The following is a 57,671-nucleotide window of genomic DNA, read 5'->3' on the forward strand; positions in this document are numbered from 1 at the left end:
AGCCGGCCCGCGCCGGCCCGGCGCCACGCCCGCGCGCCGCCAGCTGGCCGCCGCGCCCGGCCTGCGCACCGGCTGACCCCGGCCACGCCAGGCTTTCCGATTCCCCCTCCATCCCAGAATCCCATGCGCATAACAACCGCCATCCCCCTGCTGCTGCTGGCCATGGGCGCGTCCGCGGCCCAGGCCGAGGTCGTCATGATCGTCTCGGCGCGCGCAAGCCAGGCGCCGTCCGTCGAACGGGTCTGCCAGGTCTTCCTCGGCAAGCTCAAGAGCCCGCTCCCGATCAACCTGATGGACAAGAACCCGACCCGGGACGCGTTCTACAGCAATGCCTGCAAGAAGGATCCGGCCCAGGTGCGGGCGATCTGGGGCAAGCTCATTTTCACGGGCACCGGCACTCCGCCGCGCGAGGTCGAGAGCGGCGAGGCGATGCGCAAGGCGGTCGCGGACGACCCGGCCAGCGTCGGCTACCTCGACAGGGAAGACGTCGACGCGTCGGTCAAGATCATCGCCACCTTCAACTAAAAAACACGAGCGCCCAATGAAAAAACTCACCGTTGCCATCCTGCTGGCAAGCGCCGGCGCGGCCAGCGCCGCCGACGGCCTGACCGTGTCCGGCTTCGCCACCGTCGCCGGCGGCAAGGCCTTCGACGGCTACACCGGGGACTTTCTCGAATTCAAGTGCCCCTGCTTCATCGGCAACTACGAGCACGGCGCGACGTACGAGAAAGACCGCTTCAGCCTCGACCAGGAGTCGCTCGCGGGCCTGCAGCTCAAGTATCAATTCTCGCCAAAGTTGTCGGGCACGGTGCAGGTGGTCGCGCGCTCCTCCTAAAACTTCAAGCCCGACGTCGACTGGGCCTACCTGTCCTACCAGCTTACCCCCGATGTGACGGTGCAGGTCGGCCGGCGCCGGCTGCCGATCTACGCCTATTCGGACATCGTCTACGTCGGCTAGACGCTGCCGTGGGTGCGCGTGCCGCAGGACATCTACGGATGGGAGATCGGTGCATATAACGGCGCCAACGTGTCCTACAGCACCAGCGTGGGGAGCTGGGCGCTCACCGGCAACCTGTTCGCCGGCCAGGAGAAGAGCGAGGACAACATCGAGCTGCGCAAGATCTACTACGGGTTCCGGGTCGACGACGCGTTGAGGAAGATCGTGGGCGGCTACCTCGACGCCTCGAACGACATCTTCGGCGCGCGCCTGATGTACATGCAGAACACGATGGACCAGACCTACCATCCGCCGGGCGAGGATGTGTATGCGGAGCTGGGCGTGCGCCAGCGCATCATCGGCCTGTCGGCGAGCATGGACTACAAAAACTGGCTGGTGCGCGCCGAGGCCAACACCTTCATGCGCCCCGCGCTCGACTTCAAATCGTCGAGATGGACCGCGTCGGTCGGCTACCGCTGGGGCGAGTTCACGCCGCTGGTCGGCTATTCGGCCTACACCGAGCGGCTCACGCCCGGCTACACCGAGACCCAGATCGACAGCACCCGCTTCGCCGCCGTGCGCTGGGACTTCCGCAAGAACATGGACCTCAAGCTGCAGTTCGATTCGGTGATCGACCACAGCGCCTACAGTTTCACGCACAACGCGAAGATGCTGAGCGTGTCGCTCGATGTCATCTTCTAAGTTGCGAATTTAAATAGGGACAGAGTCGAGCCCGCTTTTTGACGGCCTTGGATTAAATGGGGACAGAGTCAGGGGTTTTCGGTAGAATCCATGGTTCCACCGACCATCCCGACCCGCCATGGCCCGCCTGCCCCGACTCGTCCTGCCGAACCAGCCCCACCACGTGATCCAGCGCGGCAACGACCGTCAGCTGATTTTCCGCGACGACGAGGACCACCAGCGCTTTCTGGCCTGGCTCAGGGAGAGCGCCAAGGAGTTCAAGGTCGCGATCCACGCCTACGTGCTGATGGGCAACCACCTGCATTTGCTGGCCTCGCCATCGGACCAGAACGGGCTGGCCCAGATGATGCAACGCGTCGGGCGCTACTACGTTCCGTGGTTCAACCACAAGCACGGCCGGGTGGGCAGCCTGTTCCAGGGGCGCTTCAAGACCTCGCTGGTCGACGCCGAGCGCTATTTTCTGGTCTGCAGCCGCTACATCGAACTCAACCCGGTGCGCGCGCGGCTGGTGGCGGATCCGCGCGACTATCCCTGGTCGAGCTACCGGCACCACGCGGGGATGCAGCCCGATCCGCTGGTGACCGACCACGCCTTGTTCTGGGCGCTGGGCAACACGCCGTTCCAGCGCGAGGCGGCCTACACCGAACTGGCCGGGCGCGCGCTCGGCGCCGGGGAGCTGGCGCGCATCAACCAGGCCGTGCTCAAGGGTTGGCCGCTCGGATCCGACGCCTTCAAGCAGGATTTGCAACAAAAAATGAAGCGCCAGGTGCTTCCCGCGAAACGCGGCAGGCCCGCGAAAACACCCCCGACACCACCCGAAGACGCCCGCTAGGGCGTTTTTCCCGCCCCTCCCAGCCCTACCTCCTTCCCGTATTTTCATATTGGCAATGCGGCTTGCGTTGCCGTGATTGACTCTGTCCCCATTTAATTTTGCGGCTGATTAAATTGCATTTAATTCGACTCTGACCCTAATTGTTTTGGTTGTGGTTTCTGCTGCGTTGCACTATTCTCGTGATTCGACCTCAAAAAAGCTGTGGAGAACTCATGATTGCCCAAGGTTTGTACGACCCATCCAATGAACACGATGCCTGCGGCGTCGGCTTCATCGCCCACATCAAGGGCAACAAGAGCCACTCGATCATCGAACAGGGTCTCCTGATCCTCAAGAACCTCGACCACCGCGGCGCCGTCGGCGCCGACAAGCTCATGGGCGACGGCGCCGGCATCCTGATCCAGGTGCCCGACCAGTTCTTCCGCGACGAGATGACGAAACAGGGCGTCGAACTGCCGCCGCCGGGCGAATATGGGGTCGGCATGGTGTTCCTGCCCAAGGAGCACGCCTCGCGCATCGCCTGCGAGCAGGAGATCGAGCGCGCCGTGCGCATCGAGGGCCAGGTCGTGCTCGGCTGGCGCAACGTGCCGATCGACTGCGACATGCCGATGTCGCCCACCGTGCGCGACAAGGAGCCCGTGATCCGCCAGATCTTCATCGGCCGCGGTCCCGACATCATGGTCACCGACGCGCTCGAGCGCAAACTGTATGTGATCCGTAAGTCGTCGGGCCACGCGATCCAGGCCCTCAAACTGCTTCACGGCAAGGAATTTTTCGTGCCGTCGATGTCGGCGCGCACCATCGTCTACAAGGGCCTGCTGCTGGCCGACCAGGTCGGCGTGTATTACAAGGACCTGCAGGACGCGCGCTGCGTCTCGGCGCTGGCGCTGGTGCACCAGCGTTTCTCGACCAACACCTTCCCCGAGTGGCCGCTGGCCCACCCGTACCGCCTGATCGCCCACAACGGCGAGATCAACACCGTCAAGGGCAACTTCAACTGGATGCGCGCGCGCGAGGGCGTGATGAAGTCGGCCGTGCTCGGCGACGACCTGCAGAAATTGTTTCCGCTCATCTACGAGGGCCAGTCCGACACGGCCTGCTTCGACAACGCGCTCGAGCTGCTGCTCATGGCCGGCTATCCGATCGCCCAGGCCATGATGATGATGATCCCCGAGGCGTGGGAGAACCACACCACGATGGACGACAACCGGCGCGCCTTCTACGAATACCACGCGGCCATGATGGAGCCGTGGGACGGCCCGGCCGCGATGGCCTTCACCGACGGGCGCCACATCGGCGGCACGCTCGACCGCAACGGCCTGCGCCCGGCGCGCTACATCGTCACCGACGACGACCTCGTGGTCATGGCCTCGGAGTCGGGCGTGCTGCCGATCCCCGAGTCCAAGATCATCCAGAAGTGGCGTTTGCAGCCGGGCAAGATGTTCCTAATCGACCTCGAGGCCGGCCGCATCATCGACGACAAGGAGCTCAAGGACACCTATTCGAACGCCAAGCCGTACAAGGCGTGGATCAACTCGGTGCGCATCAAACTGAACGAAATCAAGCTCTCGGAGAGCCAGCTCGCCTACAACCGCGCCAAGGACGGCGCGGCCCAGGGCGAGAAGAAGATGGCCTCGGTGCTCGACCGCCAGCAGGCGTTCGGCTACACCCAGGAGGACCTCAAGTTCCTGATGGCGCCGATGGCCCTGCTCGGCGAGGAGGCGACCGGCTCGATGGGCAACGATTCGCCGCTGGCCGTCATGTCGAACAAGCTCAAGCCGCTCTACAATTACTTCAAGCAATTGTTCGCCCAGGTCACCAACCCGCCGATCGACCCGATCCGCGAGGCGATGGTCATGTCGCTCGTGTCCTTCATCGGCCCCAAGCCGAACCTGCTCGACACCAACAACGTCAACCCGCCGATGCGGCTCGAGGTCTCGCAGCCGATCCTCGGCTTCGACGACATGGCGCGCGTGCGCAACATCAGCGCGCACACCGGCGGCAAGTTCAAGGCCTACGAGCTCAACATCTGCTACCCGGTCGCCTGGGGCAAGGAGGGCATCGAGGCCTCGCTCGCCTCGCTGTGCGCCGAGGCGGTCGACGCCGTCAAGTCGGGCCACAACATCCTGATCGTGTCGGACCGCAACCTGTCGATCGACCAGGTCGCCATCCCGGCCCTGCTGGCAACGTCCGCCGTGCACCAGCACCTGGTTGGGCGCGGCCTGCGCGCCTCGACCGGCCTCGTCGTCGAGACCGGCTCGGCGCGCGAGACCCACCATTTCGCGCTGCTGGCCGGCTACGGCGCCGAGGCGGTCCATCCCTACCTGGCGATGGAGACCCTGATCGAATTGGCCCAGGGTATGACGGGCGACCTGTCGGGCGAGACCGCGATCTACAACTACACCAAGGCGGTCGGCAAGGGCCTCATGAAGGTCATGTCCAAGATGGGCATCTCGACCTACATGTCGTATTGCGGCGCCCAGATCTTCGAGGTCATCGGCCTGAACAAGTCGCTGGTCGACAAGTATTTCCGCGGCACGGCCTCGAACGTCGAGGGCATCGGCGTGTTCGAGGTCGCCGAGGAGGCGCTGCGCCTGCACACCCTCGCCTTCGGCGCCGACCCGGTGCTGGCCGACGCGCTCGACAGCGGCGGCGAGTACGCCTTCCGGGTGCGCGGCGAGGACCACATGTGGACCCCGGACGCGATCGCCAAGCTGCAGCATTCGACCCGCAGCAACAATTTCTCGAGCTACAAGGAATACGCGCAGATCATCAACGACCAGAGCCGCCGCCACCTGACGCTGCGCGGCCTGTTCGAATTCAAGCTCGACCCGGCCAAGGCGATCCCGCTCGACGAGGTCGAGCCGGCCAAGGAGATCGTCAAGCGCTTCGCCACCGGCGCCATGTCGCTCGGCTCGATCAGCACCGAGGCCCACGCCACGCTGGCGATCGCCATGAACCGGATCGGCGGCAAGTCCAACACCGGCGAGGGCGGCGAGGATCCGGCGCGCTACCAGCAGGAGCTCAAGGGCATCCCGATCGTGCAGGGCCAGACCATGGCCTCGGTCATCGGCGCCTCGCGCGTGGCGGTCGACATCCCGCTGCAGGCGGGCGACTCGCTGCGCTCGCGCATCAAGCAGGTCGCCTCGGGCCGCTTCGGCGTCACCGCCGAGTACCTCAACTCGGCCGACCAGATCCAGATCAAGATGGCGCAGGGCGCCAAGCCGGGCGAGGGCGGGCAGCTGCCGGGCCACAAGGTGTCGGAATACATCGCCAGCCTGCGCTTCTCGGTGCCGGGCGTGGGGTTGATCTCGCCGCCGCCGCACCACGACATCTATTCGATCGAGGACCTCGCGCAACTGATCCACGACCTTAAAAACGCCAATCCGCGCGCCTCGATCTCGGTCAAGCTGGTCTCGGAGGTCGGCATCGGCACCGTCGCCGCGGGCGTGACCAAGGCCAAGGCCGACCATCTGGTGGTCGCCGGGCACGACGGCGGCACGGGCGCCTCGCCCCTGTCGTCGGTCAAGCACGCCGGCACCCCGTGGGAGCTGGGCCTGGCCGAAACCCAGCAGACGCTGGTGCTCAACGGCTTGCGCAGCCGGATCCGGGTCCAGGCCGACGGCCAGATGAAGACCGGGCGCGACGTCGTCATCGCCGCCATGCTCGGCGCCGACGAGATCGGTTTCGCGACCGCGCCGCTGGTGGTCGAGGGTTGCATCATGATGCGCAAGTGCCACCTCAACACCTGCCCGGTGGGCGTGGCAACGCAGGACCCCATTTTGCGCGCCAAGTTCTCGGGCAAGCCCGAGTACGTCGTCAACTATTTCTTCTTCGTCGCCGAAGAGGCGCGCCAGCTCATGGCGCAGCTCGGCATACGCAGCTACGACGAGCTGATCGGCCGCGCCGACCTGCTCGACAAGTCGAAGGCGATCTCGCACTGGAAGGCCAGCGGCCTCGATTTTTCGAACATCTTCTACCAGCCGCAGGTCGCCCCGGGCACCCGCGTCCACCATTGCGAGGAGCAGGAGCACGGCCTCGAGATGGCGCTCGACCACAAGCTGATCGCGCAGGCCAAGGCGGCGCTCGAAAAGGGCGAGCGCGTCTCGTTCATCTCGCCCGTGCGCAACCGCAACCGCACCGTCGGCACCATGCTCTCGGGCGAGGTCGCCAAGCGCTACGGCCACGCCGGCCTGCCCGACGACACCATCCACATCCAGCTGCAGGGCACGGCGGGCCAGTCGGCCGCCGCCTTCCTGGCCGCCGGCATCACGCTCGACCTGGTCGGCGAGGGCAACGACTATGTCGGCAAGGGCCTGTCGGGCGGGCGCATCATCGTGCGGCCCAACACCGAGTTCCGCGGCTGGGCGGTCGACAACATCATCGTCGGCAACACCGTGCTGTACGGCGCGATCTCGGGCGAGGCCTTCTTCAACGGCGTCGCCGGCGAACGCTTCGCGGTGCGCAATTCGGGCGCGACGGCGATCGTCGAGGGTTGCGGCGACCACGGTTGCGAGTACATGACCGGCGGCACCGTCGTGGTGCTGGGCGCGACCGGGCGCAACTTCGCGGCCGGCATGTCGGGCGGCGTGGCCTATGTCTACGATCCGCTGGGCGACTTCGAGTCGCGCTGCAACATGACGATGGTCAACCTCGAGCGCGTGGTCAGCAGCAAGGAGCAGCTTGACCGCTGCAACTGGCACAGCCAGGCGCGCGGCTGCGAGCCCGAGTGCGACGAGGTGATCCTCAAGCGCCTGATCGAACGCCACTTCAAGCACACCGGCAGCACGCGCGCGCGCAACCTGCTCGACGACTGGGCCGCCGGACGCGCCAAGTTCGTCAAGGTGTTCCCGACCGAATACAAGCGCGCGCTCGAGGAGCTGCACAACAGCAGCATGGAAGAAGCCGCCGAGCAGATCGCCGCTTGAAGCGCGTTACACGTCCAGGCAATCGCGCCAGCCACGCCGTCCCGCTTCCGCGGGGACGCCGTGGCGGGGTGTGGGTAAAAAATAATTAAAGGAAATATCGTGGGTAAAATCACCGGCTTCATGGAATTCAAGCGCCAGGACGAGGCGTATCTGGCACCCGAGGCGCGCCTGAAGAACTACAAGGAATTCGTGCTGCACCTGTCCGACGCGCAGGCCAAGGTGCAGGGCGCGCGCTGCATGGATTGCGGCATTCCGTTTTGTAACACAGGCTGCCCCGTCAACAACATCATCCCCGACTGGAACGACCTGGTCTACCACGGGCATTACCGCGCCGCGCTCGACAACCTGCACTCGACCAACAACTTCCCCGAGTTCACGGGCCGCGTGTGTCCGGCGCCGTGCGAGTCGGCGTGCACCCTGGGCATCAACGACGATCCGGTCGGCATCAAGTCGATCGAGCACAAGATCATCGACACGGGCTGGGAGCACGGCTGGGTGGTGCCGCAGCCGCCGGCCTCGCTCACGGGCAAGAAGGTCGCGGTGGTCGGTTCCGGCCCGGCCGGCCTGGCCGCCGCCCAGCAACTGGCGCGCGTCGGCCACGCCGTCACGGTGTTCGAAAAGAGCGACCGCCTGGGCGGCCTGCTGCGCTACGGCATCCCCGATTTCAAGATGGAAAAATCGCACATCGACCTGCGCATCAAGCAGATGGAGGCCGAGGGCGTGGTCTTCCGCACCAGCGTGTTGGTGGGCAAGGACTTCCCGGCCAGCGTCAACAACTGGGCCAAGGAGACCATCTTCCCCGAGGACCTCGAGAAGGAATTCGACGCCGTCATCATCGCCGGCGGCGCCGAGCAGCCGCGCGACCTGCCGGTGCCCGGGCGCGAGCTCAAGGGCGTGCATTTCGCGATGGACTTTTTGCCGCTGCAAAACAAGGTCAACGCAGGCGACAAGGTCAAGGACCAGATCAAGGCGGGCGGCAAGCACGTGATCGTGATCGGCGGCGGCGACACCGGCTCCGACTGCGTCGGCACCTCGAACCGGCACGGCGCGGCCTCGGTCGCCCAGTTCGAACTGATGCCGCAGCCGCCCGAGCGGGAGGACAAGATGCTGGTCTGGCCGTACTGGCCGACCAAGCTGCGCACCTCGTCCTCGCACGAGGAGGGCTGCGAGCGCGACTGGGCGGTCGCGACCAAGCGCTTCGAGGGCAAGGGCGGCAAGGTCGACAAGCTGGTCGCCTGCCGCGTTGAGTGGAAGGACGGCAAGATGGTCGAGGTGGCCGGCTCCGAATTCGAGATGAAGGCCGACCTGGTGCTGCTGGCGATGGGCTTCGTGTCGCCGGTGCCGCAGGTGCTCGACGCCTTCGGGGTCGAGAAGGATGGCCGCGGCAACGCCCGCGCCAGCACCGACGGCGAGGGCTGCTACGCGACCTCGGTGCCGAAGGTGTTCGCCGCCGGCGACATGCGGCGCGGCCAGTCGCTCGTGGTCTGGGCCATCCGCGAGGGGCGCCAGTGCGCGCGCGCGGTCGACGAATTCCTGATGGGATCGTCGGTGCTGCCGCGCTGAATCCGGGCCGAAATGTAAATATCGAAAGATATTGAACGATGGGTTCGCGGCGGCCCCCGCCGCGGCCCTTGCTGCACCCGCAGCAAAGTTGCCAATCAGAAATGATTCACTGGGCAATCTTTCGACTTTTCCTTCAAAAACAAGCACTTAGGCTTCGAAATAGCTGACCCGTGGGTTAGTAGTGTTGTATTCCCGCGTCGCCGCGCCGTCCGCAATCGGGCGCCCGCGAGCGGGGATTGCCCATTCTGCATTACAATACGGCATTCCCAAAAATGAGTACCACCTTGCCAAATCTTGTCGAAATCCGCGATCTGCACTTTTCCTACGGAGACCGTTCGATCCTGTCGAACCTGCGCATGGACTTCCCGCGCGGTAAAGTCATCGCCGTCATGGGCGGCTCGGGTTGCGGCAAGACGACGGTGCTGCGCCTGATCGGCGGCCAGATCCGCCCGCAACAAGGCCAGGTCAGCGTCGCCGGCGAGGTCGTCCACGCGCTCGACACCGACAACCTGTACCGCCTGCGCCGCAAGATGGGCATGCTGTTCCAGTTCGGCGCCCTGTTCACCGACCTGTCCGTGTTCGAGAACGTCGCCTTCCCGCTGCGCGAGCACACCGACCTGTCCGAAGAGTTGATCCACGACTTGGTGCTCATGAAGCTGCACGCGGTGGGCCTGCGCAACGCGGCCATGCTCAAGCCGGCCGAGATATCGGGCGGCATGGCGCGCCGGGTCGCGGTCGCGCGCGCCGTCGCGCTCGACCCGGAACTGATCATGTACGACGAGCCGTTCGCCGGCCTCGACCCGATCTCGATGGGCGTCACCGCCAACCTGATCCGCAAGCTCAACGACGCGCTCGGCTCGACCTCGATCCTGGTCTCGCACGACGTACACGAGTGCTTCGCGATCGCCGACCACGTGTACTTCATGTCGGCTGGCAAAATCGTGGCCGAGGGCACGCCGGCCGAGCTGCGCGTCTCGGCCGACCCCTACGTCAGGCAGTTCGTCAACGCCGAGGCCGACGGCCCGGTGCCGTTCCATTATCCGGGCAGGTCGCTCGCCGACGACCTCGGCCTGGGGGCGAGCGCATGATGGTGCTCAACATCCCCGCCGCGGTCGGGCAATGGGTGCGCGAGTCGCTCGCCAGCCTCGGCTACGCCACGCGCTCGTTCCTCAACCTGCTGCGCCTGTCGCCGGGCGCGATGCGCCGGCCCGGCCTCATCGCCGAGCAGATCCATTTCCTCGGCAATTATTCGCTCGTCATCATCGCCGTCTCCGGCCTGTTCGTCGGCATGGTGCTCGGCCTGCAGGGTTACTACACGCTGAGCCTGTACGGCGCCGAGATGAAACTCGGCCAGGTCGTCACGCTGTCGCTGGTGCGCGAGCTCGGCCCGGTGGTCACGGCCCTGCTGTTCGCCGGCCGCGCGGGCACCTCGCTGACCGCGCAGATTGGGCTGATGAAGGCGACCGAGCAATTGTCCGCCATCGAGATGATGGCCATCAACCCCGTCCAGCGCGTGCTCGCGCCCCGCTTCTGGGCCGGCGTGATCGCCATGCCGGTGCTCGCCGCCGTGTTCAGCGCCGTCGGCGTGCTCGGCGGTTATCTGGTCGGGGTGCAGCTGATCGGGGTCGACGAGGGCGCGTTCTGGTCGCAGATGCAGGCCGGCGTCGACGTGCGCGAGGACGTCGTCAACGGCGTCATCAAGAGTTTCGTGTTCGGCATCGCGGTCACCTTCACGGCGCTGTTCCAGGGTTACGAGGCGAAGCCGACCCCGGAGGACGTCTCGCGCGCGACCACGCGCACCGTCGTGATAGCGTCGCTGTTGGTGTGGGGGCTCGATTTCGTGCTCACCGCCCTGATGTTCAATAAATAAGCGCTGTCCAACATACAAGCGTCGTTCAACAGATAAGCAACGGGCCGCCCCCTCGGCGGTCCAAAACAAGGGTTAGGAAACAATCATGCATCGTAAAACCGTAGACGTCTGGGTCGGCCTGTTTGTGCTGCTCGGCCTGGCCGCCCTCCTGTTCCTGGCCCTGCAGGCCGGCAACATGAGCTCCCTGTCGTTCGGCAAGACCTACGCCATCTCGGGCAAGTTCGACAACATCGGCGGCCTCAAGCCGCAGGCGCCCGTCAAGAGCGCCGGCGTGGTCGTCGGCCGGGTCGGCGCGATCGGCTTCGACAGCACCACCTTCCAGGCCGTCGTCACCCTCGACATCGAGGAGGGCTACAAGTTCCCGAAAGACAGCTCGCTCAAAATCCTGACCGCCGGCCTGCTCGGCGAGCAGTACATCGGCATCGAACCCGGCGGCGACATGGCCAACCTGGCCGCCGGCGACAAAATCATGCGCACCCAATCGGCCACCGTGCTCGAGGACCTGATCAACCAGTTCATCTACAGCAAGGCCGCCGAAGGAAAGGAAACACCAAAATGAACCAGATGAACCAGATGAACAAGATGAACAAGATGAACAAGATGAACAAAACCCGCTCCCCCTGGCGCGCGCTGGCCCTGGTCCTCGGCGCCAGCCTGGCGCTCGGTGGCTGCGCCACCTCGTCCAATCCCAAGGACCCCCTCGAGAAATTCAACCGCTCGATGTTCACCTTCAACGACGGCGTCGACCGGGTCGTCCTCAAGCCGGCCGCGACCGCCTACAAGGAAGTGCTCCCGGGCTTCATGCAAACGGGCGTGTCCAACTTCTTCGGCAACCTGTCCGACGTCTGGACCGGCGCCAACAACCTGATGCAGGGCAAGGGCGCGGCCGGCATGTCCGACCTGACCCGCGTCGCGCTCAACAGCACCTTCGGCCTCGGCGGCCTGCTCGACATCGCCTCCGAAGCGGGTTTGCAAAAGCACAACGAAGATTTCGGCCAGACCCTCGGTTACTGGGGTGTGCCTTCGGGACCGTACGTGATGCTGCCGATCTTCGGGCCGTCGACCGTGCGCGACACGGCCGTGATGCGGATCGACGTGATGGCCGACCCGTGGGCCTACGTCTACCCGGTCAACGTGCGCAACGTCGGCACCGCCGTGCGCGCGGTCGAGCAGCGCGCCGCCGTGCTCGACGCGTCCAATCTGATGGAGGAGGCCGCCCTCGACCGCTACCAATTCATCCGTGACGGCTATCTGCAGCGCCGTCAAAGCAAGATATTCGACGGTGAGGGCTCGCGCAAGGAATTGCGCGCCCAGGACAAGCTCGAGGCGGCCGCCGACAAGGCCGCGGACGCCGCGCCGGCCGTGGCCAAGGCGGTCGACAAGGACCTGCCGTCCGACGCGGCCGCCATCCGCGCGGCCTATGCCGACGACCCGGAGCCGGCCGCCGCCGCACCTGCCGCGCCCGCTGTTTCGGCGCCCGTGTCATCCGAAACACCGGTCAAGTAGTTAACGTAGTACCGCCTCCGCCGTAGAGCGGTGCGGAACTGCCAGAAACACAACCTTTTCAGCAAAGAGATTATGAAACTAATTAAACAACTCATCCTTGCCAGCGCCACCCTGGCACTCGCCGCCAGCGCCAACGCCAGCGCCAACGGCGCCGCCGCGCCGGCCGCGCGCGCCTCCGCCAGCGCCGAGGCGCCCGACGCCCTCGTCAAGCGCATCAGCCTCGACGTCATCGAGTCCGCCAAGGCCGACAAGCAAATCCAGGCCGGCGATCAAAAGCGCGTCATGGACCTGGTCGAGACCAAGATCCTGCCGTACGTCGATTTCAACCGCATGACGCAGCTCGCGGCCGGGCGCCACTGGCGCAGCGCCACCCCCGAGCAAAAAAAGGCGCTGGCGCGCGAGTTCCGCACCCTGCTGATCTTTACCTACTCGGGCGCGCTGTCCCAGATCAAAAACCAGAGCGTCGAGTTCCGCCCCATGAACGCCCAGCCAGGCGACCAGGAGGTCGAGGTGCGTTCGCAGGTGGTGCAGCCGCGCGGCGAGCCGATCATGCTCAACTACCGCCTCGCCAAAACCCCGGCCGGCTGGAAGATCTTCGACATCAACGTGCTCGGCGCGTGGCTGGTCGAGACCTACAAGGGCAACTTCAACGCCGGCATCAGCAAGGGCGGCTTCGACGGCTTGATCAAGTCGATGGCCGAGCGCAACGCCGCGCTGGCCGCCAAGTCGGGCAAGTAAGCACATGGCCGACACCAGCACGCTGCAGCCGATCGAGACCCTGACGGTCCAGACCGCCCGTGCGGCGATGGAGCGGGGCCTGGCCGCCATCAAGGCCGGCCAGACCGTGTTCGACCTCGGCAGCGTGAAACAGGCCGATTCCTCGGCCGTGGCGGTGCTGCTGGCATGGCAGCGGGCCGCCCGCAAGGGCGGCTCGGCGCTGTCGTTCGTCAACCTTCCCGCCGGGCTGACCAGCCTGGCCGCGCTCTACGGCGTCGACGCATTCCTCGTGGCCACGCCCGCAAACCTGCGGCACCATTGATCCCGTCCTGATCCGGCAAGCCTGGCGGGGCCCGCGCGGCCCCCTTCGCCGCCATCCCCCAGCGTGGAATGTATTTCCTACGCGACTCTGCCAACGCGGATTTCCCCTATAATTGAACGTTTCCCCGCATGGGGACGCACGCTTTGCCGCCGTTGGAAAGCCAATGCTGTATAGACAATATTCATTACGGTTCACGCATGCCAGCAATTGAAATCCAACACGTCGAGAAAAGCTACAAGGCGCTCAAGGCCCTGGACGGCGTTTCGCTGCGCATCGGGCAGGGCGAGTTCTTCGGCCTGCTCGGCCCCAACGGGGCCGGCAAGACCACGCTGATCTCGATCATCGCCGGCCTGATCCGCGCGGATGCGGGCAGCGTGAAAATCCACGGCCACGACGTCATCGCCGACTTCCGCGCGGCGCGCCAAAAGCTCGGCGTGGTGCCGCAGGAACTCGTGTTCGACCCCTTCTTCACGGTGCGCGAAACGCTGCGCCTGCAGTCGGGCTATTTCGGCCTCAAGAACAACGACAAGTGGATCGACGAGGTCATGCACAACCTCGACCTGAGCAACAAGGCCGACGTCAACATGCGCGCGCTGTCGGGCGGCATGAAGCGGCGCGTGCTCGTGGCCCAGGCGCTGGTGCACAAGCCGCCCGTGATCGTGCTCGACGAGCCGACCGCCGGGGTCGACGTCGAACTGCGCCAGACCCTGTGGAAGTTCATCGCGCGCCTGAACCGCGAAGGCCACACCGTGGTGCTCACCACCCACTACCTCGAGGAGGCGCAGGCCATGTGCCAGCGCGTGGCCATGCTCAAGGGCGGCCGCGTGGTCGCGCTCGACACCATGTCGGCGCTGATCCGGCGCATCTCGGGCTCGCAGCTCATCGTGCACCTGGCCAGCGGCAGCCTGCCCGACGAACTGCGCCACCTGATCGCGCACGACGAGCCGCCGGAGGAGCCGCGCGGCGACGGCGCGCCCGCGCCCGGCCTCAAATACAGCCTGCGCGTGAACGACTACAGCGAGGTCGAGGGCATCCTCGCGCGCCTGCGCCTGTCGGGCGCCGTGATCGACGAGATGCAATTGCAGCAGGCCGACCTCGAGGACATCTTTTTGCAGATCATGGACGGGGACGCGGCATGAGCATGTTCTCGGTGGGCTTCCAAACCCTGTTCTACAAGGAAACGCTGCGCTTTTACAAGGTCGCCACCCAGACCGTGGCCGCGCCGGTGCTCACGGCGATGCTGTACCTGCTCATCTTCGGGCACGTGCTCAAGGGAACGGTGCCGCGCTATCCGGGGGTGAGCTACATCGCCTTCCTGATCCCGGGACTGGTCATGATGAGCGTGCTGCAGAACGCCTTCGCCAACGCGTCGTCCTCGCTGATCCAGTCCAAGATCACCGGCAACCTCGTGTTCATCCTGCTGCCGCCGCTGTCGCACTGGGAGATCCTGTCGGCCTACGTGCTGGCCTCGGTGTTGCGCGCGCTGGTCGTCGGCGGCTGCGTGTTCGGCATCACGGTCTGGTTCGCCGACCTCGCCTTCGTGGCGCCGCTGTGGATCTTCGCGTTCGCGCTGCTGGGCGCGGCGATCCTCGGCACGCTGGGCGTGATCTGCGGCGTGTGGGCCGAGAAATTCGACCAGCTCGCCGCGTTCCAGAATTTTTTGATCATGCCGGCCACCTTCCTGTCGGGCGTGTTTTATTCGATACACTCGCTGCCGCCCGTGTGGCAAACCGTATCACATTTCAATCCGTTCTTTTACATGATCGACGGCTTCCGGCACGGCTTCTTCGGCACCTCCGACGTCTCGCCGTGGACCAGCCTGGCCGTCGTCTCGGCCTTCTTCGCGCTGCTCGCGGCGACGGCCATCAACCTGCTCAGCCGCGGCTACAAGCTGCGCCACTAAACCACACCATCAAACGACACCATCGGGGAACACCATGGCCACCACACCAGAACTGATTCACAGCTATATCACCGCCGGACTCGAATGCACCCACCTCGAGGTGGACGGCGACGGCCAGCATTTCAACGCCCTGATCGTCTCGCCCGCGTTCGCGGGCAAGCGCCCGATCCAGCGCCACCAGCTGGTGTACGCGGCCCTCGGCGACCGCATGCGCGAGGAGATCCACGCGCTGTCGATGAAGACCCTCACCCCCGAAGAATACCAAGGCTAATCCCAAGGCCAACAAAGACAAGACAAGAAAAGAAAAGGAAACGACATGGACAAGCTTCAGATCGTCGGCGGCAAACGCCTCAAAGGAAAAATCGCCATCTCCGGCGCCAAAAACGCGGCGCTGCCGATCCTGTGCGCGGGCCTGCTGACGGCCGGCGACCTCGAGCTGACCAACGTGCCCGGCCTGCACGACGTCAAGACCATGCTGACCCTGCTCGGGCAGACCGGTCTCAAGGTGAGCCGCGACGGCGAGCGCGTCACCCTCAACGGCGGCGCCATCGACAAGCTCGAGGCCCCCTACGAGATGGTCAAGACCATGCGCGCCTCGATCCTCGTGCTCGGCCCGCTGCTGGCGCGCTTCGGCGAGGCCAAGGTCTCGCTGCCGGGCGGCTGCGCGATCGGTTCGCGCCCGGTCGACCAGCACATCAAGGGCCTGCAGGCGCTCGGCGCCGAGATCACGATCGAGGGCGGCTACATCTACGCCAAGTGCAAAAAACTGCGCGGCACCCGCATCGTGACCGACATGATCACCGTCACCGGCACCGAGAACCTGCTGATGGCGGCCACCCTGGCCGAGGGCGAGACCGTGCTCGAGAACGCCGCGCGCGAACCCGAGGTGACCGACCTGGCCAACCTGCTCGTGGCCATGGGCGCCAAGATCGAGGGCATCGGCACCGACCGCCTGACGATCCAGGGCGTGCCCGAGCTGCACGGCGCCAGCCACGCGGTCATCGCCGACCGCATCGAGACCGCCACCTTCCTGTGCGCGGTGGCGGCCACCGGCGGCGACATTTTGCTCACCAACACCCGCTGCGACATCCTCGACGTGGCGCTCGACAAGCTGCGCGAGGTCGGCCTGATCATGACCGCCGCAGGTGATTCGATCCGCGCGCAGATGGGCGGGCGTCCCAAGCCGGTGAGCTTCCGCACCACCGAATACCCGGGTTTCCCGACCGACATGCAGGCCCAGTTCATGGCCGTCAACACGATCGCCGGCGGCACCAGCCGCGTCACCGAGACCATTTTCGAGAACCGCTTCATGCACGTGCAGGAGATGAACCGGCTCGGCGCCTCGATACAGATCGAGGGCAACACCGCCTTCATCCGCGGCGTCGACAAGCTCGTCGGCGCGCCCGTGATGGCGACCGACCTGCGCGCCTCGGCCTCGCTGGTGATCGCGGCCATGGCGGCCCAGGGCCAGACCGTCATCGAGCGCATCTACCACCTCGACCGCGGCTACGACCGCATGGAAGTCAAACTCTCGGCGGTGGGCGCCGACATCGTCCGCATCAAATAAAGCGATAAGAACAAAAACATGAGTGCATTTAGCCGACCGGACAATTCCCAGCTCATTCTCGCGCTGTCGAAGGGCCGCATCTTCGAGGACACCCTGCCGCTGCTCGAGGCCGCGGGCATCAGCGTCACCGAAAACCCCGAGACCTCGCGCAAGCTGATCCTGGCCACCAACGACCCGGACGTGCGCGTGATCATCGTGCGCGCCTCCGACGTGCCGACCTACGTCCAGCACGGGGCGGCCGACTTCGGCGTGGCCGGCAAGGACGTGCTGCTCGAGCACGGCGGCGAGGGCCTGTACCAGCCGATCGACCTCAACATCGCGCGCTGCCGCATGTCGGTCGCGGTCAAGGCCGGCTTCGACTACGAGAACGCGGTGCGCCACGGCGCCCGCCTGCGCGTGGCCACCAAGTTCGTCCAGACCGCGCGCGAGCACTTCGCCGCCAAGGGCGTGCACGTCGACTTGATCAAGCTGTACGGCTCGATGGAGCTCGCGCCCCTGGTCGGCCTGTCCGACGCCATCGTCGACCTGGTCTCGACCGGCAGCACGCTGCGCGCCAACAACCTGGTCGAGGTCGAGCAGATCATGGAGATCTCCTCGCGCCTGGTGGTCAACCAGGCCGCGCTCAAGCTCAAGCGCGCGCGCCTGCAACCGATCCTCGAGGCCTTCGAACGCGCCTCGGCCCCGCAAAGTTAACTTGGAAAAGAACCACGCCATGCCGCTCCAGATCGCCAAACTCGACTCCGCCCAGCCCGACTTCAAGCGGCGCCTGTCCGCCCTGCTCGCCTTCGAGGCGACCACCGACGAATCGATCGACAGCGCGGTGGCGGCCATTTTGCACGACGTCAAAGCGCGCGGCGACGCCGCCGTGCTCGAGTACACCAACCGCTTCGACCGCATTCCAGGCGGCGCCGCCGGCATGGCCGCGTTCGACGTGCCCCAAAGCGAACTCGACGCCGCGCTGGCCGGCCTGCCCGCGGCCCAGCGCGGCGCGCTCGAGACGGCGGCGGCGCGCGTGCGCGTGTTCCACCAGCGCCAAAAGGAGGAGCTGCGCGACTTCAGCTTCACCGAGGCCGACGGCACCGTGCTGGGCCAGCGCGTCACGCCGCTCGACCGGGTCGGCATCTACGTCCCCGGCGGCAAGGCCACCTATCCCTCGTCGGTGCTGATGAACGCGATCCCGGCCCAGGTGGCCGGGGTGAAAGAGATCATCATGGTCGTGCCCACGCCCGACGGCGTGAAGAACCAGATGGTGCTCGCCGCCGCCGCCATCGCCGGGGTCACGCGCGTGATCACCATCGGCGGCGCGCAGGCGGTCGGCGCGCTGGCCTACGGCACCGAGACCATCGCCGCGGTCGACAAGATCGTCGGGCCCGGCAACGCCTACGTGGCCGCGGCCAAGCGGCGCGTGTTCGGCACCGTCGGCATCGACATGATCGCAGGGCCGTCCGAGATTTTGATCCTGTGCGACGGCAGCACCGATCCCGACTGGGTCGCGATGGACCTGTTCTCGCAGGCCGAGCACGACGAGCTGGCGCAGTCGATCCTGCTGTGCCCGGACGCCGCGTACATCGCGCGCGTCGAGGAGTCGCTCAACCGCCTGCTGCCGGGCATGACGCGGCGCGACATCATCCGCGTCTCGCTGGGCGGGCGCGGCGCGCTGGTCAAGGTGCGCGACATGCTTGAGGCGTGCGAGATCGCCAACACGATCGCGCCCGAACACCTCGAGATCTCGGCCGAGAACCCGCGGCGCTGGGCCGACCTGGTGCGCCACGCTGGCGCGATCTTCCTCGGGCGCTTCTCTTCCGAGTCGCTGGGCGACTACTGCTGCGGCCCCAACCACGTGCTGCCGACCTCGCGCACGGCGCGCTTCTCGTCGCCGCTGGGCGTGTACGACTTCCAGAAGCGCTCGTCGATGCTGCACGTGTCGGAGGCCGGCGCCCAGACGCTGGGCAAGGTCGCGGCCGTGCTGGCCTACGGCGAGGGCCTGCAGGCGCACGCGCGCAGCGCCGAATTGCGCGTCAAGGGCGCGGCCGGGAACGCGCAATGAGCGACTGGCTCAACCAGGTCTTCTGCGAGGACGCGCTGAGCGGGCTGGCGCGCATCCCCGACGCCTCGGTCGACCTGATCCTGACCGACCCGCCCTACAACCTGGGCAAGGACTACGGCAACGACTCGGACCAGCGAAGCGTGGCCGACTACCTGGCCTGGACCGAGCAGTGGATCGACACGGCGCTGCCCAAGCTGACCGCCAACGGCAGCCTGTACATCTTTCTGACCTGGCGCTTCTCGCCCGAGATCTTCGTCATGCTCAAGAAGCGCCTGACGATGATGAACGAGATCATCTGGGACCGGCGGGTGCCGTCGATGGGCGGCAGCGTGCGCAGCTTCACCTCGGTGCACGACACGGTCGGTTTTTTCGTCAAGCGCAAGGACTACTACTTCGACCTCGACGCGATCCGCATCCCGTACGACGCCGAGACCAAAAAGGCGCGCTCGCGCTCGATCTTCGTGGGCGCCAAGTGGCTCGAGCTGGGCTACAACCCGAAGGACCTGTGGAGCGTGTCGCGCCTGCACCGCGAGCACCCGGAGCGGGCCGACCATCCGACCCAAAAACCGCTCGAGATCATCGAGCGCATCGTCAAGGCCTCGTGCCCGCCGGGCGGGGTGGTGCTCGACCCGTTCCTCGGCAGCGGCACCACGGCGGTCGCGGCCAAACGTTGCGGGCGCAATTACGTCGGCTTCGAGCTGAACCCCGACTACTGCGCCGTGATCGAACAACGGCTCGTCGCGGTCGACAACCCGGCCCGGCCGTATGTGCGCCCGAAGGTCGAGAAACGCCCGCGCGCGTCCAAAAAGGCCGCGCCCGCTGCCGGCGGGGCGGTCGAGCAGGGCGAGAATTTCGAGCTCATTTAAGCAAAACGATTGATGAAAAAAACGGCACCGGAGAGCCCAGCACACATGTCCTTTCTCGAAAACCTGATCAGCAACACCATCCGCCCCGACGTGCGCGCGGTGGGCAACTACCACATCGCCGACGCGAGCGGCTTCATCAAGCTCGACTCGATGGAAAACCCGTACCCGCTGCCCGACCATCTGCGCGCCGAGCTCGGCGCGCGGCTGGCCGACGCGGTGCTCAACCGCTACCCGGTCGCCGCCTACGGCACGCTCAAGCAAAAGATCTGCGCCAGGCTCGGCGTGCCTGACGGTTACAGCGTGATCCTCGGCAACGGCTCCGACGAACTCATCTCGATCATCGCGATGGCCACCGCGCGCCAGGACCGGCGCGCCGTGATCATGGCGCCGGTGCCGGCGTTCGTGATGTTCGCGCGCTCGGCCCAGTTCGCGGGCGCCGATTTCGTCGGCGTGCCGCTCAGGGCCGACTTCACGCTCGACCTGCCGGCCATGCTCGCCGCGATCGCCGAGCACAAGCCGTCGGTGGTGTTCCTGGCCTACCCCAACAACCCGACCGGCAACCTGTACGACGCGGCCGACATGGTCGCGGTCATCGAGGCGCTCGGCGAGACCGGCATCGCGGTCGTCGACGAGGCCTACGAGCCGTTCGCGCGCACCAGCTTCATGCCGCGCCTGCCCGAATTTCCCAACCTGGTGGTCATGCGCACGCTGTCCAAGCTCGGCCTGGCCGGCATCCGGCTCGGCTACATGGCGGCCGCGCCGGCGCTGCTCGAGCAATTCGACAAGGTGCGCCCGCCGTACAACGTCAATGTGCTGACCCAGGTCGCGGCCGAATTCGCGCTCGACCATGTCGAGGTGCTCAACGCGCAGGCCGCCCTGCTCAACGCCGCGCGCACCGCGCTGGCGGCGCGCCTGGCCGAGCTGCCCGGGGTCGAGGTGTTTCCGTCGGCGGCGAATTTTCTTCTGATCCGGGTGCCCGATTCCGACTATGCATGCGCGAAACTATTCGCCCACAAGGTATTAATCAAAAATATGGGTAAAATGCATAGCCTGCTTGCCGATTGCATCCGCGTCACGGTCAGCACGCCGGAAGAAAACTCAGCATTCCTCGACGCCCTTGAGGCCTCGTTGCCGTCGTATTAATCAGCGCACCCACAGACCACGTCCATGACCCGCACCGCACAAATCACGCGCAACACCAACGAGACGCAGATCCGCGTCGCGATCAACCTCGACGGCACCGGCCAGCAAAAGCTCAACACCGGCGTGCCCTTCCTCGACCACATGCTCGACCAGATCGCGCGCCACGGCTTGATCGACCTCGACATCGAATGCGTGGGCGACCTGCACATCGACGCCCACCACACGGTCGAGGACACCGGCATCACGCTCGGCATGGCGGTGGCGCAGGCGATCGGCGACAAGAAGGGCATCCGCCGCTACGGCCACGCCTACGTGCCGCTCGACGAGGCGCTCTCGCGCGTGGTGATCGACTTCTCCGGCCGTCCGGGGCTCGAGATGCACGTGCCCTGGAAGCGCGCCATGATCGGCAATTTCGACGTCGACCTCGCGCACGAATTCTTCCAGGGTTTCGTCAACCACGCGCTGGTGTCGCTGCACATCGACAACCTGCGCGGCGAGAACGCCCACCACCAGTGCGAAACCGTGTTCAAGGCCTTCGGCCGCGCGCTGCGCATGGCCGCCGAACTCGACGCCCGCGCCGCCGGCACCATCCCCTCGACCAAAGGCTGCCTGTAAACATGAACGGGACCGTATGAACAAGATCGTCGTCGTCGACTATGGCATGGGCAATCTGCGCTCGGTGGCGCAGGCGCTGCGCGCGGTCGCGCCCGAGGCCGATGTGCTGATCTCGGGCGAGGTCCAAGACATCGACAGCGCCGACCGCATCGTGCTGCCGGGCCAGGGCGCGATGCGCGACTGCATGCGCAGCCTGCGCGAGTCCGGGGTCCAGGACGCCCTGCTGCGCGCCGCCAAAACGCGCCCCATCATGGGCGTGTGCGTGGGCGAGCAGATGTTGTTCGACATCAGCGAAGAGGGCGACACCCCCGGCCTCGGCCTGTTGCCGGGCAAGGTCGTGCGTTTCCAGCTCGAGGGCCGGCTGCAGGCCGACGGCTCGCGCTTCAAGGTGCCGCAAATGGGCTGGAACCGGGTGCGCCAGGTGCGCCCGCACGCGCTGTGGGAGGGCATCGCCGACGACGCCTACTTCTATTTCGTGCACAGCTTCTACGCCAAGCCGGCGGACCCCGCGCACAGCATCGGCGAGACCGACTACGGCGACGATTTTTGCAGCGCGGTCGCGCGCGAGAACATCTTCGCGACCCAGTTCCATCCCGAGAAAAGCGCGGCCGCCGGTCTGCGCCTGTACCGCAATTTTGTGCACTGGCAGCCCTGAGCCGTCCCCTCCGACCCCCGATTTCCACCCACCCACCCAACCAGACGACAACCACCATGCTGCTCATTCCCGCCATCGACCTGAAAGACGGTCACTGCGTCCGCCTCCAACAAGGCGATATGGAACTTGCCACCGTTTTCTCCGAAGACCCCGCCGACATGGCGCTGCACTGGCTTAAAAAGGGCGCGCGCCGCCTGCACCTGGTGGACCTGAACGGCGCCTTCGCCGGCAAGCCCAAAAACGAGGCCGCGATCAAGGCGATCCTGAAGGTGGTGCAGGAGTACGCGCTCGACAACGACATCGACGAGATCCCCGTGCAGCTCGGCGGCGGCATCCGCGACCTCGACACGATCGAGCGCTACCTCGACGCCGGCATCAGCTACGTCATCATCGGCACCGCCGCGGTCAAAAGCCCGGGGTTTTTGCACGACGCCTGCGGCGCCTTCCCGGGCCACATCATCGTCGGCCTCGACGCCAAGGACGGCAAGGTCGCCACCGACGGCTGGAGCAAGATGTCGGGCCACGAGGTCATCGACCTGGCCAAAAAATTCGAGGCCTACGGGGTCGAGTCCATCATCTACACCGACATCGGGCGCGACGGCATGATGGGCGGCGTCAACATCGAGGCCACCGTCAAGCTCGCGCAGGCGGTCAAGATCCCCGTGATCGCCTCCGGCGGCGTGCACAACATCAAAGACGTCGAGGACCTGTGCGCGGTGCAGGAGGAGGGCATCGAGGGCGTCATCTGCGGCCGCTCGATCTACGAGGGCACGCTCGACCTGGCCTCGGCCCAGTTGCGCGCCGACGAACTGACCGACGGCGAGTAGGCCGAACCCATGCTCGCAAAACGCATCATTCCCTGCCTTGACGTGACCGACGGGCGCGTCGTCAAGGGCGTCAACTTCACCGAGCTGCGCGACGCCGGCGACCCGGTCGAGATCGCGCGCCGCTACGACGAACAGGGCGCCGACGAGATCACCTTCCTCGACATCACCGCCTCGAGCGACGGCCGCGACCTCATTTTGCACATCATCGAGGCGGTCGCCTCGACCGTGTTCATCCCGCTCACCGTCGGTGGCGGCGTGCGCCAGGTGGCCGACGTGCGGCGCCTGCTCAACGCCGGCGCCGACAAGGTCAGCATGAACACCTCGGCCGTGACCAACCCCGAGCTGGTGTTCGAGGCCTCGCAAAAGCACGGCTCGCAATGCATCGTCGTCGCGATCGACGCCAAGCGGACCGCGCCCGGCAAGTGGGAGGTGTTCACCCACGGCGGGCGCCGCGCCACCGGGCTCGACGCGGTCGAATGGGCGCGCAAGATGGCGTCGCTCGGCGCCGGCGAGATCCTGCTCACCAGCATGGACCGCGACGGCACCAAGGTCGGCTTCGACCTTGGCCTCACGCGCGCCGTCTCCGACGCGGTCGGCATCCCCGTGATCGCCTCGGGCGGCGTGGGCGGCCTGCAGGACCTGGCCGACGGCATTCTCAAGGGCCACGCCGACGCGGTGCTGGCGGCCAGCATCTTCCACTACGGGCAGCACACGGTGCAGGAGGCCAAGCGCTTCATGGCCGCGCAGGGCATTCCGATGCGCCTGGACTGATGCCCGCCCACGTTTTGAGACAAGGATCCCGGCATGGTTAATGAGACTGGAAATGCGCAGACCGGCAATGCGCCGAGCGCGGGCAACGCCAAGTGGCTGCTCAAGGTGAACTGGGACGAGAACGGCCTGGTGCCGGTCATCGCCCAGGAGGCCGGCACCAAGGACGTGCTCATGTTCGCCTGGATGAACCGCGACGCGCTCGCCAAAACGGTGGAGCTCGGCGAAGCCGTCTACTGGAGCCGCTCGCGCCGCAAGCTGTGGCACAAGGGCGAGGAGTCGGGCCACATCCAGAAGGTGCGCGAGATCCGCTTCGACTGCGACGAGGACGTCATTTTGCTCACCATCGAGCAGACCGGCGGCATCGCCTGCCACACCGGGCGCCACTCGTGCTTTTACCAAAAATTCGAGGGCGACGCCGCCAGCGGCGACTGGGTCGAGGCCGACCCGGTGCTGCGCGACCCGTCCACTTTCTACACCCCCAAGACCAAGAAGACCCCATGAGCGCCACACTGGCCCGGCTGGCCGCGATCATCGAATCGCGCAAGTTAGAGAACGGCGGCGACCCGGCCACCTCGTACGTGTCGCGCCTGTTCGCCAAGGGCGACGACGCCATCCTCAAAAAAATCGGCGAGGAGGCGACCGAGACCGTGATGGCCGCCAAGGACGCGCGCGTCGACGGCGACGCCTCCAAGGTATTGTACGAATGCGCCGACCTGTGGTTCCATTCGCTCGTGATGCTGGCCCAGTTCGGCCTGACGCCGCAGCAGGTGCTCGACGAGCTGGCGCGGCGCGAGGGCGTCTCCGGCATCGAAGAAAAAGCCGCCCGCAAGGACGCGCTGCGCGACGCCGCCGAAAACGACAAACACTGAATCGGAGTTGAGCATGTCAGATTGCCTGTTCTGCAAAATCGCCGCGAAACAAATCCCGGCCACGATCGTCCACGAGGACGAGGACCTGCTGGCCTTCAAGGACATCAATCCGGCCGCGCCCGTGCACCTGCTCGTCATCCCCAAGCTGCATGTGGCGACCCTGTCCGACTGCGACGCCAGCCACACCGCGCTGCTGGGCAAGATGCTGGCGCTGGCGCCGAGGCTGGCGGCCGAGCATGGCTGCGCCGTGGGCTACGACGCCGACGGCACGCCCGGGGGCGGCTACAAGACGCTCATCAATAGCGGCCCCGACGGCGGTCAGGAGGTGTACCATCTGCACCTGCATATGTACGGCGGGCCGCGGCCGTGGCGCGGCCCGCGGTAGATCGGCGTTGCCGGCGCGGCGTATCGGCCGCACGTCGCCGGCACATCGCGTATACTGTGCTTGACAACAGGTTGGAGCTGCGGCTTTGGCCGCAATCGAGGCAATTTCGAGGCATTTGACGAATTCGCGGGCGCCCCGGCGCTGCAAGGAGAAATAGTATGGGTGGAACTAGCTGGATTCATTGGGTCATCGTGCTGGTGGTTGTCATTCTGATCTTTGGCACCAAAAAACTCGGCAACATGGGTGGCGACATCGGCAAGGCCGTCAAGGGCTTCAAAGACGGCATCAAGGGCGAGGACGATAAAAACGTGCCGCCCGCGCGCACCGAGGAACTGGGCGATAAATCCACCATCGACGTCGACACGAAAGAGAAAACAAGGCACTGATGCCCGCGCGCCGCGTGCGCCCGGACAGCTGCCTTGACATTCAATGATCGACCTCGGACTCACCAAAATCGCCATCATCGGCGTCGTGGCACTCGTCGTGATCGGCCCTGAAAAGCTGCCCAAGGTGGCGCGCATGGTCGGGACCCTGTACGGGCGCGCGCAGCGCTACCTGCACGACATCAAATCGGAGGTCAGCCGCGAGATCGAGCTCGAGGAGTTGCGCGAGCTGAAAAAAGAGGTGCAGGACAGCGCGCAGTCGATCCGGCAGGAGGTCGAACAGTCGCTCGGCCAGCATGTCGAGGACGTCGACGACGACGCGGCGGCGGCGGCCTGGCGCGGCAGCTTCACGCCAAAGGCGAGCATGTCCGACCTCGAGCGCAAGGCGCGCGACTTCCGGCGCAAAAAACTGTCGCGCAATTCGGCGGTGCCGGGCTGGTACAAGCAGCGCCACGGTGGCAAGACGCATATCATCTCCGGTGCCGCGCGCGTGCGCAAACACCGTCCCCGCGCCACCTCCACCTCGACGTTTTTTTAACCTGCTCTTCTAAATGACAGACAAAGCCCCCGTCGAAGAGACCTTCATCTCGCACCTGATCGAGCTGCGCAACCGCGTCATGCGCGCCGTGATCGGCGTGGCGGTCATATGCGCGGCCCTGATGTTCTTCCCGGGCCCGACCGCGATCTTCAACTACGTGGCCGCGCCGATGGTCAACGCCCTGCCGGCCGGCTCGAGCATGATCGCCACGGGCGTCATTTCGCCGTTCATGGTGCCGATGAAGGTCGCGTTGGTGGTCTCGTTCATCATCGCGCTGCCGTGGGTGTTTTACCAGCTGTGGGCGTTCATCGCGCCCGGCCTGTACACCCACGAAAAGCGGCTGGTGCTGCCGCTGGTGGTCTCTTCGTCGCTGCTGTTCATGGCGGGCGTCGCGTTCTGCTATTTTTTCGTGTTCAACCGCGTGTTCAGCTTCATCGGCGCCATCGCGCCGGCCTCGATCGCGGTCATGCCCGACATCGAGAACTACCTCGATTTCGTCATGTCGATGTGCCTCGCCTTCGGCGCGACCTTCGAGGTGCCGGTGGTCGTGGTGATCCTGGTACGCATGGGCATCGTCAGCATCGAGAAATTCAAGGAGGTGCGGCGCTACGCCTTTGTGGGCGCGTTCGTGATCGCCGCCATCGTGACCCCGCCCGACGCCGTGAGCATGCTGTCGCTGGCGATCCCGATGTGCCTGTTGTTCGAGCTCGGCATCCTGATCGCTCCGATGTTCGTCAAGGCGACCCAGGCGCCGGAAGAACCGGCCTAGTCCGCCCTTGCCGCCGACCGCCATGCCGGCCGGCAGCCCCCACCGCCGCAATCGCAACCAAAGATCACAGCCTTTTTAAAACCGGGGTCTGACCCCGATATAGGAATAAATTGGCGCCAGACCACGCCGCAGCCCCTGCGGAGCGCCCGATCCGGCAAAAAATTTCATAAGTGGGGTCAGACCCCGGTTACGAAATCTTATAATCGGTAATGATTTTCACTTGATCGCAGCCGACCCGGCTCATCGGGAATTCAATGACTTTCATCTTGCCGCCGCGCATGCCCTCGATGCGCGCGCGCAGCTTGGCCGCGCCCTCGCGCGCGTAGATCACGCGCTGCAGGAAATCGTGCCCACGGTTTTCGAACACGGCTTCGACGTCGCTGATCCGCAGTAAGGGAAACGTCGCGCCCGGCTGCCCCGCCGGATGGGCCACGAAGGCGAGCCTGCCATCGTCGAGCGCACGCAACTGCATGAACTCGAAGTCGACCGTCTTGCCTTGCCTGACCGTGCGGCCCGCGCCGAGCATGGTGCCGCCCGCCAGGCTGCCCCAGTTTTCACCCGAGCCCGCCTCGCCCGTGTCGCTCTGCCAGCAGCCCGACAGCCAGGCGAGCTTGTTGATGTCGGGTTCTGCCGCCCGCGCCTGCGCGCCGAGGGCGGCAAGTGCGATGGCGGCGAGCAGCAGCTTGCGCATGGGATTCCTTGGCAGGTGGACGGCCCGTCAGTCTAGCACCGGCCCCATGGCGGGGGGCAACAAGCTTCAGGGAAGGTGCAAGCCCGGCTGCTGCACGAGCGGGAACGGCCGCAGTGCGTCCATGGCATCGGCCACGCGCTCCTCCACCACCGCCTCGAGCTGCGCGATCTCGTCGCGCTTATCCCTGATCCAGCGGTCGTAATGGCACAGCGACTCGCGCAGGTGCAAGGCGACCGTCAGGCGCCCCGCGTTCTTGGCCAGCGCCAGGTCGTTGTTGATCTCGGCGCGCTCCGTCAGCAGGCTGTCCAGCTCCATGCCCAGCTCTTTGATGCCCATTCGAACCTCCGTTACGGAATTGATCGAAGGAAAGGGTAGCATGGCAAAACTGCAATAAACAGCGCCTACTATTGAGCTAGATCAAGCCAATGATTGGCTTGCCGCAGTAACTGATCAATCGCGGGCCAGGCCCGCGAGCGCGGCCTCGTAGGCGGGCTCGCCCGAAATCGTGTTGTGGCCGGCACCGGGAATGAGCACCAGGCGCGCCACGCCCGGCTGGAAGCGCGCGAGCAGCTGCCGCGAGCTGGCGGGCGGGATCAGCGTGTCGTCTTGCGCGACCAGCAGCGTGGTCGGGGCGCCGACCTTGGGCGCGTAGCGCCACGACTCGAATTTGTCGGTGAGCAGCCAGCGGATCGGAAAATACGGGAGCTGGCCGGCGGCGAGGGCGGCGATGCTGTCGTACGGGGTCACCAGCACCAGACGCGCCACCGGCCGCATGCTGGCCAGCCGCACCGCGAGGCCGCTGCCAAGGCTGCGCCCCATGACCAGCACCTGCGGATGGTCCGCGTGGACCCGGTCGAACAGCGCCAGCGCGTCGGCCGCCAGCGCCGCCTCGGAAGGCGCGCCCGTGCTGCCGCCGTAGCCGCGGTAGTGCATCAGGTACAGCGCATGCCGCGGGAACAGCCGCGCCAGCGACGGCAGGCTGGCCGCGACGTCCTCGGCGTTGCCGCCGAAATAGACCAGCGCCTTGGCGCCCGCGCGCGGCAGCACCGACAGGTTCAGGCGCGCGCCCGGCACCTCGAGCGCCATGACCGGCGTGGTTTGGTTGCGCGGCTGCGGGAAGTAGATCATCGAGCGCTGCATCAGGAACAGCGCCAGGCAGGCCAGCGCGTAGGCGATCAGCGCGCCCGCCAGGATGATGCTCAACATGCGCCGGGCAGCCCTGCCCATGCTATTGCATGAGCTCTCTGATCACGCGCACCGGCGCGCTGCCATAGCTGAGGAATTTGTCGTGGAATTCCTTGAGCACGAAGCGCGGGCCGAGCGCCTGCTTGCGCTCCTCGCGCAATTCCATGATCTCGCTGTAGCCGCTGAAGTAGCTGGTCAGCTGCACCGAACTGACTTTCGCGCGGTGCCATTTTTCGGTCGCCTCGCTGCGGGTCTGGAACGCCTGGCGCGTCAGCATGTTGACCGCCTCCTGCTCCTGCATGCCCAGCACGTGCACGCTGTAGTCGAGGATGGTGTTGGTGACGCTGCGCAGGTTCCACTTCGAGTACATCAGCCACATCTCGGGGGCGTTCTCGCCAAAGCCGTTCTCGAGCATCATGCGCTCGCCGTAGACGGCCCAGCCCTCGACCATGGCGCCGTTCCCGAACAGCGACTTGATCAGCGACGGCGATTTGTTGGCGTGCACCAGCTGCGCGTAGTGGCCGGGAATGGCCTCGTGGATGTTCAGGATCTGCAGGATCCAGTGGTTGTACTCGCGCAGCTTGCTCTCGGCCGCCTCCGGCGTGTCGCCATCGAGCGGCGTGACGTTGTAGTAGGTGGGGTCCTGCGGGCGGTAAGGGCCGGGCGCCTCGATGCTGGCGCCGGCCACGCCGCGCTGGTACATCGGCGTCTCGCGCACCATCAGCGGCTTGTCCGGGTCGAGCGTGAGCAGGTCCTTGGCGATGACGAATTCCTGGAGCAGGGGAATCTGGCGCCGGATCTCGGGGAAGAAGTCGGCGCGCGCCACATGGCGGGTCGAGAGCTGGTCGATCACCATGCCGATCTTGGCGGAGCGGTCGGCCGGCTTGGCCGCATTGCCCATGACCTTGGTCCAGAGCTCGTCGGCCAGGGTGTTCATCTGCACCAGCAGCAGTTCGCGCGCGGCCAGCGCCTTGCGGTAGGTTTGCTCGGCGCTGCTGCCGGACTGGATGTCGTGCCTGAATTTGGCCTCGTACATGGCCTGGCCGATGCGGAACGAGCGCGAGCTGTTGGTCGCCTGCTGCAGCGCGTCGAGCGTGGTGAGGTGGGACACGAAACCGTGGACGGCGTCGATCGCCGCGGCCACGCGCCGGGCGGCCAGCCGCTTCTCGGCCGGGGTCAGGATCGATTCGAGCATTTCCTTGCGCAGGTCGGCCAGCAGCGAGAGCGTGCCGGGCGCCTGCTTGATGGCGAGCTGGGTGTGTTCGTGGGTCGGGGTGACGATGCTCTCGCGCGCCGCCTTGTAATAGGCCGGCACGTTGGCGACGCGCGCGAGCAGGGTGCGCAGGCGCTGCGGCTTGGACGCGTAGCTGGCGTTGAGGACCATGTCGATCGGGCCGGCCACGTTGTAGAGCGAGGGATTCCATTCAAACTCGCGGAACGTGGTCAGGTACCAGCGGTCGGCGTTGAGTTTGTTGGTCAGCAGGGCCAGGTCGGTGCGTTGCTTGTCCGAGAGCTGGCGCGGATCGAGGCGCCCGAATTTTTCGAGCCAGTCGTCGGCGAACATGATCTGCTGCGCGCGGGTGGCCACGTTGGGCAGCGTCAGGCGGGCCGCCGTTTCGTATTTGCCGGCCGCGATCGCGCTTTCCGGGTCGACGCGCCACAGTTCGCCGAGGAAGCGCATGCTCAGGGTATTGAAGGCGCGGTCCTGGCGGCTGCCGGTGTCGACCGGCGGGGCCACGGCCTTGCGCAGGGGCGCCTTGGCCTTGGCGCCTCGCGCCTTGACCGTCTTGCCCGACTTGGCCTTGGCGCCGCTTTTTTTCGACTTGGCCGCGCTTGCCGGTGCCACGGCGAACATCGCCAGCACGACGGCGAGCGCTATCTTCTTTTTCAACATGTTCAGACCACCTTATGACTTGTAGTTGCGACTTGTAGTTGCGACTTTTAAGTCGCGACTTGTAATTGCAATTTGTATTGACGACTGTGCAGACGGAATGCGCGCCGATTAATCGATCACGCCCGCGCGCATCAATTCCTGTTGTTTCTTGTTTAGACGGACGACCGCGTCGCGCCCGCCGCCGATATGGGTGAGGTAGATTTCGCTATTCTTGGTGAAGCGGTGCCCGATGCGCACCGAGTACGAGCCCGAGACCCAGCCCCAGAATCCCGGTTCGAAGACGGCCTCGTCCATGTCGCGCCACTTGACGCCGTCCAAGCCCTTTTTCCAGGGCAAAATGCCCGAATAGACCCAGACCCCGATGTCATCGTAGTACAGCTGGACGCTGCGCAGCGAAAGGATGCGGTAGCCGACGATGAGTGCCGACACGGCCAGCACCACGGCGGCCGCGGTCTCGTTCCAGATGAACGCTAGCGGCAGCAGGCCGCCAAACAGCACCGCCGCCAGCAGCAGCGTGCCGAGGTAGGCGACCCACGACTTGGTGCCGACCACAATGGCGCCAGCGCCGACCTGTCCTGCGTTGTCTTGTTCCATCTTTGTCCTTCTTGTTCTTTGGCGCGAACGCGGTTTGTCACGCTGAGGCCATGATGATGTCACGAAATAGGGGTGTACGCCAAACCCTACTGTCGCTGTAAGTATGCGGAGAGCATGCGCGGACCGGCTCGCAGGCGCAATGCTTCGCATTACGAATTCCCTGCTCTCCCCCTGTGTCCCTGTAGGGAGGGAGTCTGCGCGAGTACGCGCAGACCGGCTCGCAGGCGCAATGCTTCGCATCGCTAAACCCCTGCTCTCCCCTGTGTCCCTGTAGGGAGGGAGTCTGCGCAAGCATGCGCAGACCGGCTCGCAGGAGCAATGCTTCGCATCGCTAAACCCCTGCTCTCCCCTCCTGCAGCATCTTGAGCATATCCTGCGGCGACATCCTCGCCGCCAGGTCGCTGCCCTCGAGCAGGCTGTCGGCCAAATCGCGCTTGTGCTTGTGCAGGTCGACGATGCCCTCCTCGATCGTGTGGCGCGACACCAGCCGGTAGATCGTCACTGGGCGCAGCTGGCCCATGCGGTGGGCGCGGTCCGACGCCTGGTCCTCAACCGCCGGATTCCACCACGGGTCCATGTGGATCACATAGTCGGCCGCGGTCAGGTTGATGCCCACGCCGCCTGCCTTGAGGCTGATCAGGAACACGTCTCCCTGGCCGGCCTGGAACGCGTCGACCCGCTTTTTACGCTCCTGCATCGGGGTCGCGCCATCGAGGTACTGGTAGCCGATGCCGCGCGCGTCGAGGTGCTTGCGGATCAGGCTCAGATGGTCGACGAACTGGCTGAACACGAGCACCTTGTGCCGGTTCTCGAGCAAATCGTCGAGCAGGCGCGCGAACACCGTCAGCTTGCTGCTCTGCAGACCCAGCTCGGGCGCGACCAGGTTCGGGTTGCAGCAGGCGCGCCGCAGCTTCATCATCTCGGCCAGGATCTGGATCGACTTCTGGTTGGCCGGCGCCTCGAGCGAGGCCAGCTTGTCGAGCGCGTCGCGGCGCAGCGACTCGTACAGCGCGGTCTCTTCGGCCGTCAGTTCGACCGGCAGCACGATCTCGGTGCGCGACGGCAGTTCGGCCAGGACCTGGCGCTTGGTGCGGCGCAGGATGAACGGCTGGATCAGGCGCCGCAGGCGCGCCCGCGCAGCGGCTTCGGCCAGCTTGTCCTGGGCCCGCTCGATCGGCCCGGCGAAGCGCAGGTTGAACTGGTCGCTGGTGCCGAGCAGCCCCGGATTGATGAAGCGGAACAGGTTCCACAGCTCGCCCAGGTGGTTCTCGAGCGGGGTGCCTGTGGCCACCATGCGGAAGCATCCCTGCAGCGCCATCACGGCCTGCGAGCGCTTGGTCGCGTTGTTCTTGATCGCCTGCGCCTCGTCGAGCACGATCACGTTCCAGTCGACCTTGGCGAACTGCGCCGCCTCGAGCTGCAGCAGTCCATAGCTGCAGATCACGAGGTCGAACGGCTGCAGCTCGCCCAGCATCTGGGCGCGGTCGCCGGCCCCGAACAGTTTGACGTTGAGCGTGGGCGCAAAGCGCGCCGTCTCGCTGACCCAGTTCATGCACACCGAGGTCGGCGCGACCACCAGCGTCGGCCCTTGCGGCGCGCGCGACAAGATCAGGGCCAGCGCCTGCAGCGTTTTACCCAGCCCCATGTCGTCGGCCAGGCAGGCGCCCACGCCCCAGTGGGCCAGCCGCGCAAGCCACGCGAAGCCGTCGACCTGGTAGTCGCGCAATTCGGCCTGCAGGGTGCTTGGCAGCTGCGGCGTGAAGGTGGCGGTGTCGGCCAGCCGCGCGAGGTGCTCCTTCCAGACCTTGTCGGCCTTGACGCCACCCACGTCGGCGGCCAGCTCCTCGAGCGCGAAAGTGGCCAGGTGGTGCACGCGCACGCCGTCGGCATCGGCGTCGCTGAACGCGGCCAGGTCCATCAGGCGCTTGTGCAGCTCCGAGCTAAGTGCCAAAAACTGGTTGTCGCCGAGCGCCACGAAGCGCCCCTTGCTGTCCTTGATCGCGTCGAGCAGGTGGCGCAGGTCCATCACCTTCTCCTCGTCGATCTGGACCTCGCCGCTGGCGGCGAACCAATCCTTGTCGCGCTTGATCTTAAGGCGCACCGATTTGCTGTCGACCCGCTTGGAAACCCGGAACGACTCGCCCTCGGGCCAGGCGATCAGCACCTTGGCCGGGTCGAGCTCCTGCAGTTCGGCCAGCAGTTCGAGGCACTGGATTGGGTGCCCGAGCAGCCACTCGCCATGCTCGGCCTCGGCCTGTTCGAGCGCGTGGCACGCTGCCACCAGTTCGCGCTCGGCCTCGCGCTCGGCGTTCAGGCCGCGGCGCGCCTCGATGCGCGCGCCGCCCACATCTGCGATCACCGACTCGGCGCCGCTGCCGGGCGGGTAGTAGGCGCCGGCGTCTGGCAGGGGCCGCACCAGCACCTGCATCTTGAGGCCCTGCTGGTACGGCAGCAGGTGCACATGCACGCGCGCGTCGGCGTCGACCTGCGCGATGTCGATTGCGCTGCCGCCGATGTCTGACTGCACCGTCACGATCGACGAGATCGCGCTGATCGCCTTGAGCACCTGTTTTTCGGCGTGCAGCGGCACCACCAGTCCGGTGCCGACGATGGCGCCGATGCGGCGGTGCTCCTCGCGGATCTGCACCACCCGCAGGCGGGTCGGCGTCTCGCGCGTGACGCAAGTGTCGTCGGTGTCCTCGGTCACGGGTGGCTGCATGCTGATGGTGACCTGGCCGGCGCGCGCCTTGACCAGCAGTTCGGGTTCGCCCGGCAGCAGTTCGACCCGGGTGCCGGGCGAGTCGGCCCAGAACAGCAGCGGATGGCCGATCAGGGTGGCGACCGCCTTGTCGATGTCGAATTCGTAGCGCGCGCCGCTGCTGCTGTAGTACTTCCAGGCCTTGAGCGTGGCGGCCACGGCGACGTCCTGCGCGCTCAAAAACTCGAGTTCGGCCGCGTCTTCGGACAAGCGCTTGAGGCCCACCGCGCGGCCCTTGCTCCAGCCGCCCTGGGCGTCGCGCTTTTGCTCGCGCGGCTCGAGGTCCTGCACCCCGTAGGTCGGATCGAACTTGATCAGCCAGATCAAGCGCGTCTCCTTGACCGCCGCCTCGACGTTGACCGCCGGCTGCAGGTTGATCAGGGCGTTGAGCTGGCGCTGCCAGGCTTCCTCGCGCTCGAACCAGCCGCACATGTCCGGGATGCGGTGGCGCTGGCGCAGCGCGATGGCGCGCATCTCGTGGCCGACGCCGTCCATCCGGCCCAGCACCGCGGCGAGCTGCGCCGAGATCAGGTCGAAGCCGGCCCGTTCGGACGCCTCGAGCATCTGTTCGAGCTGGGCGCGCTTGTCCTGCAATTGCGCGATCCCGAGCCAGTAGTGCAGCAGCGCGCGGAACATGAACGGCTGCATCGCCGTCTCCCAGTTGCGCGAGGGGAGCACCGCCGCGTCGACGGTGCCGCCGCGGATCTGGCGCAGCATGCTCAGTTGCTGGTAGACGGCGGTGTCGTGGCTTTGCGCCGCGCGCGCGACCAGCTCGAGATAGGCCTCGGCCGCCTTGTGGTGTTTGGGGTCGCTGCTGCGCATGAGCGCGAGCACGTACAGGTGGCCGCCGATGCCCGGAAAGACCATCTTGCGCTTGCCCGTTTCGCGCCGTGCCAGCTTGAGCGACTGCTCGAAGCCGGCCAGCGCCTCGCCGTGTTGGTCGCGCAGCAGCAGGATCACGCTGCGGAAGAACAGCGCCAGCGAATCGTCGAGCTCGTGCAGCAGCGCGGCCGCGTCGTCGAGCCGGCCGCACAGGATCAGGTGCTCGGCCAGCACCAGGCGCAGCGCCATCGAGGCCGCGCCCTGGCGCACATGGTTGGTGGCGAAGTCGCGCAGGCGCGGCGCGTCGGACGGCTCGAACTGGGCGTTGGTGAGCAGCACCTTGAGCACCTCGTCGCGCATCGAGGGATGGATGCGGGCGAACATGCCCTGGTCGAACGGACGGCCGCAGATGTCGACCAGCGGGTGCAGGTAGCCGGCCTCGTGGCAATTCATGCACGCCGCCAGCAGTGGCATCACCGTCTTCGGCTCGTCGCCGCCGACCAGCGCCATGCGCAGCAACGCCATGCCCTGCCGGTAGCTGCGCAGCACCACCAAGCCCTGCCAGTTCTTGCGCAGCGGGGTAAGGCTGGTGTACGCCGCGCCCAGTGCGTAGAACTTGCCCTGGTCGAGCGCGCGCCGCAGCGCCGGCCAGCCCAGCTCCGGCGTGTGCACGAAACCGCGTCCGGTGATTTCGCCGACCATGCCGTCCTTGCGCATCCGCGCCAGCAGCTCTGACAGCGTTGCCTCCTTGTCCAAGACATGGGCCGCGGCCAAGTGCTCCAGCAGGCGCACCCTTCCCATCGGCTCGCCGGCCAGCGCGAGCATCGCCACGATCAGCTGTTCGTGCTCGCCGGCGTGTTCGAAGCGCGTCAGCAGATCCGGTTCGCTCATTGCGTCGGCAGGTTCTCGATCGTGATCGCGGCGCCGGCGCCCGAGGCCAGGCCGAAAATGCGCAGGTAAAAGTACAGCTCCGCCTCGAGCGTGGCGATGATGCTGTCGGCCTTGCGGAAGCCGTGGCCCTCGCCTTCGAGCGTCATGTAGGCCACCGGCACCCCGCTTCTGCGCAGCGCCTCGACCATGACCTCCGATTGCTGCGGCGGCACCACCTTGTCGTCGAGGCCCTGGAAGAAGATCATCGGCCGCTTCAGGCGCTCGGCGTGGTTGATCGGGGAGCGCAACTGGTACAGGGCCTCGGCTTCGGGCGGCGGCGCGATCAGGTACTGGGTGTAGTGCGACTCGAACTTGTGCGAATCGGAGTCGAGCCCCTTCAGGTCGGACACGCCGTAGTAGCTGGCGCCGGCCTTGAACACGTCGTGGAAGGTCAGCGCGCACAGGGTGGTCAGGCCGCCCGCGCTGCCGCCGCGGATCACCAGCCGCTCGGGGTCGACCAGCCCGCGCGCGGCCAAGTGTTGGGCGCCGGCGACGCAATCCTCGACGTCGATCACGCCCCACTGGCCCTTGAGCGCGTCGCGGTAGGCGCGCCCGAAACCGCTGCTGCCGCCGTAGTTCACGTCCAGCACCGCGAAGCCGCGGCTGGTCCAGTACTGGGTCGCCAGCTTGAGCGTGTTGCTGGCCATGCTGGTGGGCCCGCCGTGGCCTATCACCATCAGCGGCGGCAGGCTGCCGGGCGCCGCCTCGAACCCGGCGTTGCATGGCGGGTAGTAGAAGGCGTGCGAGGTGCGCCCGCCGGCGCTCGGGTAGCTGATGCTCTCGGGGACCGACAGCATGGCGACCGGCGGCAATTGGGCGATCGAGCGCGCCAGGATTTCGCGGCGCTTGCCATACAGGTCGATGCGCGCCAGCTCGAGCGCGATGGTCGGCGCGCCGCCCAGGAAGGCGATCGTGCCGCCGCACACGCGCAGCTCGCGGATTTCCTGGTACGGGTGCTCGATCGGGCGCAGTTCGCCGCTGACAGTGGACAGCTGCGCCAGCCGGCTCACGCCGTCCTCTATATAGCTGCAGATGATCTCGAACTCGCTGCGAAAGCCGTACATGCTGCCGCCGAAGGTCCACATCGGGGTCGCGAATTCGGCCGCGCGCGCGCACAGCGGCTGCGGCGCCGAGCCGGCCATGAGGTACAGATTCCAGTGGCCGCTGCGGTCCGACACGAAATGGAGCACGCCCTCGGGCGACCATTCGGGCTGGCAGATCGAGACGTCGGTGTCGCCGTCGATCACGCGCGCGTCCGACAGGCTGCCGTCGGGCGCGACGTTGGCCACCCACAGCTCGGTGCCCTCCCACGGCATGTGCGGGTGGTTCCAGCTGAGCCAGGCGAGCTGGCGCCCGTCCGGCGACAGGCGCGGCGCGGCGTAGAAGTCGGCGCCCTCGACCAGCACCGTCTCGCTGCCGTCGAGGCCGATCGCGCACAGGGTGTTGGCCGGCTGCAGGCTGCTGCGGCTGTGGTCCTCGCACACGGCGATCAGGCGCCGGCGCACGCTGTCGAGGCAGAAATCGGCATAGCGCCGCGTGCCGCCCGCGCTCAGGGCGACCGGCGCGCCGTCGTCGGTGATGGTGTAGACGCGGTTGTCGGCGAAGTGCGAGAAATACACCACCCCCCCGTGCACCAGGCAGGCCGCGCCGCCGTATTCGTGCACCCGGGTGCGCACATTGAAGGGCGCCGGCGTCATTTCGGCGACCACGCCGCCGCGCCGGCGCATCAGGGTGGTGCGCCCGCCCTCGCTCGCGCGCCCCTCGAGCCAGTAAATGTCGGCGCCGTCGAGCATGGGCTGCGAGAGCGCCGTGGCGCCGGCCGCCACCACGCTCGCGCTGATCGGGGAGGGCCAGATGCCGCATTCGGCGGCTTGTTTAGGTGGGGAGGCGGTCATGGGAGGGGGCTCTGATTGGACAAGGTACCGCATGATAGTTAATCCCCGGTGCCGGCGCAATTGCGCAGCGTGGGTGGCGGGGGCATAGGATGCGATAATAGCGGCTTTCTCCAAGCTCCCATTGTCAGACATGCCACAATTCGCCCCCCTCAAGAACGACACCTTCCTGCGCGCGCTGCTGCGCCAGCCCACCGATTACACCCCCGTGTGGCTGATGCGCCAGGCCGGACGCTACCTGCCCGAGTACCGCGCCACGCGCGAGCGCGCCGGATCGTTCCTGGGGCTGGCGAAAAACCCCGACTACGCGACCGAGGTGACGCTGCAGCCGCTCGATCGCTTTCCGCTCGACGCCTCGATCCTGTTCTCGGACATCCTGACGGTGCCCGACGCGATGGGCCTGGGCCTGTATTTCGCCGATGGCGAGGGCCCCAAGTTCGAGCGTCCGCTGCGCACCGAGGCCGAGGTCATGGCCCTGCGCGCGCCCGACCTCGACTCGCTCGACTATGTGTTCAAGGCCGTCACCCAGATCCGCACCGCGCTCGATGGGCGGGTCCCGCTGATCGGTTTTTCGGGCAGCCCCTGGACGCTGGCCTGTTATATGGTCGAGGGTGGCGGCTCCAAGGAATTCCACACCATCAAAAAGATGCTCTACAGCCGCCCGGACCTGATGCACCACATCCTGGCCACCAACGCGCGCGCCGTGGCCGAGTACCTGAACGCCCAGATCGACGCCGGCGCGCAGGCGGTCATGATCTTCGACTCGTGGGGCGGGGCGCTGGCCGACGGCGCCTACCAGAAATTCTCGCTCGACTATATGCGCCAGGTGGTCGGCCAGCTCAAACGCGACAAGGACGGCGTGCGCATCCCGGCGGTGGTGTTCACCAAGGGCGGCGGCCTGTGGCTCGAGCAGATCGCCGACATCGGCGCCGACGCGGTCGGACTCGACTGGACGGTCGACCTCGCGCGCGCGCGCGCCCTGGTCGGGCACAAGGTGGCGCTGCAGGGCAATCTCGACCCGGCCATCCTGTTCGCCAGCCCGGACCAGATCCGCGCCGAGGTCGAGCGCACGCTCGACGCCTACGGCGTGCCGGGCGCGGGCTCGGGCCACGTGTTCAACCTGGGCCACGGGATTTCACAGTTCACGCCGCCGGAGTCGGTCACGGCGATGGTCGAGGCGGTGCACAGCCACAGCCGCAAGCAGCGCGGCCAGTGATGTAGTCTGGGTAAAGCCGCGCGGACGAAAAGGTCTGAATCACAGCCGCCGGCGGCCCCGTCCCTGTAGCCAAAAACCACAGTTATGCACATTTTTCCGCAAGGCAACTAGATTGTGGACGTTTGTGCGCCGGATTTTTTATTTATTCGTAAGTGCTTGATTTTTAACGAATTAAATTTTGATGCTTGCGCTTGTTCAGGCGCGCCGGTGGCGCGGGCGCAGAGTGAAAACACGGTTTTGAGAATCTTGTCCACAAAGTTATCAACAGGATTTGTGGATAAAAGTAAAAAGTGCTGCGTTTACCGTGACTTAGGCGAGATGTGAAGGTTTCACATGAGGTTGCCGCTGCAATGCATGATATTTTTATATCGAATATGCGACGGTCCTGCTGGCGCCAAAGCGTATATCTGGCGCGGCCCGTGGAGGTGGTCGGCCAGTCATGCCGGGCTTGGGAAAACGGCCTACTTCGACGACAAAAACTACCACGGCCCATTCACTTATGCACAATGAATCACCGCGGGGCGAATAGTTGTCCCCACTGGGGGCGCGTTTGCAAGTAATTGAAAATAAACGACTATTTAAAGTTGCACATTGGTAAAGCAAGGAGACTGTTGCGTTCAAACAAATGTTTTGGTAAAACGGAAACGATTTGTCCACAAAGTTGTCCACAAGCTGGGCCGGTTCCAATGAACACCGCCCCAAACCCGCATTGACCCCACCCGAACGGCTCCGATGGCAAGCTGCATCCTCACAATCGCGCTCGACACGCCGCTGACAAGCTGCTTCGACTACCGCTGGCAACACGGGCCGGAGGCGCCGCCGCGCGTGGGGCAGCTGGCGCAGGTTCCGTTCGGGCGGCGCGACGTAGTCGGACTCATCGTTGGCGTGGGCCAACACACGGATGTGCCCGCCGACAAGCTCAAAGACGCGCTGGCGGTGCGCGGCCAGCTCGCGCCGCTGTCGCCGCAATGGCTGGCGCTGGTCGCCTTCGCCGCCGACTACTACCAGCGCCCGCTGGGCGAGGTGGCGCTGCCGGGGCTGCCGAAGAATTTGCGCGTGCTCACCACCGTCGCGCTCGACCGCGCCATCCAAAAGCTGGCCAAGGCCGACTTCGGGCACGACGCCACCCCGCGCGACATGCCCGAACTGAACCCGGCGCAGCAGGAGGCGGCCGACGCCATCGGCGGCGCGCTGGGCTTCACGCCGCTGCTGCTGTACGGTGTGACGGGCAGCGGCAAGACCGAGGTCTACCTGCAGGCCTGCGCCCAGGTGCTGGCGCGCGACGCCGGGGCGCAGATCCTGGTGCTGGTCCCCGAGATCAACCTCACGCCCCAGCTCGAGGGCAACATCCGCGCGCGCTTCCCGGGCGTGATGCTGGCCACGCTGCACAGCAGCCTGTCGGAGGGCGAGCGCATGCTGCACTGGCTGGGCGCGCACGAGGGGCGCGCGCGCATCATCCTCGGCACCCGGCTCGCGATCCTGGCCTCGCTGCCGAATCTGAAACTGATCGTCATCGACGAGGAGCACGACCCCTCGTACAAGCAGCAGGAGGGGCTGCGCTACTCGGCGCGCGACCTGGCCGTTTGGCGCGCGCGCCAGCTGGGCATCCCGATCGTGCTCGGCTCGGCCACGCCGTCGCTCGAGAGCTGGCACCACGCCGGCTCGGGGCGCTACCGCAAGCTCGAACTGCGCGAACGGGCGGTGCGCGACGCCGTGCTGCCGCGGGTGAAGCTGCTCGACATGGAGAAGGACCGGCCCAAGGACGGCCTGACCGCGGCGCTGGTGGCGGCGCTGCGCCAGCGGCTCGAGCGCGGCGAGCAGTCGCTGCTGTTTCTGAACCGGCGCGGCTACGCCCCCGTGATCTGCTGCGAGGCGTGCGGCTGGATCAGCAACTGCACCCGCTGCACCTCGTTCATGGTGCTGCACAAGCCCGAACACCGGCTGCGCTGCCACCACTGCAGCCTCGAGCTGCGCATCCCGCGCGCCTGCCCCGACTGCGGCAACGTCGACCTGCAGCCGCTGGGGCGCGGCACCCAGCGCGTCGAGGAGGGCCTGCAGGCACTGTTCCCCGAGGCGCGCATCCTGCGCATCGACGCCGACTCGACGCGCCGCAAGGGCAGCGCGCAGGAGGCGTTCGACAGCGTGCACCGGGGCGAGGTCGACATCCTGATCGGCACCCAGATGGTGGCCAAGGGCCACGACTTCAAAAAGCTGACGCTGGTGGGCATCCTCAACCCGGACACGGCGCTGTTTTCGCAGGACTACCGGGCCAGCGAACGGCTGTTCGCGCAGCTGATGCAGGTGGCGGGTCGGGCCGGGCGTGCCGCGCGCGCGGAGGGCGGCAGCGTCAGCGAAGTGCTGGTGCAGTCGCGCTACGTGGCCCATCCCCTGTATTCGGCGGTGGTCAGCCACGACTACGACCGCTTCGCCACCAGCCTGCTCGAAGAGCGGCGCCAGGCCGCGCTGCCGCCCTACCTGTACCAGGCATTGCTGCGGGCCGAAGCGCCGGAGCTGGCGCTGGCGATCGAATTTTTGGAGAACGCGCGCGACTGCATCGGGCACGAAGGGATCACGGTCAACGACCCGATCCCGATGACGATGACGCGGGTGCACAACGTCGACCGGGCCCAGCTGCTGGTCGAATGCCCCTCGCGCCCGGCGCTGCAAGCATTCCTGAAAGAATGGTTGGCCGCGATCCGCCAAATGAAAAGCCGCGTCAAATGGTCGCTCGAAGTCGACCCGCTCGACATCTGAACCGAGCGGCGGCGATCCGCGTTGACGACCGGGGTCAGACCCAGGGTCAGACCCCGGGTTCCCCATTTAAGAAATGTTTCATAAGTGGGGTCAGACCCCGGTTTAGCAAAAGTGAGCAAAAGTGGGGTCAGACCCCGGTTTCCAATTTAAGAAATGTTTCATAAGTGGGGTCAGACCCCGGTTTGGGAACATTTTTCTGGAAGCGAACGGCTAAGCTAAAAATGGCGTATCGTCTGCCGGTAACTTAAATTCGAAACCGGGGCAATAATATGAAAGAATTTCACGTCGATGTGGCCGTCATCGGCACCGGCACCGCCGGCATGTCGGCCTACCGCGCCGCGCATGCCCATGGCAAACGCGTGCTGCTCATCGAGGGCGGGCCTTACGGCACCACCTGCGCCAGGGTCGGCTGCATGCCCAGCAAGCTGCTGATCGCCGCCGCCGAGGCGGCCCATATGCTGGCCGCCGCCCCGGGCTTTGGCGTCCACCCGGGCGCCGTCCGCATCGACGGCAAGGCCGTCATGGCGCGCGTGCGCTCCGAACGCGACCGCTTCGTCGGCTTCGTGCTCGAAAGCGTCGACGGTTTCCCGGAGGCCGACAAGCTGCGTGGCCACGCGCGCTTCACCGGCCCCAATACACTGCAGGTCGACGAGCACTCGCTCGTGACGGCCGCGCGCGTCGTCATCGCCACCGGTTCGCGCCCAGCCATCCCGCCCGCGCTCGCCGATGTCGGCCCCGGCGTCATCGTCAGCGACGACGTCTTCGACTGGACCGACCTGCCCACCTCGGTCGCGGTCGTCGGCACCGGCGTGATCGGGCTCGAACTGGGCCAGGCGCTGCACCGGCTCGGCGTGCGCGTCAGCGTGTTCGCCCGCAGCGGCAGCGTCGCCCAGATCAGCGATCCAGAAGTGCTGCACGTGGCCGCCAAAACGTTGGCCGAGGAACTCGACCTGCACTTCCAGACCGAGATCGTGTCCGCGCGCCAGGACGGCGCCGAGGTGCTGCTGACCACCCGCGCGGCCGGCGCCGATGCGCGCGAGGAGCGCTTCCAGTTCGTGCTGGTGGCCGCCGGGCGCACCCCGAACGTGGACCGGATCGGCATCGAGACCACCGGCCTCGCGCTCGACGCCAAGGGCATCCCCGTGTTCAACAGCCGCACCATGCAGTGCGGCGCGAGCCATATTTTCATCGCCGGCGACGCCGACAACGAGCGCCCCTTGCTGCCCGAGGCGTCCGACCAGGGCCGCATCGCCGGCGACAACGCGGGCCGCTATCCCGACGTGCGCCCCGGCCTGCGCCGCACCCCGCTCGCGATCGCCTTCACCGAGCCGCAAATCGGCACCCTCGGTGCCAGCTACCGCGAGCTGTGCGAAACCGGCAAGCCAAAATTCGCGGTCGGTCAGGTGTCGTTTGTGAACCAGGGCCGCAGCCGCGTGATGCTGCAAAACCGCGGCATGCTGCGCGTGTACGCCGAATACGGCACCCGCCGCTTTTTGGGCGCCGAGATGATCGGGCCGCGCGCCGAGAACCTCGGCCACCTGCTGTCGTGGGCCTGCCAGGCGCGCCTGACCGTGGACCAGATGCTCGACATGCCGTTCTACCATCCGGTCATCGAGGAGGGTGTGCGCACCGCGCTGCGCGACCTCTCCGGCGAACTCGATAAAGCGCAGCCCGAAGAGGACTGCGAAGACTGTCCGCCCGGGGTTTAGCTTAGACTAGGAGCCTGTCGGGCTTAGGGAGTCGAAGCGAAATAAGTGCTGGACGAGGACAGATTTTGACGATTTCGCAGTGCCAATAGCGAGCTATTGGCCGAGAAAGCGGCGAAATATCGACCGCACAGCGCTTTTTGCAGCCGACGATCCTAAGTCCGACAGGCTCCTAGTTCAGGTAGGTCGTGTCGAGGCGGCCTTGCGCGGCCATCTCGCGCAGGATGCGGATCGTGTCGATGTCGGCCTCCTGGTAGGCCGAGCGCTTGAAGTCGTCGTACATGGCGTTGGCCGCGTCGGCGGCGGCGTCGTGGCCGTCGTCGTACTTGAAGCGCACGAACAGCGTGTCGTCCGACGGCGCCTCGATCGACACCGTCAGGCTCGAGGCGCTGATCTCGCCCTGCGCGTGCACTTCGTAGAGCACCTGCTGCAGCGGCGTCAAAATCACGCGGTCGTCGATCACCAGTTCGCCGAAGCGGCGCCGGCGCGTGAAGGTGCCGGGTTCGCTGCGCTCGCCCAGCATGCATTCGTCGAGGTGCGGCACGAACAGCATCGGCGACTCGGCGTGCAGCACCAGGCCGCGCCACAGTTGCTCGCGCGTGAGCGTGTCGATCAGCGGGTTGAGTGGGTCGTTGATTTCGACTAGATGTTCGAATTCCATGGCTTTTAATCTGGTGTGGTGGCCCGGCGGCGCCGTGATCCAAGATGGTAACCGATGCCGGCCATCGCCGTGGCGCGCAACCCCGCGGTGCGCAACCAGTTGTGCGTTCTCGAACTTTTCCCGCCGCTATACTCGCAGCACAGCGGCCACCGGCCGCACCCCCAATAACAAGAGCCACCATGACGCCGTCCAAAAATCCGCTTCCGATCCAGTCCGCGCCCCGGCACGCGACCTACAAACGCAGCTTCGACGAGGTGGCCAGGCACATGGCCACGCGCAGTTCGATCACCCGCAGCCAGATGGAGGAGGCCGACGACTCCACCATTGGCGAGCGCGCCGCCGACGCCGTCGCGCGCTTCGGCGGCTCGTGGACTTTCATCATGCTGTTCGCTTTGGTGCTGCTGGCGTGGGTGGGGGTCAATTCGGTCCTGCTGGCCAAGTCCGGTGGAAAGCCGTTCGACCCCTTCCCCTATATTTTGCTGAACCTGTTTTTGTCGATGCTGGCCTCGATCCAGGCGCCGGTGATCCTGATGTCGCAGAACCGCCAGGGCAAGATCGACCGCGAGCGCATGGAGAACGACTACGAGGTCAACCTCAAGGCTGAACTCGAGATCATGGCCATGCACGAGAAAATCGACGCCCATGGAGAGCGCATCGACGAGCTGCTGGCGCTGCTCAAAAAAATGCCGGCCTAGGAGGCTGTCGGACTTAGGATCGTCGGCTGCAAAAAGTGTCGGACGGTCCATATTTCGCCGCTTTCTCGGCCAATAGCTCGCTATTGGCACTGCGAAATCGTCAAAATCTATCCTCGCCCGGCACTTTTTTCGCTTCGACTCCCTAAGTCCGACAGCCTCCTAGTTCGACACCAGGTTCATGTGCCGGTGTTGCCGGCGCTGCACCAGGGCGATAACGACCAGGATCGCGAATGAAATCGCCAGCAGCACGATCGCGTAGGCGTGCGCGGCGTCGTAGTTGAGTTTTTGCGCCTCGTCGTAGAGCGCGATCGAGGCGACCCGGGTCTGCCCGGGTATGTTCCCGCCCAACATCAGCACCACGCCGAACTCGCCCATCGTGTGCGCGAAGCTGAGCGAGACCCCGGTCAGGATCCCGTGCCGCGACAGCGGCAGCACGATCGACCAGAACACCTGGCGCCGCGTCAGGCCGAGCGCGAGCCCCGACTGGACCAGCTCGCGCCCGACGCCCCTGAACGCGGCCTGGAACGGCTGCACCGCGAACGGCAGGCTGTACACGACCGAGCCGGCCACCAGCCCGGCGAACGAAAACGGCAGCGGCTGCCCGAACACGCTGACCCAGGCCGCGCCCAGCGGCTGCTGCGGGGCCATCGCGGTCAGCAGGTAAAAGCCGATCACGGTCGGCGGCAGCACGATGGGCAGGCCGACCAGGGTTTCGACAAAGACGATGCCGCGCATGCGGCTGGTGTTGAGCCAGTTGGCCAGCGGGATGCCGATCACCAGCAGCACCAGCGACGAGGCCAATGCCAGCCGCAGGGTCAGGCCGATGGCCTCCCACAGCTCCGGCGGAAACGACCAATCATCCATGCGCGGGCGCCGGCGCGGGCAGCGCGAAGCCGTTGCCGAGCAAGATCGCGCGCGCCGCCGGCGAGCGCAGGAACCGCACGAAGCGCGCGGCCAGCGGATTGGCCTTGCCGCGCGTGGTCACGATTGCGCCCTGCTCGATCGGCGCCAGGCCCGCGTCGGGAATCAGGTAGTGGCTGCCCGTGCCCTTCAGGCGCGAACCCGACAGGGTCGACATCGATAAAATCCCGAATTGCGCGTTGCCGCTTTCGACGAACTGCGCGGTCTGGGCGATGTTCTCGCCCACCACCAGCTTGGCTTGGACGGCGTCCCACAGGCCCTGCGCCCGCAGCGCCTCGCGCGCGGCGCGCCCGTACGGGGCGACGTCGGGATTGGCGATCGCGATGCGCTTGACGCGCGCGTCGAGCAGCACCCGCAGGCCGCTCCCGTGGCCAAAGCGCGCGTCGGGCGACCACAGCGCGATGCGCCCGACCGCGTACGGGATCAAAGTGGCGGCGTCTGCCCCGCCCTCGGCCGCCAGCCTGGCCGGATAGGCCATGTCGGCCGACATGAAGACCTCGAACGGCGCGCCGCGCCGGACTTGCGCGAAGATATTGCCCGACGAGCCCAGCGACACCTTGACCCGCGCGCCCGGCACCTGCTTGCCGAACGCGGCGCCGAGGGCGTCGATGCAGTAGGCCAGGTCGGAGGCGGCCGCCACCAGCACGGTCCCGGCGCGCGCGGCGGGCAGCGCCAGCAGCGCCAGCGCGCACAGGAGGACCGATGTCAGTTTTTTCATAGAGCTATTTTACGCCAGTCGCGCGGGTGCGCGGCATCGTAGGGCGGGGACGGCGCGCCGGTCGAAGCGGCACGCGGTACGTTACAATGGCCGGCTGTGTCTGAAGAGAAGTGTCTCCCCCGATGTCCAACGCCCCCAAGTTCGGCCTGAACGTACCGCAAAGCGAAGCGGTGATGTACCTCGACGGCCCGTGCCTGGTGCTGGCGGGCGCCGGCTCGGGCAAGACGCGCGTGATCACCCAGAAGATCGCGCACCTGATCGAGGACCGCGGCTACGATCCGCGCACCATCGCCGCGCTCACCTTCACCAACAAGGCCGCGCTCGAGATGCAGGAGCGGATCGCCAAGCTGCTCAAGCAGCCGCGCCAGGCCAAGCAGCTCACGGTGTCGACCTTCCACTCGCTGGGCGTCAAAATCCTGCGCCAGGAGGCGGCCGGGGTCGGCCTCAAGGACCGCTTTTCGATCATGGACAGCGACGATTGCTACGGCCTGGTGCAGGACCTGGCGATCACCACCGACAAGCAGCTGATCCGCAGCATCCAGAATTCGATCTCGCTGTGGAAGAACGGCCTGGTCGACCCCGAGGACGCGATCCGCGACGCCAGCGACGAGGACGAGGCCACGGCCGCGCGCGTGTTCCGCAGCTACGTGGCGACGCTGGCGGCCTACCAGGCGGTCGATTTCGACGACCTGATCCGCCTGCCCGTCGAGCTGTTCCGCAACAACGACCCGATCCGCGACAAGTGGCAGCGGCGCCTGCGCTACCTGCTCATGGACGAGTACCAGGACACCAACACCTGCCAGTACGAGCTGGTCAAGCTGCTGGTGACGGGCATCGGCAAAAAGCCGATGTTCACCGCCGTGGGCGACGACGACCAGGCGATCTACGCCTGGCGCGGGGCCTCGGTCGAGAACCTGAAAACGCTGGGCGACGACTTCCCCGACCTGCGCGTGATCAAGCTCGAACAGAACTACCGCTCGACCACCCGCATCCTGCAGGCGGCCAACGCCGTCATCGGCAACAACCCGAAAATCTTCGACAAGAAGCTGTGGTCCGAGCACGGCCTGGGCGAGCCGATCAAGGTGCTCGGCATGCAGACCGACGACCAGGAGGCCGAGCAGGTCGCGATCATGATTTCGGGCGACCGCTTCCAGCGCAAGAACAAATGGTCCGACTACGCGATCCTGTACCGCGGCAACCACCAGGCGCGCGTGATCGAGCAGTGCCTGCGCAAGGAGCGCATCCCGTACACGATCTCGGGCGGCCAGAGTTTTTTCGACAAGGCCGAGATCAAGGACATCATCAGCTACCTGCGCCTGATCGCCAACGACGGCGACGACCCGGCCTTCATCCGCGCCGTGACCGTGCCCAAGCGCGGGGTCGGCATGGCCACGCTCGAGGTGCTCGGCGCTTTCTCCAAACAATGGAACTGCTCGCTGTTCGAGGCGACCTTCAAGGGCGGCCTCGAGGCCAAGCTGCCCGACCGCCAGTTGCTGCCGCTGCGCAGTTTTTGCACCTTCATCAACCAGCTCGAGTCGCGCGCGAGCCGGCCCGGCCCCTCGGGCAGCGGCGAGAACGCGGCCGCCGTTCTCGACGACATGATGAAGGAGATCGCCTACGAGGGCTATCTGTACGACACCTTCGACGACCGCGCGGCCCAGGCCAAGTGGCAGAACGTGCTCGAATTCGTCAACTGGCTCAAGGAGCGCGGCTGCGGCGGCAAGGACAAGTCCGGCGAGGAGAAGAACCTGCTCGAGCTGACCCAGATGGTGGCCCTGATGTCCATGCTCGAAGGCAAGGACGAGGAGCAGGACGCGGTCCGCATGTCGACCCTGCACGCGTCGAAGGGGCTCGAGTTTCCGCATGTGTTTTTGGTCGGGGTCGAGGAGGGCATCTTGCCGCACAAGGGCGACCCGGACGCCTCGGTCGAGACGATCGGCGCGCGCATCCAGGAGGAGCGGCGCCTGATGTACGTCGGCATCACGCGGGCCCAGCGCACGCTGCATATCACGTGGTGCAAGAAGCGCAAGCGGGCGGGCGAGCAGGTCCACTGCGACCCCTCGCGCTTCATCAAGGAGATGGCGCTAGACGTCGGCACGGCCGCGCCGACCGAGGCCGAGACGCTCTCGCCCAAAGACCGGCTGGCGAACCTGAAGGCGCTGCTCAACACGCCGAAAGCCTGAGCGGCCTTCTTGCTCGGCCTTAGGTCCGTCATGCCTAAGACGACGCGGATGACGTTGGTTAATTTTCGCAGCTAGGAAACGCGGGGAATGGCGAACAAATAGCAACGCGGGATTGGCGAACAAATAACAACGCGGGGAATGGCGAACAAATCGCAACGCGGGAATGACGCACAAATAACGATGCGAGAATGCCCACAAATAGCAGCGTCATCCTCGCGGAAGCGAGGACCCATATTGAGCTTGTGCAAACGCGGCGTTCGCCCCTTCCGGCCCGTGGCGTTCGTGTCCGAATTTTTGAGCGGCCCATAACTGCTCACTCGGTATGGGTTCCCTCTTTCGAGGGAATGACGTGTACCTTGGATTTCGGCCGGTGGGTCGATCGCCAATTGCATCGAATTCATACCTACGGGTAATACGGGGCAAGCCAAAGCCCGGCGCGGCGCGCCCGGCTGGCATAATGCTGCCTTTGCCGCCAAGGACACGCCCGTGAGTAACGAAGACCGTTTTGTCGATATCGAGATCAAGCTCGCGCACCAGGAGGACATGGTCGATTCATTGAATCAGGTCGTCTACGAGCAAGCCAAGCGCATCGACAAGCTCGAGCTCCTCGTGAGCCAGTTGGCCGAGCACATCCGCAACAACGCGCAGTCGGGCCCGAACCCCGTCAACGACAGGCCGCCGCACTATTGATTCGTCGCGCGCCCATTGCAGAAACATTGCAAGAGCGTCGCGAACGCATTGCGAATCTTTCGCAATTGCCACCGCATCAATGTTGCCAGCCAGCTTACAGGCGCCCACCCGTGCCGAGGCCGCCTCGTAAGTACGCCCGTCAATACGGGCTTTTTTCCCACACATGCATATGTTCTCGCGGATGACGCTTTAGGAGCGTCCTGCTATCATCATGGCCTCATGCGCTGTCCGTTTACCCAATGGCAGCCTTATTCCAGCCGCTCGTGAAAGATGCCATGATCCGTCCTCAGATGCTTATCCTCGCCGCCAGCTTGGCGTTCGTCAATCTCGCCGCCGCGCCCGTCAGCGTGGTCGCCGCGCCAACCATGGCCGCCGATAATCCGTTCGCCAAGGTGAGCACCCTGCCGTTCCGCTATCCGGCCTTCGACAAAATCCAGGACAAGCACTACATGCCGGCGTTCAACGCGGGCATGCGCGAGGACCTGCGCCAATTCAACGCCATCGCCAACAACCCGCAGGCGCCGACGTTCGACAACACGATCGTGGCCATGGAGCGCTCCGGGCAACTGCTCACGCGCGTCAACGCGACCTTCTCGAGCATGCTCGCAGCCAACACCAACGACGCGCTCAACGACATCGACAGCGCCATGGCGCCACGGCTGGCGGCCCACTCCGACGCCAAGTACCTCAATCAAAAAATGTTCAAACGGGTCAAGGCGCTCTACGACAAGCGCGCCGCGCTCGGCCTCGATCCCGAGTCGGCCTACCTGCTCGAGCGCTACCACAAGGATTTCGTGCGCGCCGGCGCCCAGTTGTCGGACGCCGACAAGAAAAAGCTGAAGGCCTTCAACGGCAAGATCGCGACCCTGCAAACCAAGTTCTCGCAGAACGTGCTCAAGGAGGCGAACGCCTCCGCGCTGGTGGTCGACACCCGCGCCGAACTGGCCGGCATGTCCGAGGCGGCCATCGACACCGCCGCCGCCGAGGCCAAGACCCGCAAGCTGGACGGCAAGTTCGTCGTCGCGCTGGTCAACACCTCGGGCCAGCCGCCGCTGTCGGTGCTGACCAACCGCGCGGTGCGCGAACGCCTGATGGCCGCCTCGCTCGCGCGCGGCACCCGCGGCGGAAAATTCGACAACCGCGACGTGGTCCTGCAACTGACCAAGCTGCGCGCCGAACGCGCCGCCCTGCTCGGCTATCCGACCTTCGCCGCCTATTCGCTCGAGGACCAGACCGCCAAGACGACCGACGCGGTCAACACCCTGTTGTCGGAATTGGCCGCGCCGGCGGTGGCCAACGCGCGCCGCGAGGCGGCCGAGATCCAAAAGATCATCGACGCCGAGACGGGCGCCGAACCGGGCGCCAAACCGGGCGGTTTCAAGGTCGCCGCGCACGACTGGGCCATGTACAGCGACAAGGTGCGCGCCGAGCGCTTCAATTTCGACGAGGCCCAACTGATGCCTTATTTCGAGATGGACAATGTGCTGGTCAACGGCGTGTTCTTCGCCGCCACCAAGCTGTACGGCATCACCTTCAAGGAGCGCAAGGACCTGCCGGTGTACAACCCGGATGTGCGCGTGTTCGACGTGTTCGACACTGACGGCAAGCAGATCGCGATTTTCCTGGCCGACTTTTATGCGCGCAGCAACAAGCGCGGCGGCGCGTGGATGAACGAATTCGTCTCGCAGTCCAAGCTCATGGGCACGACCTCGGTCGTCACCAACAACCTCAACGTGCCCAAGCCGCCGGCCGGCGAACCGACCCTGCTCACGGTCGACGAGGTCAAGACCATGTTCCACGAATTCGGCCATGCGCTGCACGGCCTGTTTTCAAACGTGACCTACCCGCGCTTCTCGGGCACCAACGTGCCGCGCGACTTCGTCGAGTACCCGTCGCAAGTGAACGAAATGTGGATGATCTGGCCCGAAGTGCTCGGCAACTACGCCAAACACCATAAGACCGGCGAGTCGATGCCGCGCGAACTGCTCGAGAAAGTCATGGCTTCGAAGAAATTCAACCAGGGCTTCCTGACCACCGAATACCTCGCCGCGTCCCTGCTCGACCAGCGCTGGCACCAGCTCGATCCGGCCAAGATGCCAAAGGACGTGCTCGCCTTCGAGGCCGCCTCGCTCAAGGACGCCGGGGTAGACTTCGCGCCGGTGCCGCCGCGCTACCGCAGCGCCTACTTCTCGCACAGCATGGGCGACTATTCGGCCGGCTACTACTCCTACCTGTGGAGCGAGAAACTCGACGCCGACACGGTCCAGTGGTTCCTCGACAACGGCGGCCTCGACCGCAAGAACGGCGACCATTTCCGCAAGACGCTGCTCTCGCGCGGCGGCACCGCCGACGCGCTGCAGCTGTTCCGCAACTTCCGCGGACGCGACGCCAAGATCGAGGCCTTGCTCGAGCGCCGCGGCCTGAAAGCCAAGTAATCCGGTGGCGCGCGATCGGCGCGCCGCCCGCACCATCCCGTGGCAAACCCTGCCACGGGCGCTCGACCTCCCTCCATACCAAGAAGGACACCATGACCCATCCCCACATGCTTCTCCTCGCCGCCAGCCTGGCCGTCGCCCAGTTTGCTGTTCCACAACTCGCGCTCGCCGCGCCCCCGGCCGCCGCGGCCGGGGCGTTCACCGCGTCGAATCCGTTCGCCAAGGCCAGCACGCTGCCGTTCGGCTACCCCGCCTTCGACAAGATCAAGGACGCCCACTACGCGCCCGCGTACGAGGAAGGCATGCGCCAGCACGCCGAGGAGATCAGCTTCATATTGGGACGGCACGGCGTCGCCACCTTCGACAACACGATCGTCGAGATGGAGCGCTCGGGCAAGCTGCTCGAACGGGTCAGCAGCGTGTTCGGCAACCTGTCGGGCACCAACGGCAACCCGGCGATGCAGCAGATCGAGCGCGCGCTGTCGCCGAAATTGTCGGCCCACTACGACGCCATCCGCCTCAATAAAAAGCTTTTCGCCCGTATCGACCAGCTGTACCAGAACCGCGCCAATCTCAAGCTCGACCCCGAATCGCTGATGCTGCTCGAGCGCTACCACGTCGATTTCGTGCGCGCCGGCGCCCGCCTGTCGGACCAGGACAAGCAAAAGCTCATGGCCTACAACGCCGAGCTGGCGATGCTCTCGACCACCTTCAAGCAAAATGTGCAGGGCGAGGCCAACGCGGCCGCGCTGGTGGTCGACACCCGCGCCGAGCTGGCCGGCATGAGCGAGGCGGCCATCGACGCCGCCGCCGCGGCCGGCAAGGCGCGCGGCCTCGATGGCAAATTCGTGGTCCCTGTGACCAACACCACCGGCCAGGCCCCGCTCGCCGTGTTGACCAACCGCGCGGTGCGCCAGCGCCTGCTCGAGGCCTCGATGGGCCGCGGCAGCCGCGGCGGCGAATTCGACAACCGCGCAGTCGTGCTCAAGCTCGCCACGCTGCGCGCCGAACGCGCCGCCCTGCTCGGCTACCCCAACCACGCGACCTACGTGCTCGAGGAGCAGACCGCGCGCAACCCCGCCGCCGTCAACCAGTTGCTCGCCGAGTTCGCCAAGCCGGCGGTCAAGAACGCGCGCCGCGAGGCGGCCGAGATCCAGAAGATGATCGACGCCGAAAAAGGCGGCTTCGAGGCCGGCGCCGCCGACTGGGCCTACTACACCGACAAGGTGCGCGCCGAGCGCTTCAGCTTCGACGAGGCCCAACTGCGCCCCTATTTCGAGCTCGACAACGTGCTGAACAAGGGCGTGTTCTTCGCCGCCGGCAAGCTCTACGGCCTGTCGTTCAAGGAGCGCCGCGACCTGCCCGTCTACCAACAGGACGTGCGCGTGTTCGACGTGTTCGACGCCAACGGCAAACCGCTGGCGATCTTCATCGCCGACTTCTACGCGCGCAGCAACAAGCGCGGCGGCGCCTGGATGAACGCCTACGTGTCGCAATCGAAACTGATGGGCACCAAGCCGGTCATCGCCAACCACCTCAACATTCCAAAGCCGCCCGCCGGCGAGCCGACCCTGCTCACCTTCGACGAGCTGACCACGGTGTTCCACGAGTTCGGCCACGCGCTGCATGGCATGTTCTCGGACGTCAAGTATCCACGCCTGGCCGGCACCCGCGTGCCGCGCGACTTCGTCGAATTCCCGTCGCAGGTCAACGAGATGTGGGCGGTCTGGCCCGAGGTGCTGGCCAATTACGCCAGGCACCACAAGACCGGCGCGCCGATGCCGAAGGAATTGCTCGACAAGGTGTTCGCCGCGAAGAAATTCAACGAGGGCTTCCGCACCACCGAGTACCTGGCCGCGTCGATCATCGACCAGCGCTGGCACCAGCTGGGCGCGGCGCAGATGCCGACCGACGTGCTCGCCTTTGAGGCGGCCGCGCTCAAGGACGCCGGCGTCGACTTCGCGCTGGTGCCGCCGCGCTACCGCACGACCTACTTCTCGCACGTGTTCTCGGGCGGCTACCCGGCCGGCTACTACGGCTACCTGTGGAGCGAAAAGCTCGACGCCGACACGGTCGGCTGGTTCAACGAGCAGGGCGGCCTGACGCGCAAGAACGGCGACTACTTCCGCAAGATGCTGCTCTCGCGCGGCGGCACGATGGATGCGATGGAGATGTTCCGCGCCTTCCGCGGGCGCGACGCGACGGTCGGCCCGCTGCTCGAGCGCCGCGGCCTCGACACCGAGTGACGAACCGGGCGGGGCGTGCCGTGGTGCCGTCCCGCCGCTTCGGGTTATAGTGCGGTATGGTTATCCGCAATAGTGACAACCCAGTGCCAAAACAGTGGCAACCCAGTGACAAGGAAGCAGCGTTTCAATGAGCGTTCAAGATTTACACGGCATCACCCTCGAAGCGCTGCTGACGCGGCTGGTGGACCATTACGGCTGGGATGGACTGGCCAAGCGGATCGACATCAATTGCTTCACGTCCGACCCGAGCATCAAGTCGAGCCTGAAGTTTTTGCGCAAGACGCCTTGGGCCCGCGCCCGGGTCGAAGAGTTATATTTGAACACCCAGTTCACCACACACGAGGACCGACATGTTCAATGAAAAAGCAAACAATCTGAAGGCGCATCTCAAGACCCTTCACGCGAACATGGCCAACACGGAGGAGGTCGACGTCGAGTTGCAGGAACTGCTGCGCCAGCTCGACGCCGACATCAAGCAACTGCTGGAAAAACGCGCCGTCGACGAGAACGACGAAAGCACCACCTACGGCCTGGCCGAGCGCAGCCAGGAGCTGTCGGCCAAATTCGCGGCGCAGCACCCGCGCCTCGAGCCGGCGCTGCGCGAGCTGGGCAATATTTTGTCGAGCATGGGCATCTGATTCAGGCGGCGCCCACGGGCACCGCCTCCAGCGCCGCGACGATGGCCGCAAAGTCGGGCCTGCGCTCGACCACTTCATCCAGACAAGCATCCCTGAGCCGCGCCCAATGCGCCCCGTCGTCCTCGCGACGGCGGGGACCCATGGAACAGTTGCTTTGAGCCACCGTTCTATGGGTCCCCGTGAAGGGGGGCGCCGAGCCCGAGACGACGGGGGTTTGTGCTCTTTCCCAATCATTTGTTTGCTGCGCGAGCAAGTCCTCCAGCAGGCAGCCAAACGCCCTGACCTCGATGCGTTCTAGCTGGCTTGCCTGCGGCCCGGCGCGCTCGTAGGACGTGGCGGCGCCAAAATCGCCCAGCAACGCCGGTCCGGTCGCATCAACCATGATGTTGTGCGCGTACAGGTCGCCGTGCATGAGACCTTTGGCGTGCAAGGTGGCGCAGGCCGAGGCGATCCCGATGCCGATGTCGGCAATCTGTCTGGCCGAAAACGTGCTTCCCGGCGCGTACACATCGCGCGTGCAGCTGGCAAACGTCGGCGGCAAGCCCAGGTTGGCGTAGGCCGGATCGATCAGTTCGAGCACCAGGCCCTCGCGTCGCCCCGGATGGCCGCCGAGCTTGCCCAGCACCGCGACCAAATTCGGATCCCGTCCGGCCGCGACACAGGCCGCCATCTCGCTGGCCGGCAAGCCGTCGCTGGTGAGCTCGCCTTTGAACAATTTGACCGCGACCTGCCTGCCTTCGGTCAGCCAGAGCGCCTCCGAGATCACGCCCGAGGCGCCCTCGCCCAACTGTGTCTGCAACTCAAGCTCATGCCAGTCGATGCATGGCAGATCGGCCGGCATGGCGGGCGCGGCGGTGCACGGGTTGCCCGCGAAGGCGAGCCACGACAGGCGCGGCATCGTCAGCAGCCAGGCTGGCAGTTGCTCGAGACGGTTGGCCGAAATGCGCAACAAGGCCAAATTGACGCACGCCGCCAGCGACGCCGGCAGCGCCGTCAACCGGTTTCCGGCCAACATCAGTTTTTCCAGGCGCGGGCACTGGCCGATCGCATCGGGCAATCGTTCGAGGCAATTGTCGGTCAGGATCAGCCAGCGTGTGTTGGGCGGCACGGCCCGCTCGGACATGGTCGCGATCCGGTTCGCCTTGAAGCCGACCATCTCCAGTTGCGGACAGTCGGCGATGACCTCGGGCACCTCGGTGAAGCGGTTCTGCGACAAAAATAGCCGCTTGAGTTTGCCGAGGCGGCCGAAATCAAAGGGCAGGGAACTTAATTCATTTCCGGAGAGGTCAAGATGCTCGAGCGTGTCCGCCAGATCGAAGATCGCATCCGGAAATTGCGTGAGCCCGCACGATAAGGCGAGCGCGCTTGCTCCAGCCAGTTCGCCCGACTGGAGTTGTTGCAGTGTTTGCATGTATTTCCTGTATCTGTTTCCTGTGTGCGTTGCGGTTGTATCACTTGCCCGCGGCGATCCAGCGCTTCACGCGCGCCTCGAGCACCGGCAGCGGCAGGGTGCCCGTGCCGATGACGATCTCGTGGAACTTGGGCAGGCTGAACTTGTCGCCGAGCGCCGCACGTGCCTGCTCGCGCAGCGCCATGATCTTGAGCGAGCCGGTTTTGTAGGCCAGCGCCTGCGCCGGCCAGCGCCATGTAGCGCTGGATCTGGTTGGTGGCGCGCGCCTCGTTGTACCCGATCGCCTCCTGCATGTACGCGATCGCCTGTTCGCGGCTCCAGCCCTTGGCGTGCATGCCGGTGTCGACCACCAGCCGGACGGCGCGCATCAACTCGTCGTTGAGGTGGCCGAAGTACGCCTCGGGATTGTCGTACAGGCCCAATTCGCTGCCCAGCGCCTCCGAATACAGGGCCCAGCCCTCGGTGAAGGCGGCGCTGTTCGCGTTTTCGGTGTTGAACTTGCGGAAGTCCGGCAGATCGAGTTCCTTGAGCAGGCCCGCGTGCATGTGGTGGCCGGGCTGGCCCTCGTGCAGGAAAAGCGTCGTCATGCCGGTGCGGCTGTAATCCTTCGGGTCGTTGACCACCGCGTAGAACACCCCGGGATGCGAGCCGTCGGCGGCCGCCGGCAGGTAATGGTCCGACGCCGTCGCGCGCGTCAGCTCGGGTTCGAGGCGCTGTTCGAGCGCCGCCTTCGGCATCAGCGAGAACAGCGCGGGCAGTTTCTGCTCAAGCGTCAGGTCGAGCTTGCGATAGACCTCGAGGATCTCCTGCTCGCTCTTAAAGGGGCGGAATTTCTCCTGTGCCGCCACCCATTTCGGCAAGCCGGCGGCCGGCCCCTTGTAACCCATTCTGGGCCCGAGGACGGCGAACAAGGCCTGGATGCGCGCCACTTCCTTGAGGCCCGTGTTGTGAATCTCGTCGGGCTGCAAGGCGCTTGTGGTGCGCGAGGCTACGCGCGCCAGATACCAGTTGCTACCGTTCGGCATCGCGCCCATGCCGGCGCTGTCGCGCCCGACCGGCAGATACTCCTTCTCCAGGAAGCGCGCCAATTTGGCCAGGGCCGGATTGAGCCGGCCGCCGATTTCCGCCTTGTACTCGGCGCCCAGGCTGCGTTTTTCTTCGGAGGAGAAACTGGCCGGCAGGTTCTTGACCGGCGTGTAAAACACACTCGTTTCGGGCGTGGCGCTGACCAGGTTCCGATGCTGCGGCAGGGCCGCCTTGATGATGGCCGTTGGTAACACGACGCCGCTGCGCATACCCTCGCGCATATTGACGATCGCCTGCTCCAGCCACGGCGTCAATTGCCTCAGGCGGCTCAGGTAGGCACGGTATTCTTTAGGGGTGGTGATCGGTTGCGATGACTTTCCGCTGGCCAGATTGGCGATCATCACGGGGATGCTGTCCATCTGGTCGAGCGGCAGCAGGTGTTCTGGAAATGCGGCGCCGGCGAGGTCGGTTTTCAGGCTGTAGTCGAGCACGTCGTAGCTGGTGCGGTCGGCCGCGCCGAGGTGGTCCGGCTTGATGGCACGCAGACGCTCGGCGAATTTCCGGTACGCCGCAAAGTGGCGCGCGCGATTCTCGGGAGAGATCGGCAGACCAAGCTGATCGTCGAAGCGGTTGTCCCCCCAAAACGTCGCGCTCAGAGGATCGAAGCGCGTGTTCTCCGCATAGTAGTCGGCGACCAATTGCTGGAGCTGCTTGGCGTGCAAGGGGGAGGCGGGCGCGGCGACCAGGGGCGGCTTGCTCGTCGCGTGGGCCGGCAGCAATGGTGCGCAAGCGAGGATGGCGGCGGCGCTGATCGCGCCGAGGTATTGCTTAGATTTCATTGGTTTTCTTTGGAATAGTTAACGCTGGTCGCAAAGCATGCACAGGCATAC

53 protein-coding genes are annotated in these 57,671 nt (G+C 65.9%); 40 read left to right on the top strand and 13 right to left on the bottom strand.

Annotated features, from left to right (window positions below):
* Window positions 1-123 precede the first annotated feature (123 nt).
* From C7C56_RS24995 to tatC, 30 genes are all read left to right on the top strand, one after another.
* Window positions 124-525 (top strand): hypothetical protein, encoded by a 402-nt coding sequence (locus tag C7C56_RS24995; RefSeq protein ID WP_106760064.1) that lies wholly within the window; start codon window positions 124-126, stop codon window positions 523-525.
* A 16-nt stretch (window positions 526-541) separates the two neighbouring features.
* Window positions 542-835 (top strand): hypothetical protein, encoded by a 294-nt coding sequence (locus C7C56_RS25000; RefSeq protein WP_106760065.1) that lies wholly within the window; start codon window positions 542-544, stop codon window positions 833-835.
* A 192-nt stretch (window positions 836-1,027) separates the two neighbouring features.
* On the top strand, window positions 1,028-1,639 hold the full coding sequence (locus C7C56_RS25005; protein ID WP_146204636.1) for a hypothetical protein: 612 nt from the start codon (window positions 1,028-1,030) through the stop codon (window positions 1,637-1,639).
* 118 nt (window positions 1,640-1,757) lie between these two features.
* Window positions 1,758-2,471 (top strand): transposase, encoded by a 714-nt coding sequence (locus tag C7C56_RS25010; protein ID WP_106760067.1) that lies wholly within the window; start codon window positions 1,758-1,760, stop codon window positions 2,469-2,471.
* A gap of 212 nt (window positions 2,472-2,683) precedes the next feature.
* Window positions 2,684-7,399 carry a glutamate synthase-related protein gene (locus C7C56_RS25015; RefSeq protein ID WP_106760068.1) on the top strand — a complete coding sequence of 1,572 codons (4,716 nt, stop codon included), beginning with the start codon at window positions 2,684-2,686 and terminating at the stop codon, window positions 7,397-7,399.
* Between the two features lie 99 nt (window positions 7,400-7,498).
* Complete coding sequence (locus tag C7C56_RS25020; protein WP_106760069.1) at window positions 7,499-8,962, top strand: glutamate synthase subunit beta; 1,464 nt, start codon at window positions 7,499-7,501, stop codon at window positions 8,960-8,962.
* A 284-nt stretch (window positions 8,963-9,246) separates the two neighbouring features.
* The gene (locus tag C7C56_RS25025; RefSeq protein ID WP_106760121.1) at window positions 9,247-10,050 is read left to right on the top strand and encodes an ABC transporter ATP-binding protein; all 804 of its coding nucleotides are present in this window, start codon (window positions 9,247-9,249) and stop codon (window positions 10,048-10,050) included.
* A complete protein-coding gene (gene mlaE, locus C7C56_RS25030; protein ID WP_106760122.1) occupies window positions 10,050-10,832 on the top strand; it encodes a lipid asymmetry maintenance ABC transporter permease subunit MlaE in 783 nt (260 codons plus the stop codon). The genes C7C56_RS25025 and mlaE overlap by 1 nt, the downstream gene beginning before the upstream one ends.
* A gap of 85 nt (window positions 10,833-10,917) precedes the next feature.
* Window positions 10,918-11,391, top strand: coding sequence for an outer membrane lipid asymmetry maintenance protein MlaD (gene mlaD / locus C7C56_RS25035; RefSeq protein ID WP_106760070.1), 474 nt, complete (start codon window positions 10,918-10,920; stop codon window positions 11,389-11,391).
* 5 nt (window positions 11,392-11,396) lie between these two features.
* Entirely contained in the window at window positions 11,397-12,338 is a 942-nt protein-coding gene (locus C7C56_RS25040) for an MlaA family lipoprotein (RefSeq protein WP_370660245.1), read from the top strand.
* A gap of 72 nt (window positions 12,339-12,410) precedes the next feature.
* The gene (locus C7C56_RS25045; RefSeq protein ID WP_106760071.1) at window positions 12,411-13,076 is read left to right on the top strand and encodes an MlaC/ttg2D family ABC transporter substrate-binding protein; all 666 of its coding nucleotides are present in this window, start codon (window positions 12,411-12,413) and stop codon (window positions 13,074-13,076) included.
* Between the two features lie 4 nt (window positions 13,077-13,080).
* Window positions 13,081-13,377 carry an STAS domain-containing protein gene (locus C7C56_RS25050; protein ID WP_106760072.1) on the top strand — a complete coding sequence of 99 codons (297 nt, stop codon included), beginning with the start codon at window positions 13,081-13,083 and terminating at the stop codon, window positions 13,375-13,377.
* Between the two features lie 197 nt (window positions 13,378-13,574).
* Complete coding sequence (locus C7C56_RS25055) at window positions 13,575-14,516, top strand: ABC transporter ATP-binding protein (protein WP_106760073.1); 942 nt, start codon at window positions 13,575-13,577, stop codon at window positions 14,514-14,516.
* Window positions 14,513-15,280, top strand: a complete 768-nt coding sequence (locus C7C56_RS25060; RefSeq protein WP_181373346.1) for an ABC transporter permease — start codon at window positions 14,513-14,515, stop codon at window positions 15,278-15,280. The genes C7C56_RS25055 and C7C56_RS25060 overlap by 4 nt, the downstream gene beginning before the upstream one ends.
* Before the next feature lie 34 nt (window positions 15,281-15,314).
* Window positions 15,315-15,551 (top strand): BolA family protein, encoded by a 237-nt coding sequence (locus C7C56_RS25065; protein WP_106760074.1) that lies wholly within the window; start codon window positions 15,315-15,317, stop codon window positions 15,549-15,551.
* A gap of 45 nt (window positions 15,552-15,596) precedes the next feature.
* A complete protein-coding gene (murA, locus tag C7C56_RS25070) occupies window positions 15,597-16,847 on the top strand; it encodes a UDP-N-acetylglucosamine 1-carboxyvinyltransferase (protein ID WP_106760075.1) in 1,251 nt (416 codons plus the stop codon).
* 18 nt (window positions 16,848-16,865) lie between these two features.
* Entirely contained in the window at window positions 16,866-17,540 is a 675-nt protein-coding gene (hisG, locus tag C7C56_RS25075; RefSeq protein ID WP_106760076.1) for an ATP phosphoribosyltransferase, read from the top strand.
* A 19-nt stretch (window positions 17,541-17,559) separates the two neighbouring features.
* Window positions 17,560-18,894, top strand: coding sequence for a histidinol dehydrogenase (gene hisD / locus C7C56_RS25080; RefSeq protein ID WP_106760125.1), 1,335 nt, complete (start codon window positions 17,560-17,562; stop codon window positions 18,892-18,894).
* Window positions 18,891-19,760 (top strand): DNA-methyltransferase, encoded by an 870-nt coding sequence (locus tag C7C56_RS25085; RefSeq protein ID WP_106760077.1) that lies wholly within the window; start codon window positions 18,891-18,893, stop codon window positions 19,758-19,760. Before hisD ends, C7C56_RS25085 begins: the two co-directional genes overlap by 4 nt.
* 45 nt (window positions 19,761-19,805) lie before the next feature.
* Complete coding sequence (gene hisC, locus C7C56_RS25090) at window positions 19,806-20,903, top strand: histidinol-phosphate transaminase (protein ID WP_106760078.1); 1,098 nt, start codon at window positions 19,806-19,808, stop codon at window positions 20,901-20,903.
* A 24-nt stretch (window positions 20,904-20,927) separates the two neighbouring features.
* Window positions 20,928-21,518, top strand: a complete 591-nt coding sequence (gene hisB, locus C7C56_RS25095) for an imidazoleglycerol-phosphate dehydratase HisB (protein WP_106760079.1) — start codon at window positions 20,928-20,930, stop codon at window positions 21,516-21,518.
* 16 nt (window positions 21,519-21,534) lie between these two features.
* Window positions 21,535-22,173: an imidazole glycerol phosphate synthase subunit HisH gene (gene hisH, locus C7C56_RS25100; RefSeq protein WP_106760080.1), complete on the top strand. Its 639-nt coding sequence runs from the start codon at window positions 21,535-21,537 to the stop codon at window positions 22,171-22,173.
* A gap of 56 nt (window positions 22,174-22,229) precedes the next feature.
* Window positions 22,230-23,000, top strand: coding sequence for a 1-(5-phosphoribosyl)-5-[(5-phosphoribosylamino)methylideneamino]imidazole-4-carboxamide isomerase (gene hisA, locus C7C56_RS25105; protein ID WP_106760081.1), 771 nt, complete (start codon window positions 22,230-22,232; stop codon window positions 22,998-23,000).
* A gap of 9 nt (window positions 23,001-23,009) precedes the next feature.
* Complete coding sequence (gene hisF, locus C7C56_RS25110) at window positions 23,010-23,771, top strand: imidazole glycerol phosphate synthase subunit HisF (protein WP_106760082.1); 762 nt, start codon at window positions 23,010-23,012, stop codon at window positions 23,769-23,771.
* A gap of 33 nt (window positions 23,772-23,804) precedes the next feature.
* The gene (hisI, locus tag C7C56_RS25115; protein ID WP_106760083.1) at window positions 23,805-24,272 is read left to right on the top strand and encodes a phosphoribosyl-AMP cyclohydrolase; all 468 of its coding nucleotides are present in this window, start codon (window positions 23,805-23,807) and stop codon (window positions 24,270-24,272) included.
* Window positions 24,269-24,640 carry a phosphoribosyl-ATP diphosphatase gene (locus C7C56_RS25120; RefSeq protein WP_106760084.1) on the top strand — a complete coding sequence of 124 codons (372 nt, stop codon included), beginning with the start codon at window positions 24,269-24,271 and terminating at the stop codon, window positions 24,638-24,640. Before hisI ends, C7C56_RS25120 begins: the two co-directional genes overlap by 4 nt.
* A 13-nt stretch (window positions 24,641-24,653) precedes the next feature.
* Complete coding sequence (locus C7C56_RS25125; RefSeq protein WP_106760126.1) at window positions 24,654-25,025, top strand: histidine triad nucleotide-binding protein; 372 nt, start codon at window positions 24,654-24,656, stop codon at window positions 25,023-25,025.
* Between the two features lie 158 nt (window positions 25,026-25,183).
* Window positions 25,184-25,411, top strand: coding sequence for a Sec-independent protein translocase subunit TatA (gene tatA / locus C7C56_RS25130; RefSeq protein WP_106760085.1), 228 nt, complete (start codon window positions 25,184-25,186; stop codon window positions 25,409-25,411).
* A gap of 43 nt (window positions 25,412-25,454) precedes the next feature.
* Entirely contained in the window at window positions 25,455-25,946 is a 492-nt protein-coding gene (gene tatB / locus C7C56_RS25135; protein ID WP_106760086.1) for a Sec-independent protein translocase protein TatB, read from the top strand.
* A gap of 13 nt (window positions 25,947-25,959) precedes the next feature.
* Complete coding sequence (tatC, locus tag C7C56_RS25140; protein WP_106760087.1) at window positions 25,960-26,715, top strand: twin-arginine translocase subunit TatC; 756 nt, start codon at window positions 25,960-25,962, stop codon at window positions 26,713-26,715.
* Window positions 26,716-26,902: 187 nt separating this feature from the next.
* Here the strand turns inward: tatC and C7C56_RS25145 are convergent, their stop codons facing one another.
* The 7 genes from C7C56_RS25145 to C7C56_RS25175 form a co-directional block, all read right to left on the bottom strand.
* Window positions 26,903-27,406, bottom strand: coding sequence for a DUF6265 family protein (locus C7C56_RS25145; RefSeq protein ID WP_106760088.1), 504 nt, complete (start codon window positions 27,404-27,406; stop codon window positions 26,903-26,905).
* Between the two features lie 66 nt (window positions 27,407-27,472).
* Window positions 27,473-27,742 carry a hypothetical protein gene (locus C7C56_RS25150; protein WP_106760089.1) on the bottom strand — a complete coding sequence of 90 codons (270 nt, stop codon included), beginning with the start codon at window positions 27,740-27,742 and terminating at the stop codon, window positions 27,473-27,475.
* 114 nt (window positions 27,743-27,856) lie between these two features.
* Window positions 27,857-28,612: an alpha/beta hydrolase gene (locus C7C56_RS25155; protein WP_109246600.1), complete on the bottom strand. Its 756-nt coding sequence runs from the start codon at window positions 28,610-28,612 to the stop codon at window positions 27,857-27,859.
* A gap of 22 nt (window positions 28,613-28,634) precedes the next feature.
* A complete protein-coding gene (locus C7C56_RS25160) occupies window positions 28,635-30,485 on the bottom strand; it encodes a DUF885 domain-containing protein (protein WP_106760091.1) in 1,851 nt (616 codons plus the stop codon).
* Window positions 30,486-30,593: 108 nt separating this feature from the next.
* Entirely contained in the window at window positions 30,594-31,079 is a 486-nt protein-coding gene (locus C7C56_RS25165; RefSeq protein WP_106760092.1) for a hypothetical protein, read from the bottom strand.
* A gap of 331 nt (window positions 31,080-31,410) precedes the next feature.
* Window positions 31,411-35,550 carry a DEAD/DEAH box helicase gene (locus tag C7C56_RS25170; protein ID WP_106760093.1) on the bottom strand — a complete coding sequence of 1,380 codons (4,140 nt, stop codon included), beginning with the start codon at window positions 35,548-35,550 and terminating at the stop codon, window positions 31,411-31,413.
* Window positions 35,547-37,484, bottom strand: a complete 1,938-nt coding sequence (locus tag C7C56_RS25175) for a dipeptidyl-peptidase 5 (RefSeq protein ID WP_106760094.1) — start codon at window positions 37,482-37,484, stop codon at window positions 35,547-35,549. The genes C7C56_RS25170 and C7C56_RS25175 overlap by 4 nt, the downstream gene beginning before the upstream one ends.
* Window positions 37,485-37,614: 130 nt before the next feature.
* Here C7C56_RS25175 and hemE point away from each other — a divergent pair, with 130 nt between their 5' ends.
* Window positions 37,615-38,697, top strand: a complete 1,083-nt coding sequence (gene hemE / locus C7C56_RS25180; RefSeq protein ID WP_106760095.1) for a uroporphyrinogen decarboxylase — start codon at window positions 37,615-37,617, stop codon at window positions 38,695-38,697.
* 107 nt (window positions 38,698-38,804) lie between these two features.
* Here hemE and C7C56_RS29135 read toward each other — a convergent pair whose 3' ends face one another.
* Entirely contained in the window at window positions 38,805-38,951 is a 147-nt protein-coding gene (locus C7C56_RS29135; protein ID WP_181373347.1) for a hypothetical protein, read from the bottom strand.
* Window positions 38,952-39,429: 478 nt separating this feature from the next.
* Between C7C56_RS29135 and C7C56_RS25185 the strand changes: the two genes are divergently transcribed.
* Both C7C56_RS25185 and C7C56_RS25190 read left to right on the top strand, forming a co-directional pair.
* Entirely contained in the window at window positions 39,430-41,451 is a 2,022-nt protein-coding gene (locus C7C56_RS25185; protein ID WP_106760096.1) for a primosomal protein N', read from the top strand.
* A 269-nt stretch (window positions 41,452-41,720) separates the two neighbouring features.
* Window positions 41,721-43,160, top strand: coding sequence for a dihydrolipoyl dehydrogenase (locus C7C56_RS25190; RefSeq protein ID WP_106760097.1), 1,440 nt, complete (start codon window positions 41,721-41,723; stop codon window positions 43,158-43,160).
* Window positions 43,161-43,329: 169 nt separating this feature from the next.
* On the opposite strand, the gene C7C56_RS25195 is transcribed toward C7C56_RS25190, so the two are convergent.
* A complete protein-coding gene (locus C7C56_RS25195; RefSeq protein WP_106760098.1) occupies window positions 43,330-43,818 on the bottom strand; it encodes an AtaL-like protein in 489 nt (162 codons plus the stop codon).
* A gap of 179 nt (window positions 43,819-43,997) precedes the next feature.
* Here C7C56_RS25195 and C7C56_RS25200 point away from each other — a divergent pair, with 179 nt between their 5' ends.
* On the top strand, window positions 43,998-44,513 hold the full coding sequence (locus tag C7C56_RS25200; protein WP_106760099.1) for a DUF1003 domain-containing protein: 516 nt from the start codon (window positions 43,998-44,000) through the stop codon (window positions 44,511-44,513).
* A 159-nt stretch (window positions 44,514-44,672) separates the two neighbouring features.
* Here the strand turns inward: C7C56_RS25200 and modB are convergent, their stop codons facing one another.
* Window positions 44,673-45,377: a molybdate ABC transporter permease subunit gene (modB, locus tag C7C56_RS25205; RefSeq protein WP_106760100.1), complete on the bottom strand. Its 705-nt coding sequence runs from the start codon at window positions 45,375-45,377 to the stop codon at window positions 44,673-44,675.
* Entirely contained in the window at window positions 45,370-46,152 is a 783-nt protein-coding gene (gene modA / locus C7C56_RS25210; protein WP_106760101.1) for a molybdate ABC transporter substrate-binding protein, read from the bottom strand. Before modA ends, modB begins: the two co-directional genes overlap by 8 nt.
* 122 nt (window positions 46,153-46,274) lie before the next feature.
* Between modA and C7C56_RS25215 the strand changes: the two genes are divergently transcribed.
* The 6 genes from C7C56_RS25215 (at window position 46,275) to C7C56_RS25240 (ending at window position 54,344) form a co-directional block, all read left to right on the top strand.
* The gene (locus C7C56_RS25215; protein ID WP_106760102.1) at window positions 46,275-48,335 is read left to right on the top strand and encodes a UvrD-helicase domain-containing protein; all 2,061 of its coding nucleotides are present in this window, start codon (window positions 46,275-46,277) and stop codon (window positions 48,333-48,335) included.
* Window positions 48,336-48,821: 486 nt separating this feature from the next.
* Window positions 48,822-49,025 carry a SlyX family protein gene (locus C7C56_RS25220; RefSeq protein ID WP_106760103.1) on the top strand — a complete coding sequence of 68 codons (204 nt, stop codon included), beginning with the start codon at window positions 48,822-48,824 and terminating at the stop codon, window positions 49,023-49,025.
* Between the two features lie 275 nt (window positions 49,026-49,300).
* Window positions 49,301-51,460: a M3 family metallopeptidase gene (locus tag C7C56_RS25225; protein ID WP_181373348.1), complete on the top strand. Its 2,160-nt coding sequence runs from the start codon at window positions 49,301-49,303 to the stop codon at window positions 51,458-51,460.
* A 107-nt stretch (window positions 51,461-51,567) separates the two neighbouring features.
* Window positions 51,568-53,706: a M3 family metallopeptidase gene (locus C7C56_RS25230; RefSeq protein ID WP_106760105.1), complete on the top strand. Its 2,139-nt coding sequence runs from the start codon at window positions 51,568-51,570 to the stop codon at window positions 53,704-53,706.
* A 127-nt stretch (window positions 53,707-53,833) separates the two neighbouring features.
* Window positions 53,834-54,067 (top strand): VF530 family protein, encoded by a 234-nt coding sequence (locus C7C56_RS25235; RefSeq protein WP_106760106.1) that lies wholly within the window; start codon window positions 53,834-53,836, stop codon window positions 54,065-54,067.
* Window positions 54,057-54,344 (top strand): DUF4404 family protein, encoded by a 288-nt coding sequence (locus C7C56_RS25240; RefSeq protein WP_106760107.1) that lies wholly within the window; start codon window positions 54,057-54,059, stop codon window positions 54,342-54,344. Before C7C56_RS25235 ends, C7C56_RS25240 begins: the two co-directional genes overlap by 11 nt.
* A 1-nt stretch (window position 54,345) precedes the next feature.
* Here C7C56_RS25240 and C7C56_RS25245 read toward each other — a convergent pair whose 3' ends face one another.
* Window positions 54,346-55,722 (bottom strand): leucine-rich repeat-containing protein kinase family protein, encoded by a 1,377-nt coding sequence (locus tag C7C56_RS25245; protein WP_441295179.1) that lies wholly within the window; start codon window positions 55,720-55,722, stop codon window positions 54,346-54,348.
* Complete coding sequence (locus C7C56_RS25250; RefSeq protein ID WP_441295178.1) at window positions 55,611-57,560, bottom strand: DUF885 domain-containing protein; 1,950 nt, start codon at window positions 57,558-57,560, stop codon at window positions 55,611-55,613. The genes C7C56_RS25245 and C7C56_RS25250 overlap by 112 nt, the downstream gene beginning before the upstream one ends.
* Window positions 57,561-57,671: the final 111 nt, after the last annotated feature.

Origin of the sequence: Massilia glaciei (genome assembly GCF_003011895.2) — a bacterium.
Lineage (GTDB): Bacteria > Pseudomonadota > Gammaproteobacteria > Burkholderiales > Burkholderiaceae_D > Telluria_A > Telluria_A glaciei.

Coding starts and splice junctions, on each gene's coding strand:
- C7C56_RS25065 (WP_106760074.1), top strand. CDS start 15,315: ATGGCCACCACACCAGAACTGATTCACAGCTATATCACCGCCGGACTC.
- C7C56_RS25240 (WP_106760107.1), top strand. CDS start 54,057: ATGTTCAATGAAAAAGCAAACAATCTGAAGGCGCATCTCAAGACCCTT.
- C7C56_RS25170 (WP_106760093.1), bottom strand. CDS start 35,550: ATGAGCGAACCGGATCTGCTGACGCGCTTCGAACACGCCGGCGAGCAC.
- tatB (WP_106760086.1), top strand. CDS start 25,455: ATGATCGACCTCGGACTCACCAAAATCGCCATCATCGGCGTCGTGGCA.
- C7C56_RS25040 (WP_370660245.1), top strand. CDS start 11,397: ATGAACCAGATGAACAAGATGAACAAGATGAACAAGATGAACAAAACC.
- hisI (WP_106760083.1), top strand. CDS start 23,805: ATGGTTAATGAGACTGGAAATGCGCAGACCGGCAATGCGCCGAGCGCG.
- C7C56_RS25185 (WP_106760096.1), top strand. CDS start 39,430: ATGGCAAGCTGCATCCTCACAATCGCGCTCGACACGCCGCTGACAAGC.
- C7C56_RS25175 (WP_106760094.1), bottom strand. CDS start 37,484: ATGACCGCCTCCCCACCTAAACAAGCCGCCGAATGCGGCATCTGGCCC.
- C7C56_RS25055 (WP_106760073.1), top strand. CDS start 13,575: ATGCCAGCAATTGAAATCCAACACGTCGAGAAAAGCTACAAGGCGCTC.
- mlaE (WP_106760122.1), top strand. CDS start 10,050: ATGGTGCTCAACATCCCCGCCGCGGTCGGGCAATGGGTGCGCGAGTCG.
- C7C56_RS25015 (WP_106760068.1), top strand. CDS start 2,684: ATGATTGCCCAAGGTTTGTACGACCCATCCAATGAACACGATGCCTGC.
- modA (WP_106760101.1), bottom strand. CDS start 46,152: ATGAAAAAACTGACATCGGTCCTCCTGTGCGCGCTGGCGCTGCTGGCG.
- tatA (WP_106760085.1), top strand. CDS start 25,184: ATGGGTGGAACTAGCTGGATTCATTGGGTCATCGTGCTGGTGGTTGTC.
- hisA (WP_106760081.1), top strand. CDS start 22,230: ATGCTGCTCATTCCCGCCATCGACCTGAAAGACGGTCACTGCGTCCGC.
- C7C56_RS25230 (WP_106760105.1), top strand. CDS start 51,568: ATGCTTCTCCTCGCCGCCAGCCTGGCCGTCGCCCAGTTTGCTGTTCCA.
- C7C56_RS25050 (WP_106760072.1), top strand. CDS start 13,081: ATGGCCGACACCAGCACGCTGCAGCCGATCGAGACCCTGACGGTCCAG.
- C7C56_RS25235 (WP_106760106.1), top strand. CDS start 53,834: ATGAGCGTTCAAGATTTACACGGCATCACCCTCGAAGCGCTGCTGACG.
- C7C56_RS25010 (WP_106760067.1), top strand. CDS start 1,758: ATGGCCCGCCTGCCCCGACTCGTCCTGCCGAACCAGCCCCACCACGTG.
- hisC (WP_106760078.1), top strand. CDS start 19,806: ATGTCCTTTCTCGAAAACCTGATCAGCAACACCATCCGCCCCGACGTG.
- hemE (WP_106760095.1), top strand. CDS start 37,615: ATGCCACAATTCGCCCCCCTCAAGAACGACACCTTCCTGCGCGCGCTG.
- hisD (WP_106760125.1), top strand. CDS start 17,560: ATGCCGCTCCAGATCGCCAAACTCGACTCCGCCCAGCCCGACTTCAAG.
- hisG (WP_106760076.1), top strand. CDS start 16,866: ATGAGTGCATTTAGCCGACCGGACAATTCCCAGCTCATTCTCGCGCTG.
- C7C56_RS25165 (WP_106760092.1), bottom strand. CDS start 31,079: ATGGAACAAGACAACGCAGGACAGGTCGGCGCTGGCGCCATTGTGGTC.
- C7C56_RS25120 (WP_106760084.1), top strand. CDS start 24,269: ATGAGCGCCACACTGGCCCGGCTGGCCGCGATCATCGAATCGCGCAAG.
- C7C56_RS25200 (WP_106760099.1), top strand. CDS start 43,998: ATGACGCCGTCCAAAAATCCGCTTCCGATCCAGTCCGCGCCCCGGCAC.
- C7C56_RS25160 (WP_106760091.1), bottom strand. CDS start 30,485: ATGTTGAAAAAGAAGATAGCGCTCGCCGTCGTGCTGGCGATGTTCGCC.
- C7C56_RS25215 (WP_106760102.1), top strand. CDS start 46,275: ATGTCCAACGCCCCCAAGTTCGGCCTGAACGTACCGCAAAGCGAAGCG.
- C7C56_RS25150 (WP_106760089.1), bottom strand. CDS start 27,742: ATGGGCATCAAAGAGCTGGGCATGGAGCTGGACAGCCTGCTGACGGAG.
- C7C56_RS25085 (WP_106760077.1), top strand. CDS start 18,891: ATGAGCGACTGGCTCAACCAGGTCTTCTGCGAGGACGCGCTGAGCGGG.
- C7C56_RS25000 (WP_106760065.1), top strand. CDS start 542: ATGAAAAAACTCACCGTTGCCATCCTGCTGGCAAGCGCCGGCGCGGCC.
- C7C56_RS25225 (WP_181373348.1), top strand. CDS start 49,301: ATGATCCGTCCTCAGATGCTTATCCTCGCCGCCAGCTTGGCGTTCGTC.
- C7C56_RS25195 (WP_106760098.1), bottom strand. CDS start 43,818: ATGGAATTCGAACATCTAGTCGAAATCAACGACCCACTCAACCCGCTG.
- C7C56_RS25190 (WP_106760097.1), top strand. CDS start 41,721: ATGAAAGAATTTCACGTCGATGTGGCCGTCATCGGCACCGGCACCGCC.
- C7C56_RS25060 (WP_181373346.1), top strand. CDS start 14,513: ATGAGCATGTTCTCGGTGGGCTTCCAAACCCTGTTCTACAAGGAAACG.
- mlaD (WP_106760070.1), top strand. CDS start 10,918: ATGCATCGTAAAACCGTAGACGTCTGGGTCGGCCTGTTTGTGCTGCTC.
- tatC (WP_106760087.1), top strand. CDS start 25,960: ATGACAGACAAAGCCCCCGTCGAAGAGACCTTCATCTCGCACCTGATC.
- hisH (WP_106760080.1), top strand. CDS start 21,535: ATGAACAAGATCGTCGTCGTCGACTATGGCATGGGCAATCTGCGCTCG.
- C7C56_RS25155 (WP_109246600.1), bottom strand. CDS start 28,612: ATGTTGAGCATCATCCTGGCGGGCGCGCTGATCGCCTACGCGCTGGCC.
- C7C56_RS25145 (WP_106760088.1), bottom strand. CDS start 27,406: ATGCGCAAGCTGCTGCTCGCCGCCATCGCACTTGCCGCCCTCGGCGCG.
- hisF (WP_106760082.1), top strand. CDS start 23,010: ATGCTCGCAAAACGCATCATTCCCTGCCTTGACGTGACCGACGGGCGC.
- C7C56_RS24995 (WP_106760064.1), top strand. CDS start 124: ATGCGCATAACAACCGCCATCCCCCTGCTGCTGCTGGCCATGGGCGCG.
- murA (WP_106760075.1), top strand. CDS start 15,597: ATGGACAAGCTTCAGATCGTCGGCGGCAAACGCCTCAAAGGAAAAATC.
- C7C56_RS25045 (WP_106760071.1), top strand. CDS start 12,411: ATGAAACTAATTAAACAACTCATCCTTGCCAGCGCCACCCTGGCACTC.
- hisB (WP_106760079.1), top strand. CDS start 20,928: ATGACCCGCACCGCACAAATCACGCGCAACACCAACGAGACGCAGATC.
- C7C56_RS25125 (WP_106760126.1), top strand. CDS start 24,654: ATGTCAGATTGCCTGTTCTGCAAAATCGCCGCGAAACAAATCCCGGCC.
- modB (WP_106760100.1), bottom strand. CDS start 45,377: ATGGATGATTGGTCGTTTCCGCCGGAGCTGTGGGAGGCCATCGGCCTG.